The organism is Pseudomonas sp. 22515 (genome assembly GCF_052044625.1).
Taxonomy (GTDB): Bacteria; Pseudomonadota; Gammaproteobacteria; order Pseudomonadales; family Pseudomonadaceae; genus Aquipseudomonas; species Aquipseudomonas alloputida.
The window spans coordinates 85,924-141,917 of sequence record NZ_JBQENN010000003.1 but is presented as its reverse complement, the minus strand read 5'-3'; the positions used below and the strand labels follow the sequence as shown (position 1 = coordinate 141,917).

At 62.5% G+C, this 55,994-nt stretch carries 53 protein-coding genes and 1 pseudogene (2 of these 54 only partly in view); 29 read left to right on the top strand and 25 right to left on the bottom strand.

What is annotated here, in order from left to right:
• A protein-coding gene (locus tag ACTJJN_RS05075; RefSeq protein ID WP_003255248.1) for an SIMPL domain-containing protein crosses the window boundary here: on the bottom strand, positions 1-113 show its beginning. Its footprint begins 604 nt before the window's first position; only the first 113 of its 717 coding nucleotides appear in the window; it begins with the start codon at positions 111-113; its stop codon lies off the left edge, out of view.
• A 202-nt stretch (positions 114-315) separates the two neighbouring features.
• Between ACTJJN_RS05075 and ACTJJN_RS05070 the strand changes: the two genes are divergently transcribed.
• The 7 genes and pseudogenes from ACTJJN_RS05070 to ACTJJN_RS05040 all read left to right on the top strand — a co-directional run bounded on the left by ACTJJN_RS05070 (position 316) and on the right by ACTJJN_RS05040 (position 6,020).
• The gene (locus tag ACTJJN_RS05070; protein WP_012051278.1) at positions 316-1,572 is read left to right on the top strand and encodes an ATP-binding protein; all 1,257 of its coding nucleotides are present in this window, start codon (positions 316-318) and stop codon (positions 1,570-1,572) included.
• Complete coding sequence (locus tag ACTJJN_RS05065; RefSeq protein ID WP_003255244.1) at positions 1,572-2,132, top strand: response regulator transcription factor; 561 nt, start codon at positions 1,572-1,574, stop codon at positions 2,130-2,132. Before ACTJJN_RS05070 ends, ACTJJN_RS05065 begins: the two co-directional genes overlap by 1 nt.
• Positions 2,133-2,240: 108 nt before the next feature.
• Positions 2,241-3,312: pseudogene (locus tag ACTJJN_RS05060) on the top strand (serine hydrolase domain-containing protein).
• A complete protein-coding gene (locus tag ACTJJN_RS05055) occupies positions 3,309-3,605 on the top strand; it encodes a hypothetical protein (protein ID WP_012051281.1) in 297 nt (98 codons plus the stop codon). Before ACTJJN_RS05060 ends, ACTJJN_RS05055 begins: the two are co-directional and overlap by 4 nt.
• Positions 3,606-3,649: 44 nt before the next feature.
• Positions 3,650-4,231 carry a YceI family protein gene (locus ACTJJN_RS05050; protein ID WP_012051282.1) on the top strand — a complete coding sequence of 194 codons (582 nt, stop codon included), beginning with the start codon at positions 3,650-3,652 and terminating at the stop codon, positions 4,229-4,231.
• 1 nt (position 4,232) lies between these two features.
• A complete protein-coding gene (locus ACTJJN_RS05045; protein ID WP_003255240.1) occupies positions 4,233-5,390 on the top strand; it encodes a phospholipase D-like domain-containing protein in 1,158 nt (385 codons plus the stop codon).
• A gap of 51 nt (positions 5,391-5,441) precedes the next feature.
• Positions 5,442-6,020, top strand: a complete 579-nt coding sequence (locus tag ACTJJN_RS05040) for a DJ-1/PfpI family protein (RefSeq protein ID WP_003255238.1) — start codon at positions 5,442-5,444, stop codon at positions 6,018-6,020.
• A 30-nt stretch (positions 6,021-6,050) separates the two neighbouring features.
• Here the strand turns inward: ACTJJN_RS05040 and ACTJJN_RS05035 are convergent, their stop codons facing one another.
• Positions 6,051-6,449 (bottom strand): nuclear transport factor 2 family protein, encoded by a 399-nt coding sequence (locus ACTJJN_RS05035; protein WP_003255237.1) that lies wholly within the window; start codon positions 6,447-6,449, stop codon positions 6,051-6,053.
• Between the two features lie 115 nt (positions 6,450-6,564).
• Here ACTJJN_RS05035 and ACTJJN_RS05030 point away from each other — a divergent pair, with 115 nt between their 5' ends.
• Together ACTJJN_RS05030 and ACTJJN_RS05025 are read left to right on the top strand one after the other, a co-directional pair.
• Complete coding sequence (locus ACTJJN_RS05030; protein ID WP_003255235.1) at positions 6,565-7,155, top strand: GNAT family N-acetyltransferase; 591 nt, start codon at positions 6,565-6,567, stop codon at positions 7,153-7,155.
• Positions 7,152-8,024, top strand: a complete 873-nt coding sequence (locus ACTJJN_RS05025) for a carbon-nitrogen hydrolase family protein (protein WP_440781031.1) — start codon at positions 7,152-7,154, stop codon at positions 8,022-8,024. The genes ACTJJN_RS05030 and ACTJJN_RS05025 overlap by 4 nt, the downstream gene beginning before the upstream one ends.
• Positions 8,025-8,143: 119 nt before the next feature.
• On the opposite strand, the gene ACTJJN_RS05020 is transcribed toward ACTJJN_RS05025, so the two are convergent.
• Positions 8,144-9,667 (bottom strand): fumarate hydratase, encoded by a 1,524-nt coding sequence (locus ACTJJN_RS05020; protein ID WP_012051284.1) that lies wholly within the window; start codon positions 9,665-9,667, stop codon positions 8,144-8,146.
• 348 nt (positions 9,668-10,015) lie between these two features.
• Positions 10,016-11,263, bottom strand: a complete 1,248-nt coding sequence (locus ACTJJN_RS05015) for a hypothetical protein (protein WP_088512977.1) — start codon at positions 11,261-11,263, stop codon at positions 10,016-10,018.
• A gap of 179 nt (positions 11,264-11,442) precedes the next feature.
• Between ACTJJN_RS05015 and ACTJJN_RS05010 the strand changes: the two genes are divergently transcribed.
• Entirely contained in the window at positions 11,443-12,363 is a 921-nt protein-coding gene (locus ACTJJN_RS05010; RefSeq protein ID WP_047603316.1) for an iron-sulfur-binding ferredoxin reductase, read from the top strand.
• A gap of 42 nt (positions 12,364-12,405) precedes the next feature.
• Here ACTJJN_RS05010 and ACTJJN_RS05005 read toward each other — a convergent pair whose 3' ends face one another.
• Positions 12,406-13,134: a phosphatase PAP2 family protein gene (locus ACTJJN_RS05005; RefSeq protein WP_047603318.1), complete on the bottom strand. Its 729-nt coding sequence runs from the start codon at positions 13,132-13,134 to the stop codon at positions 12,406-12,408.
• Positions 13,135-13,317: 183 nt separating this feature from the next.
• Here ACTJJN_RS05005 and colR point away from each other — a divergent pair, with 183 nt between their 5' ends.
• The 5 genes from colR (at position 13,318) to ACTJJN_RS04980 (ending at position 17,027) form a co-directional block, all read left to right on the top strand.
• Positions 13,318-14,001, top strand: coding sequence for a two-component system response regulator ColR (colR, locus tag ACTJJN_RS05000; protein WP_003255215.1), 684 nt, complete (start codon positions 13,318-13,320; stop codon positions 13,999-14,001).
• Positions 13,991-15,301 carry a sensor histidine kinase gene (locus ACTJJN_RS04995; RefSeq protein ID WP_014589790.1) on the top strand — a complete coding sequence of 437 codons (1,311 nt, stop codon included), beginning with the start codon at positions 13,991-13,993 and terminating at the stop codon, positions 15,299-15,301. The genes colR and ACTJJN_RS04995 overlap by 11 nt, the downstream gene beginning before the upstream one ends.
• A 107-nt stretch (positions 15,302-15,408) precedes the next feature.
• Entirely contained in the window at positions 15,409-16,089 is a 681-nt protein-coding gene (locus ACTJJN_RS04990; RefSeq protein ID WP_010952107.1) for a class I SAM-dependent methyltransferase, read from the top strand.
• Between the two features lie 6 nt (positions 16,090-16,095).
• A complete protein-coding gene (locus ACTJJN_RS04985; RefSeq protein WP_004574440.1) occupies positions 16,096-16,794 on the top strand; it encodes a lipopolysaccharide kinase InaA family protein in 699 nt (232 codons plus the stop codon).
• Positions 16,794-17,027: a hypothetical protein gene (locus ACTJJN_RS04980; protein WP_003255207.1), complete on the top strand. Its 234-nt coding sequence runs from the start codon at positions 16,794-16,796 to the stop codon at positions 17,025-17,027. Before ACTJJN_RS04985 ends, ACTJJN_RS04980 begins: the two co-directional genes overlap by 1 nt.
• Positions 17,028-17,135: 108 nt before the next feature.
• On the opposite strand, the gene ACTJJN_RS04975 is transcribed toward ACTJJN_RS04980, so the two are convergent.
• From ACTJJN_RS04975 to ACTJJN_RS04925, 11 genes are all read right to left on the bottom strand, one after another.
• Positions 17,136-20,180, bottom strand: a complete 3,045-nt coding sequence (locus ACTJJN_RS04975; protein WP_440781029.1) for a multidrug efflux RND transporter permease subunit — start codon at positions 20,178-20,180, stop codon at positions 17,136-17,138.
• Between the two features lie 12 nt (positions 20,181-20,192).
• A complete protein-coding gene (locus ACTJJN_RS04970) occupies positions 20,193-21,341 on the bottom strand; it encodes an efflux RND transporter periplasmic adaptor subunit (RefSeq protein ID WP_014755415.1) in 1,149 nt (382 codons plus the stop codon).
• A gap of 219 nt (positions 21,342-21,560) precedes the next feature.
• Positions 21,561-22,658 (bottom strand): DUF1513 domain-containing protein, encoded by a 1,098-nt coding sequence (locus ACTJJN_RS04965; protein ID WP_004574444.1) that lies wholly within the window; start codon positions 22,656-22,658, stop codon positions 21,561-21,563.
• A gap of 2 nt (positions 22,659-22,660) precedes the next feature.
• Positions 22,661-23,725, bottom strand: coding sequence for an imelysin family protein (locus ACTJJN_RS04960; RefSeq protein ID WP_010952113.1), 1,065 nt, complete (start codon positions 23,723-23,725; stop codon positions 22,661-22,663).
• 19 nt (positions 23,726-23,744) lie between these two features.
• On the bottom strand, positions 23,745-25,172 hold the full coding sequence (locus ACTJJN_RS04955) for a di-heme oxidoreductase family protein (RefSeq protein WP_440781027.1): 1,428 nt from the start codon (positions 25,170-25,172) through the stop codon (positions 23,745-23,747).
• 109 nt (positions 25,173-25,281) lie between these two features.
• Complete coding sequence (locus tag ACTJJN_RS04950; protein WP_003255197.1) at positions 25,282-25,668, bottom strand: hypothetical protein; 387 nt, start codon at positions 25,666-25,668, stop codon at positions 25,282-25,284.
• A gap of 14 nt (positions 25,669-25,682) precedes the next feature.
• Positions 25,683-26,165 (bottom strand): hypothetical protein, encoded by a 483-nt coding sequence (locus ACTJJN_RS04945; RefSeq protein WP_012051294.1) that lies wholly within the window; start codon positions 26,163-26,165, stop codon positions 25,683-25,685.
• Positions 26,166-26,306: 141 nt separating this feature from the next.
• Positions 26,307-27,641 (bottom strand): imelysin family protein, encoded by a 1,335-nt coding sequence (locus ACTJJN_RS04940; protein ID WP_012051295.1) that lies wholly within the window; start codon positions 27,639-27,641, stop codon positions 26,307-26,309.
• A gap of 159 nt (positions 27,642-27,800) precedes the next feature.
• Positions 27,801-29,852, bottom strand: coding sequence for a putative bifunctional diguanylate cyclase/phosphodiesterase (locus ACTJJN_RS04935; protein ID WP_003255193.1), 2,052 nt, complete (start codon positions 29,850-29,852; stop codon positions 27,801-27,803).
• Between the two features lie 249 nt (positions 29,853-30,101).
• On the bottom strand, positions 30,102-30,698 hold the full coding sequence (locus tag ACTJJN_RS04930) for a superoxide dismutase (protein ID WP_440781025.1): 597 nt from the start codon (positions 30,696-30,698) through the stop codon (positions 30,102-30,104).
• 271 nt (positions 30,699-30,969) lie between these two features.
• A complete protein-coding gene (locus ACTJJN_RS04925; RefSeq protein WP_003255185.1) occupies positions 30,970-31,569 on the bottom strand; it encodes a LysE/ArgO family amino acid transporter in 600 nt (199 codons plus the stop codon).
• Between the two features lie 101 nt (positions 31,570-31,670).
• On the opposite strand from ACTJJN_RS04925, the gene ACTJJN_RS04920 reads away from it, so the two are divergent.
• The 3 genes from ACTJJN_RS04920 (at position 31,671) to ACTJJN_RS04910 (ending at position 34,546) form a co-directional block, all read left to right on the top strand.
• Positions 31,671-32,561, top strand: a complete 891-nt coding sequence (locus ACTJJN_RS04920; protein ID WP_003255184.1) for a LysR family transcriptional regulator ArgP — start codon at positions 31,671-31,673, stop codon at positions 32,559-32,561.
• 49 nt (positions 32,562-32,610) lie between these two features.
• Complete coding sequence (locus ACTJJN_RS04915; protein ID WP_003255182.1) at positions 32,611-33,603, top strand: NAD-dependent epimerase/dehydratase family protein; 993 nt, start codon at positions 32,611-32,613, stop codon at positions 33,601-33,603.
• A 73-nt stretch (positions 33,604-33,676) separates the two neighbouring features.
• Positions 33,677-34,546, top strand: a complete 870-nt coding sequence (locus ACTJJN_RS04910; RefSeq protein WP_440781022.1) for an ATPase — start codon at positions 33,677-33,679, stop codon at positions 34,544-34,546.
• 95 nt (positions 34,547-34,641) lie between these two features.
• On the opposite strand, the gene ACTJJN_RS04905 is transcribed toward ACTJJN_RS04910, so the two are convergent.
• Together ACTJJN_RS04905 and ACTJJN_RS04900 are read right to left on the bottom strand one after the other, a co-directional pair.
• On the bottom strand, positions 34,642-35,691 hold the full coding sequence (locus ACTJJN_RS04905) for an alkene reductase (protein ID WP_003255179.1): 1,050 nt from the start codon (positions 35,689-35,691) through the stop codon (positions 34,642-34,644).
• 17 nt (positions 35,692-35,708) lie between these two features.
• A complete protein-coding gene (locus ACTJJN_RS04900; protein WP_012051298.1) occupies positions 35,709-36,011 on the bottom strand; it encodes an ArsR/SmtB family transcription factor in 303 nt (100 codons plus the stop codon).
• Positions 36,012-36,161: 150 nt separating this feature from the next.
• Here ACTJJN_RS04900 and ACTJJN_RS04895 point away from each other — a divergent pair, with 150 nt between their 5' ends.
• Positions 36,162-36,746, top strand: a complete 585-nt coding sequence (locus tag ACTJJN_RS04895) for an ACP phosphodiesterase (protein ID WP_012051299.1) — start codon at positions 36,162-36,164, stop codon at positions 36,744-36,746.
• Between the two features lie 112 nt (positions 36,747-36,858).
• Here the strand turns inward: ACTJJN_RS04895 and ACTJJN_RS04890 are convergent, their stop codons facing one another.
• Complete coding sequence (locus ACTJJN_RS04890) at positions 36,859-37,647, bottom strand: lysophospholipid acyltransferase family protein (protein ID WP_108078505.1); 789 nt, start codon at positions 37,645-37,647, stop codon at positions 36,859-36,861.
• Entirely contained in the window at positions 37,647-38,402 is a 756-nt protein-coding gene (gene olsB, locus ACTJJN_RS04885; RefSeq protein WP_012051301.1) for an L-ornithine N(alpha)-acyltransferase, read from the bottom strand. The genes ACTJJN_RS04890 and olsB overlap by 1 nt, the downstream gene beginning before the upstream one ends.
• Positions 38,403-38,562: 160 nt before the next feature.
• Here olsB and ACTJJN_RS04880 point away from each other — a divergent pair, with 160 nt between their 5' ends.
• The 3 genes from ACTJJN_RS04880 (at position 38,563) to ACTJJN_RS04870 (ending at position 42,003) form a co-directional block, all read left to right on the top strand.
• Complete coding sequence (locus ACTJJN_RS04880; RefSeq protein WP_012051302.1) at positions 38,563-39,450, top strand: hypothetical protein; 888 nt, start codon at positions 38,563-38,565, stop codon at positions 39,448-39,450.
• A gap of 193 nt (positions 39,451-39,643) precedes the next feature.
• Positions 39,644-40,585 carry an AEC family transporter gene (locus ACTJJN_RS04875; RefSeq protein WP_012051304.1) on the top strand — a complete coding sequence of 314 codons (942 nt, stop codon included), beginning with the start codon at positions 39,644-39,646 and terminating at the stop codon, positions 40,583-40,585.
• Positions 40,586-40,641: 56 nt separating this feature from the next.
• On the top strand, positions 40,642-42,003 hold the full coding sequence (locus tag ACTJJN_RS04870; RefSeq protein ID WP_003255172.1) for an amino acid permease: 1,362 nt from the start codon (positions 40,642-40,644) through the stop codon (positions 42,001-42,003).
• 143 nt (positions 42,004-42,146) lie between these two features.
• Here the strand turns inward: ACTJJN_RS04870 and ACTJJN_RS04865 are convergent, their stop codons facing one another.
• The 5 genes from ACTJJN_RS04865 to gatC form a co-directional block, all read right to left on the bottom strand.
• Positions 42,147-43,190 carry a calcium/sodium antiporter gene (locus ACTJJN_RS04865; RefSeq protein WP_440781020.1) on the bottom strand — a complete coding sequence of 348 codons (1,044 nt, stop codon included), beginning with the start codon at positions 43,188-43,190 and terminating at the stop codon, positions 42,147-42,149.
• A 60-nt stretch (positions 43,191-43,250) separates the two neighbouring features.
• A complete protein-coding gene (locus ACTJJN_RS04860; protein WP_003255170.1) occupies positions 43,251-43,625 on the bottom strand; it encodes a septal ring lytic transglycosylase RlpA family protein in 375 nt (124 codons plus the stop codon).
• Positions 43,626-43,753: 128 nt separating this feature from the next.
• A complete protein-coding gene (gene gatB / locus ACTJJN_RS04855; protein ID WP_003255169.1) occupies positions 43,754-45,199 on the bottom strand; it encodes an Asp-tRNA(Asn)/Glu-tRNA(Gln) amidotransferase subunit GatB in 1,446 nt (481 codons plus the stop codon).
• An 11-nt stretch (positions 45,200-45,210) separates the two neighbouring features.
• Entirely contained in the window at positions 45,211-46,662 is a 1,452-nt protein-coding gene (gene gatA, locus ACTJJN_RS04850; protein ID WP_003255167.1) for an Asp-tRNA(Asn)/Glu-tRNA(Gln) amidotransferase subunit GatA, read from the bottom strand.
• Between the two features lie 15 nt (positions 46,663-46,677).
• Positions 46,678-46,965, bottom strand: a complete 288-nt coding sequence (gene gatC, locus ACTJJN_RS04845) for an Asp-tRNA(Asn)/Glu-tRNA(Gln) amidotransferase subunit GatC (RefSeq protein ID WP_003255165.1) — start codon at positions 46,963-46,965, stop codon at positions 46,678-46,680.
• Positions 46,966-47,170: 205 nt separating this feature from the next.
• Here gatC and mreB point away from each other — a divergent pair, with 205 nt between their 5' ends.
• From mreB to ACTJJN_RS04810, 7 genes are all read left to right on the top strand, one after another.
• A complete protein-coding gene (gene mreB, locus ACTJJN_RS04840) occupies positions 47,171-48,208 on the top strand; it encodes a rod shape-determining protein MreB (protein WP_003255163.1) in 1,038 nt (345 codons plus the stop codon).
• Positions 48,209-48,373: 165 nt separating this feature from the next.
• A complete protein-coding gene (gene mreC / locus ACTJJN_RS04835; protein WP_079732573.1) occupies positions 48,374-49,426 on the top strand; it encodes a rod shape-determining protein MreC in 1,053 nt (350 codons plus the stop codon).
• Entirely contained in the window at positions 49,426-49,914 is a 489-nt protein-coding gene (mreD, locus tag ACTJJN_RS04830) for a rod shape-determining protein MreD (protein ID WP_003255161.1), read from the top strand. Before mreC ends, mreD begins: the two co-directional genes overlap by 1 nt.
• Before the next feature lie 32 nt (positions 49,915-49,946).
• A complete protein-coding gene (locus ACTJJN_RS04825; RefSeq protein WP_054889114.1) occupies positions 49,947-50,558 on the top strand; it encodes a Maf family protein in 612 nt (203 codons plus the stop codon).
• Positions 50,559-50,612: 54 nt separating this feature from the next.
• On the top strand, positions 50,613-52,070 hold the full coding sequence (gene rng, locus ACTJJN_RS04820; RefSeq protein WP_003255158.1) for a ribonuclease G: 1,458 nt from the start codon (positions 50,613-50,615) through the stop codon (positions 52,068-52,070).
• An 82-nt stretch (positions 52,071-52,152) separates the two neighbouring features.
• A complete protein-coding gene (locus tag ACTJJN_RS04815) occupies positions 52,153-55,974 on the top strand; it encodes a YhdP family protein (protein WP_440781019.1) in 3,822 nt (1,273 codons plus the stop codon).
• Between the two features lie 8 nt (positions 55,975-55,982).
• On the top strand, positions 55,983-55,994 hold the beginning of the coding sequence (locus ACTJJN_RS04810; RefSeq protein WP_012051308.1) for a carbon-nitrogen hydrolase family protein. 840 nt of this gene lie beyond the right edge of the window; only the first 12 of its 852 coding nucleotides appear in the window; its start codon is at positions 55,983-55,985; the stop codon falls past the right edge of the window.

Genomic DNA, 55,994 nt, shown 5'->3' with positions numbered 1-55,994 from the left:
TCGGCACGCAGCGATACCTGGTTGAAACGCGGTTCATCGGCGGCCAGTGCCGGCAGGCTGGCGAGCAGGCCGCAAGACATGATCAGAGCAGCGCCGCGACGTGGGATTTGCATGTGGTACTCCTTGGCATTTGAAGGCGTGGGGGCTGGTCATCCATTCCACGCATGGCCCATAAGACCGGCAACAGTGTAGTGGGTTCAAAAGTGCCATCATGAACCTGTGACAAAGTGTGGCGCTTTGCCGCATCGCTGCAGCGAGGCGCCCGGCTTCGGTATACTCCAGCCGATTTTTCTGGAGCACTCATCAGGAGAGCTCATGCTCGCCGCCGTACAACCGTTGTCCGCTACCCGCCAGAACCTCTGGCGCCTGACCGTCATTCGGGTCCTGGTCCTGGCTGCCCAGGCCGGCTCGGTGGGCGTTGCCTACTGGACCGAACTGCTGCCATTGCCCTGGCTGTCGCTGGCCGGCACCTTGGCCTTGTCTTCGTTGCTGTGTGCCTTCACGGCCCTGCGCCTGCGGCTGTCGCTGCCCGTCACCGAAATGGAGTACGCCCTGCAGCTGGCCTGTGACCTGCTGATCCACAGTGCCTTGCTGTATTACTCCGGCGGCTCGACCAACCCGTTCGTGTCGTATTACCTGGTGCCGCTGGCGATTGCCGCGGTGACCTTGCCGTGGCTGTATTCGCTGATCCTGTCGGGCATTGCGCTGACGGCCTACAGCTTGCTGCTGGTGCAGTTCTACCCGCTCGAAGGGCTGCCGATGGCGCGGGACAAGATGCAGGTCTACGGCATGTGGCTGAGCATTGCCCTGGCGGCGGCTGTGATCACCTTCTTTGCCGCGCGCATGGCCGAAGAGCTGCGCCGGCAGGAGCAGCTGCGTTCAGAGCGGCGTGAAGAAAGCCTGCGCGACGAGCAACTGCTGGCTGTGGCTACCCAGGCCGCCGGTGCCGCCCATGAACTGGGTACGCCGCTGGCGACCATGAGCGTGCTGATCAACGAAATGCGCCAGGACCATACCGACCCGATGTTGCAGGAGGACCTGCAGATCCTCCAGGACCAGGTAAAGCTGTGCAAAGAGACTTTGCAACAGCTGGTGCGCGCAGCCGAAGCCAACCGGCGCCTGGCCATCGTGGAGCAGGATGTGACCGCCTGGCTGGACGAGGCGCTCAACCGCTGGCACCTGATGCGCCCGGAAGCCAGCTACCGCTTCCAGCGCCTGCGCGACGGCAAGGTGCCGCGTCTGGCGCCGCCGCCAGACCTGACCCAGGCGTTACTGAATCTGTTGAACAATGCCGCCGATGCCTGCCCTGATGATCTGGAGGTCCGCCTGGACTGGGACGCCCAGGACATCGTCATCAGTATCCACGACCATGGTCCTGGTGTACCGCCAGCCATTGCCGAAGCCATTGGCAAACCTTTTATTACCACCAAGGGCAAAGGCTTCGGCCTGGGCCTGTTCTTGAGCAAGGCCAGCGTGACCCGTGCGGGCGGCTCGGTGAAACTCTATAGTCATGAACAGGGTGGCACCCTGACCGAACTGCGCCTGCCCTATGGCAAGCGAGGAGATGAATGATGAGCGAAGAAAACCAGGTCGAAAGCGAAGAGCTGCCGCACCTGCTGCTGGTGGATGACGATGCCACCTTCACCCGGGTCATGGCCCGGGCCATGAGCCGTCGCGGTTTCCGTGTGAGCACTGCCAGTTCTGCCGAAGAAGGCTTGATTCTGGCCCAGCAGGACCTGCCGGACTACGCCACGCTGGACCTGAAGATGGATGGCGACTCCGGCCTGGTGCTGCTGCCCAAGCTGCTGGAACTGGACCCGGAAATGCGCGTGGTGATCCTGACCGGGTACTCGAGCATTGCCACCGCAGTGGAGGCGGTCAAGCGCGGTGCCTGCAACTACCTGTGCAAGCCGGCTGACGCTGATGATGTGTTGGCAGCACTGCTGTCGGAGCACACCGACCTGGATACCCTGGTGCCGGAAAACCCGATGTCGGTCGATCGCCTGCAGTGGGAACACATCCAGCGCGTGCTGAACGAGCATGAAGGTAATATCTCGGCCACCGCGCGGGCGTTGGGCATGCACCGACGGACGTTGCAGCGCAAGTTGCAGAAGCGGCCGGTTCGGCGCTGATTCTGTATTGATGATGTTGGCCTGTTCGCGGGGGAATCCGCTCCTGCGACTGTGAGCGCGGGCTTGCCCGCGAAGGGCTGCAAAGCAGCCCCCATCAAGGCGAGCACGATGAAGGTACTGTTGGTCATCCTTGCGCTGGTTGCAGGTAGCGCCAAGGCGGAGGACTGGCCTGACCCGCAGTGGCAGACCGACCCTGCCACCCTCGACTGGCAGGCCGTCGACGCTTACGCCTTTCCTGCACGCTCCCCCTCGGAGCGCAGCGGCATCCGCACGGACGCTCTGCTGATCATCCGCGACGGGCGCATCCTCCACGAGCGCTACACCGCGCCCACCCGTGCCGCCACCGCGCACCTGACCTGGTCGGTAAGCAAGAGCGTACTGGCCACGATAATGGGCGTGGCCCAGGGCGAAGGCCGCTTCCAGCTGCAAGACCCGGTCAGCCGCTTCTATCCACCCATGCGCGCCCACCCAGGCGTGCGCGTGGCCGACCTGCTGCACTGGGCCAGTGGCCTCGAGTGGCAGGAAGACTACGAATACGCGCCGCTGAAGTCCTCGGTGGTGGCCATGCTGTATACCCGTGGCCGCGCAGACATGGCTGCCTACGCGGCGGCGCAGGGTGTTGCCGCCAGCCCCGGTCAGCGATTCCTCTACTCCAGCGGCGACAGCAACCTGCTGGCCGCCGCGCTGNCTCGATGCCGCGCAGTACCCCGACTACCCCTGGCACGCACTGTTCACCCCGTTGGGTATCGGCAGTGCGGTGTGGGAGCGTGACCGGGCAGGCACCTACGTAGGCTCTTCCTATCTCTACCTCAGTGCCCGCGATTTGGCCCGTATTGGCCTGCTGATGCAGCGCGACGGGCGCTGGCAGGGCCGACAATTGCTGCCCAAAGCCTGGGTCGCCTTCAACCGCACCCCGTTTGTCCAGGCCCAGGCGCTGCCTGGCGAGGCCATCCCGGGTGGCCATTGGTGGCTCAACCAGTCGATGGCTGGCGCCGAACGGCCTTGGCCCAGTGCACCGGCAGACACCTTCGCCGCCCTTGGCCACTGGGGGCAGGCGTTATATGTGCTGCCTGAGCAAAAGCTGGTGATCGTGCGCTACGCCGATGACCGCGACGGCAGCTATCGACACGACGAACTGCTCAAGCGGGTGCTGGCGGTACTGGCCGGGGAGGGGGCATGAAGCGGCTATTGCTGCTGGCGCTGGCAGGGCTCCTGTTCTGGGCATGGCAGGAACGCCAGGCACTGGCGGACTTCCCCGGCATACTCTCGGCCTACTCGGCCAAGGAATACTGTTCCTGCCGCTTTGTCATGGGCTTCGACAAGGTGTACTGCCAAGGGTACGTGAAGCAGTGGCTGCCACTGAGCCTGCTGGAGGAAAACAGCCAGCAGCGGCGAGTCACCGCTGAAGGCCTGGGGCGACGCAGCCAGGCGGCCTGGCAAGGCGCGCGTGAGGGCTGCCGCTTGCTGCCATGAATGCAGGCGGGTAAGGTTGGCGGCCTGGTTTCACGAGATCTGTCATGTTCAAGTTGCCCCGTCTGCTGCCTGCCTTATTGCTGGCTTTGTGCCTGCCCGCTCATGCCAATTGGCACTTGGATGGCGAATCTTCACGGCTGTCATTCATCACCGGCAAGAACGGCGACACCGCCGAAGTGCATCGCTTTCTGGTGTTGCATGGCACGGTCGATCGCAAGGGTATGGCCGGGTTGAGGATCGAGATGGACTCGGTGAGCAGTGGTATTCCGCTGCGTGACGAGCAAATGCGCGACAACCTGTTCGAGGTCGAGCGCTTCGCCGAGGCCACCGTGAAGGCGAAGATTGACCTGCAGCCGATCAATGACCTGGCCGACGGTGCACAGATCGAGTTGCGCCTGCCGCTGACGGTCACCCTGCATGGCCAGTCGCACAGCTACAATGTCCTGTTGCTGGCCACCCGCCTGGATGCGCGGCGCTTCCAGGTGGTGACCCTTGAGCCTCTGGTGCTGCGCGCCGAAGATTTTGGCTTGCTGCCGGGGCTGGAAAGCCTGCGCAAGTTCGCCAGGTTGAAGTCCATCAACCCGTCGGTACCGGTTAGCGCGGTGCTGATCTTCACTGCGCGCTGACATGGCGGGGCCGGTCTTCCCCTGGCGTGATGGCAATCAGTTCGAACTGCTTATCGACGGCCCTGTGTTTTTTCCGCGCATGCTCCAGGCGATCATGCGTGCCGAGTTCCAGGTTGACCTGGAGCTGTACCTGGTCGAGGCCGGGGCCTGTGCCGATGCAGTGGTCGACGCGCTGGAGCAGGCTGCCCGGCGTGGCGTACGGGTGCGGTGCCTGTTTGATGACTACGGTTCATTGGCCTTCAACAGCGCGTTGCGTCAGCGCCTGCTGGACGCTGGCGTGTACTTGCGCTGGTATAACCGCCTGCGCTGGAAGCGTGGCCTGCGTAACCTTTACCGTGATCATCGCAAATTGCTGCTGGTTGACGAACGTTGGGCCGTGGTGGGGGGGACGGGCGTTACCGACGAGTTCTGGACGCCCGGTGAGGCGACCAGCGAATGGCACGAAGTGATGGTGCAGATGCAGGGGCCGGTGGTGAGCGACTGGCAGTTGCTGTTTGACCGTCAGTGGCAAGCCAACAACCGCCGCACCGCCTGGCGCCCTGCTGAAGGCTTTGGCCTGCCGCGTCTGCCCAAGGTGCCTGCGCAGGGGCAGGGCATGGGCCGGGTCGCTTATGCCGACGCCCGCCAGCACCAGGACATCCTGCACGCGCTGGTACGGGCGCTGAACAGCGGCAAGAAACGGGTGTGGCTGGCCACGCCGTACTTCCTGCCGACCTGGAGTGTGCGCCGTTCATTGCGTCGGGCCGCCAGCAAGGGCCTGGACGTGCGTCTGTTGTTGACCGGTCCGCGCACCGATCACCCCTCGGTACGCTACGCCGGGCATCGGTACTACCCGCGTCTGTTGCGTGCGGGTGTGCGGATTTTCGAGTACCAGCCGTGCTTCCTGCACCTGAAGATGGCGGTGGTAGACGACTGGGTCAGCGTCGGTTCATGCAACTTCGACCACTGGAACTTGCGCTTCAACCTTGAAGCCAACATCGAAGCGCTGGACCCGCCGTTGACTGCGGCGGTGGTGGCCAGCTTCGAGCGCGACTTCGCCCAGAGCGAGGAAGTCGACCTCGCCCACTGGCATGCGCGCCCTTTGTGGCGCAGGGTGAAGCAACGGATCTGGGGCTGGCTTGATCGGTTGGTGGTCAACTTCCTCGACCGCCGTGACTGACAGCGGCTATCGTGCAGTGACTATTCACAGTTAACCGAAGGAGTGGGCGAGATGACGGCGAAGAAAATTCTCATGCTGGTGGGCGACTACGTCGAAGATTACGAAGCGATGGTGCCGTTCCAGGCCTTGAGCATGGTGGGCCACACGGTGCATGCGGTGTGCCCGGAAAAGCTGGCGGGGCAGACCGTGCGTACCGCGATTCATGACTTTGAGGGTGAACAGACCTACAGCGAAAAGCCAGGGCACAATTTTGCCCTGAATTATGATTTCGTGCGGGTGCGGCCCGAGAGTTATGACGCGCTGCTGATCCCAGGTGGCCGCGCGCCGGAGTACCTGCGCCTGAATGAAAAGGTGTTGGACCTGGTGCGGGCGTTCGACCAGGCCGGCAAGCCGATTGCGGCGGTGTGCCATGGGGCCCAGCTGCTGGCAGCGGCAGGGGTGCTGGAGGGGCGTGAGTGCAGCGCGTACCCGGCATGTGCGCCAGAAGTGCGCCTGGCGGGTGGCACGTTCATCGACATCGCGGTGGACCAGGCGCATGTGGATGGCAACCTGGTGACCGCACCGGCATGGCCCGCGCACCCGGCCTGGCTGGCGGCGTTCCTTCAAGTGCTGGGCACGCGCATTGTCTGACAGGCTTGATTGAATTGGCAGCGGGTTGCTTCAGGCAACCTGCTCAACCCAGTCATTGAGGTTGTAGTAGTTGGTCACCCGGGCAATCTTGCCACAGTGAATATAGAAGAACGCCCCCGCCGGTAGCACATAGGTTTGGCCGTTTGCCGTCGGCAGCCCTTCGTCATCGGCCAGGTATTGGCCATGCACGGTGAACTCCGCTGCCGCGCGGCTGCCATCGGCGTTCTGCATCACCACGATGTCGGCCAGGCGCTCGCGGTAGCAGCGGTTCATCTTGTCCATGAACGCGGCGAACCTGGCCTTGCCCATCTGACGCTCGCCCTGGTTGATGTCGTGGATCACGTCTTCGCTGAGCAGCGCCAGAAAGCCCGGCATGTCACCCGCGTTGAAGGCGGCGTAGTAAGCATTTACCAGTTCGGTTGCGGTCATGGAACATTTCCTGTCGTGTAGGGAAAAGGCGGGTCGTTACCTCGGATGATAGGGTTTCCCCTCAAGCCCGGCTTAGCCGAGCGCGTCATCCACATCGACAAAACGACCGCCAAACATGGAAATACGCCTGTTGCACGGTGCCGCTATCGCGCCTTACATCGATGACCTCGCTCGCCTGCGCCTTACTGTGTTCCGCGAGTTCCCCTACCTTTACGACGGCACCCCGGAGTACGAGGCCGACTACCTGGCCAACTATGCCCGCTCCGGGCGCAGCTTGGTTGTGCTGGCGCTGGACGACGGCAAGGTGGTCGGCGCCTCTACCGGCCTGCCGTTGGTGGATGTGGCGCCCGAATTCCAGCAGCCATTCCTGGCCCAGGGGCGAGACCCGGCCAGTGTGTACTACTTTGGTGAGTCGCTGGTGTTGCCGGCATACCGCGGTCAGGGCCTGGGGGTTCGCTTCTTCATCGAGCGCGAGTCCTACGCACACAAACTGGCCGAGTTCGATTACTGCGCGTTCTGCGCGGTCGAGCGACCTGGTGCGCACCCGCGACGGCCAGCCGAGTACAAACCCCTGCATGGCTTCTGGCGCAACCGCGGCTTCCTGCACGACCCATCGCTGCGTACCACCTACGCCTGGCGCGACCTGGACGAGCAGGAAAGCTCCGACAAGCTGATGTCGTTCTGGCTCAAGGCACTGCCGATATGATCCGCCTGGCCGCCTGCCAGTACGCTATCGAGCTGCACGAAACCTGGGACGCCTACGCCGACCACCTGCAAGGCCTGTGCGCCGAAGCGGTGGAGGCGGGGGCACGCTTGCTGCTAATGCCGGAGTACGCCGGGCTGGTGCTGAGCGGCCAGCTGAATGCCGGGCAGCGGGAAGACCTGAAGGCTTCGATTGCCGGCATCCAGCCGCTGATCGAACCTTGGAAAGCGTTGTGCGAGCGTCTTGCCCGACGCTGGGGGATCTACCTGCAACCGGGCAGTGTGCCGGTGCTGGACGAAGATGGGCGCTACCGCAACCGTGCCTGGCTGTTCGGCCCCCAAGGTGTGCTGGGTTATCAGGACAAACTGATGATGACCCGCTTCGAGCGCGAGCAGTGGGACATCGCTGCGGGCCAGGGGCTGCAGGTGTTCGAAACCGAACTGGGGCGCTTGGGCATCCTGATCTGCTACGACAACGAGTTCCCGATGCTGGCCCGCCGCCTGGCCGAGTGTGGTGCCGATCTGATCCTGGCGCCAAGTTGTACCGATACCGAAGCCGGTTACCACCGGGTGCGTATCGGCGCCCAGGCGCGTGCCCTGGAGAACCAGATTGCCGTGTTGCAGAGCCCTACGGTGGGGGTGGCGCCCTGGTCGCCGGCATTGGACGAGAATATCGGCCGGGCAGGCTTGTTCGTGCCGCCGGATCACGGGATGCCGGGGGATGGGGTGGTGGCGTTGAGCGAGCAGTTGAACCCGGACTGCAGCCAGTGGCTGGTGTGTGAGGTAGATCTGCAGGAAGTGCGTCGGGTGAGGCGGGAAGGGCAGGTGTTTACCTGGCGGGACTGGCCGGAGCAGTTCGAGAGAGTCCTGTGATGACAGTGCGGCCTCTTCGCGGCCAAGGCCGCCCCCACAGGTAACGCGTAGCCTTCTGGCTTGCGCTGTACGTGTGGGAGCGGGCTTGCCCGCGAAGCCGCCGCCGCAGTTACATCAGGTTACTTCACTTCGACGGCCAGGCTTTCGGCAATCTTGCTCTGCCACAGGGCAGGGCCAGTGATGTGTACCGACTCGCCGTTGCTGTCCACAGCGACGGTCACCGGCATGTCCTTGACCTCGAACTCGTAGATCGCTTCCATGCCCAGCTCGGCGAAGGCCAATACCTTCGACTTGCGGATGGCCTGGGCGACCAGGTAGGCAGCGCCGCCAACAGCCATCAGGTACACGGCCTTGTTGTCCTTGATCGCCTCGATGGCGGTCGGGCCACGCTCGGACTTGCCGATCATGCCCAGCAGGCCAGTCTGCTCAAGGATCTGGCGGGTGAACTTGTCCATACGGGTAGCAGTGGTCGGGCCGGCTGGGCCTACCACTTCGTCACCCACCGGGTCGACCGGGCCGACGTAGTAGATGAAGCGGCCTTTCAGGTCTACCGGCAACGCTTCGCCACGGTTGAGCATTTCAACCATGCGCTTGTGCGCGGCATCGCGGCCGGTCAGCATCTTGCCGTTGAGCAGGATGGTTTCGCCCGGCTTCCAGCTGGCCACTTCTTCCGGAGTAATGTCGTCGAGGTTGACGCGACGGGCGCTTGGGCCGGCTTCCCAGACGATTTCCGGGTAGGCGTCCAGCGACGGCGCTTCCAGCTCTGCCGGGCCGGTGCCATCAAGCACGAAGTGGGCGTGGCGGGTAGCGGCGCAGTTGGGGATCATGCACACCGGCAAGGACGCCGCGTGGGTCGGGTAATCCATGATCTTGACGTCGAGCACGGTGGTCAGGCCACCCAGGCCCTGGGCGCCGATGCCCAGCTGGTTGACTTTGTCGAACAGCTCCAGGCGGATTTCTTCCAGGCGGTTCTGTGGGCCACGGGCTTTCAGTTCGTGAATGTCGATGGACTCCATCAACACTTCCTTGGCCATGACCGCGGCCTTCTCGGCGGTACCGCCGATGCCGATGCCGAGCATGCCAGGCGGGCACCAGCCAGCACCCATGGTCGGCACGGTCTTCAGTACCCAGTCGACGATCGAGTCGGACGGGTTGAGCATGGCCATCTTCGACTTGTTTTCCGAGCCGCCGCCCTTGGCTGCGACATCGACTTCCACCTTGTCGCCGGGGACGATGGAGTAGTGGATCACTGCCGGGGTGTTGTCCTTGGTGTTCTTGCGGGCACCGGCCGGGTCGGCCAGGATCGAAGCGCGCAGGACGTTTTCAGGCAGGTTGTAGGCGCGACGCACACCTTCGTTGATCATGTCGTCGACGCTCATGGTGGCGCCATCCCAGCGCACGTCCATGCCCACGCGGATGAACACGGTGACGATACCGGTGTCCTGGCAGATTGGACGATGGCCGGTGGCGCACATGCGCGAGTTGATCAGGATCTGGGCGATGGAATCGCGTGCAGCAGGCGACTCCTCACGCAGATAGGCCTCGTGCATGGCCTGGATGAAATCGACGGGGTGGTAGTACGAGATGAATTGCAGGGCGTCGGCGACGCTCTGAATCAGGTCGTCTTGCTTGATCACGGTCATGCAGCGCGCTCCTCTTAAAGACGGGAACATTCAAAAAGACGCTCGACATAGCCGACCAGCACGTCGAAGCGCCTTGCAAGGCGCCGGCAGGTCAGGCCGACGGAAAAAGGCGCGGCAGTATAGCGCGCATCCGTGCCCGGCACACCTGCGGCCGGTCTGGACCATGGTCGGTAACGGGCAGGCATGGTTTTTCTGCCAAGCGTGACGTCGCAGGCGACAGGTATCCAAGAGGCTGAGTGGTGATAGGGGGTGAGCCGACTGAAGAATATGGAGGGTACAGGCCGAGCTCGTGCACGGGTTAAGGTGAACTCGGCCTTTGATCACTACAACGTAGCAGAGGTGATGGGGTCAACTGTCCGTGTTGCAACGGAGTAAAAAGCCCACGCGGGCACGACCGGACTCGAAATCGGTTCCGCAGATGATGGTTTTGCCAGTCACCTCGGCGCTGGATCTCACGGCAATATCCATGCTGTCACCCAATGCAATGCGTCCCCAGCCGCGGTTTTCACCAAATGCTGTGTCAGGAGTTCCGTCAAGGTTGAAGCGCCCGACGACGACATCAGCTTCTTCACCGCCTAACGTGGAACCGGAGGTGATAATTTTCTCCAGGGAACGGTTGACGTATCCGCTTGTCCACTGCCCGCCCTCGCCACCAAATTCGGTGGTGCCGCCGAAGCCGGGGATTTTCGAGCCGCTGCGCGTAAAGGCCGTCAGGTAGCCTTTTTGCAGGCCCACGGAGGCGATGCAAACGATGCTGCCTTCATCATTCAGCGTATCCAGATCATGGAAATACAACCCGCTCGCGAGCTCCGATAGTAAATATCCATTCGCACCAAACTCTCCATCTTCCAAACCGGTGTCTTTCAAGCAGACTATGTAGGGGCCACTGTCGTCCTTGATTGTAGTGATGCCGCAGACATAGATTTTTCTGCCTGTGATCAAGCAGACTCTTCCGGAGCTTTCGGAAGATTGAGGAGGGGTCAGGAATTTATATCCAACCTTATTGAAGCTGGTGTCGTAATCTCCGTCGAAGTTAAACTTCATCAGCACGCTGTGTGACCAGGGGTACTGGTAGGTAACAAAAACTCCGTCTGTGCTGGATATGCTGGTGAGGGGCGGTGCCGCTGCCGGATTCGTTGTCGGATTTGTTGAGGACTTCGGAGGTGCCGGGGGCAGTTCGATGACCTTGTGTCCATGGCTGCCGAATCGGGTGTCCAACTGCCCGTTCGCAGTGAAACGAGCCAGCGCCGGCAACTCCAAGTTGGTCGATGGGTCGCGGCAGGTGCCCGTGATGATGATGTGCTCGCCGTGCAGATGAATGCCTGCGGATGAAGAGTTGTAGCCCTCTTTGAAGGTTCCGGTAGCCAAGCCGCCTTTGCCAAACGTAGTATCCAATTTCCCGTTGTGGTCTATGCGCATGAGCGCATAACCCAACGCATCGCCAATACGGGTCTGACCTACGCACAGGCGCCATTTATCATCTTTGGCTGAGACTGTTGAGGCGTTTATTGACACCAAGTTCAGGTCTGGATAAGCAATGCCTTGTTCGCCATAGTCAGGGTCTAATAGTTCTGATTTTATAGGTGTGAATTTCATGATGGGTACCTCCACGCTTGAGGAGATCCCAGCGTGATGTGTTAGCCATCAAGGTTAAACTGTCAAATTTGTCAGTTGACACTCAATTCGTTGATTGTAAAAAAATAATTCTGCCGTCGCTGTGGTACATTCGCCATGAAACCCGCCGTCAGGTTCCTGGTTTTGGAGAAACTGTAATCATGCCCATAATCTGTGTGGGCTTGCGCCGTTGGACTGTGCCCATTGGCAGCAACCTGCTCGATGCCCTCAACGAGGCGGGGCTTAATGTGCCTTACAGTTGCCGCGCCGGCAGTTGCCACGCCTGCCTGGTGCACTGCCTGGACGGGCAACCGGCAGACGCTTTGCCCGAGGCATTGGCGTTGGAGAAGCACGCCCAGGGCTGGCGCCTGGCTTGCCAGTGCCGGGTGGTCGAGGACCTGCGTGTGGCGCTATACGACCCCTTGCTGGGTGGTGTACCGGCACAGGTCTGTGCGTTGGACTGGTTTGGCGATGTATTGCGCCTGCGGTTGCGCCCCGATCGGGTGGTGCGTTACCAGGCGGGGCAGCACGTGGTGCTGTGGCTAGGCGCGGTTGCTCGGCCTTATTCCTTGGCCAGCCTGCCGGGTGAGGATGATTTTCTCGAGTTTCATATCGATTGCCAGCGGCCTGGTGCCTTTTGCGACAAGGCGCGTGGTCTGCAGGTCGGCGATCAGATGCGTTTGGGGGAGTTCAGAGGCGGAGCCCTTCATTACGACCCTGATTGGCAGGAGCGGCCGCTGTGGTTGCTGGCTGCGGGAACCGGGCTGGCGCCGCTCTGGGGTATCTTGCGCGAAGCGTTGCGCCGGGGGCATCGGGGCGAAATCCGGGTGGTGCATGTGGCGCGGGATCCGGCTGGGCACTATCTGGCGGAGAAGCTGCTGGAGCTGCCCGGGGTGAGTGTCGAGCTGGTGCTGGTGGAGCATGTGGATGAAGCGTTGGCCGGGATGCGCCTGTTGTCGCGCCAGACGGTGGCGCTGCTGTGTGGGGCACCGGCGAGTGTCGAGCGGTTTGCCCGGCGGATGTTCATGGCAGGGGTACCGCGGGGGCAGGTGTTTGCTGATGTGTTCGTCGAGCATGCCTGAGGGTCGCCTTGACGTGCGAAGGGCCGCAAAGCGGCCCCTCTTTCATGCGGCGCTGCGCTCGGCGACGGGCACCTCGGCCTGCCCCCGCCGATAGAGAACCAGGTAATACGACCCCAATCCGATCAACCAGCAGAACACTGCCGTCCACACATTGTGCGACAGGAAGTGCGCCCCCTGCATCATCCTGCCCACCGACAGTACCGACCCTGCTATCAAGGCCACTGCAAATGCCACCCGCGCCAGGCGCGGCTTGCGATCACGCAGCATGAAAAACAAGGCGAACAGGCAGAAACCGGTCGCTGCATGCCCGCCCGGCCAGCACAGCCCAGGCTTGTCGGTAGGCGGCCGTGGTTCCAGCAGCTTGCTGTAGGTTTCGGTGCCGCCAAACTGGGTCAGGCTCCAAGGGCACTGCACCTGGGTGACTTTTTTCAGCGGCGTGACAAACGCCGTGGACAAGCCCAGTGCCAGCGCCAGGCAGCCCAGTTCACGGCGCCAGCCAAACAGGCGCTTCCAGAAAAAGCTCGCGGCAAAGGTCAGCAGCGATATCACCCCCAACAGGATCACCACTTGCTTGACCCGGTCATGCAGGATGTTTTCCAGCAGGTAACTGTGGCGGCCAATGAACTGCCCGGCAGCGGGGTCGAAGAACAGGTTGGCGACATCCATGTCGACTGAAGTCAGCTCCAGCAGGATCAAGGCCAGCGCAGTCGCCAGGGGAATCCCCAGGTACAGCCAATAGTTGATCGGGCGAGGGGAGGTGCGTTGCTGCATGACGGCTCCAGGGCGCGAAAAAGATCGGGTATTGTCGGGCGCCCGCTATCCTGTGTCCGTGAAGGATCAGTGAAAAAACCGTCAAGTGCGGTGAATTTTCCCCAGGGCTGGCACCGTGCAGGCATAGGCCTTAAGCTGCGCCTGCCGCGCACCACAGCGAAGAGCGCCGCACAGGAGAAACCGATGCGCATTCTTTTGGTTGAAGACAACCGCGATATCCTGGCCAACCTGGCCGATTACCTGGGCATGAAAGGCTACACCGTCGACTGTGCCCAGGATGGCCTGTCCGGGCTGCATTTGGCCGCCACCGAACACTACGACCTGATCGTACTCGACATCATGCTGCCAGGCATCGATGGCTACACCCTGTGCAAGCGCTTGCGCGAAGATGCCCGCCGTGACACGCCGGTGATCATGCTCACTGCCCGTGACCAGCTGGACGACCGCCTGCAGGGCTTCCGCTCTGGGGCTGACGACTACCTGCTCAAGCCATTTGCCCTGTCGGAGCTGGCGGCGCGCATCGAAGCGGTGCTGCGCCGTGCCCAGGGCGGTGGGCGCCGCACCCTGCAGGTGGCTGACCTGAGCTACGACCTCGATACCCTTGAGGTAACCCGCCAGGGGCGCCTGCTGAAGCTTAACCCGGTCGGCCTCAAGCTGCTGGCGGTACTGATGCAGAAAAGCCCGCACGTACTGCGCCGCGAGGTGCTGGAAGAAGCCTTGTGGGGCGATGACTGCCCCGATAGCGACAGCCTGCGCAGCCATGTGCATCAGTTGCGCCAGGTGATCGACAAACCGTTTGAAAAACCGTTGCTGCATACCGTCCATGGCGTCGGCTATCGCCTCGCCGAGGGCCGCGATGGAGTTTAAGCAAAGCCTTGCCCAGCGCATCATCATCGCCTTTGCCCTGATGAGTGCGCTGGTGGCCGGGGCCTTCGCATTCGGTATCGTCGGCACGGTGCACCTGGTCGAAGAGCGACTGATTTCCTCGGTACTGGGCGGTGACCTGCAGCGCCTGTTGCGTATGGACAGCGTCAGTGACTGGAGTCATCGGCCTCGCCCAGACCAGCTGTTCTATTTCAGTGGCGGGCGTGACGACTTCGAGCTGCCCAAGGACCTGCGGCACCTCGACCGCGGTTTCCACGAAGTGTTCCGAGACCAGCTGTCCTACCACGCCATGGTCGAGATTGTTGATGGTCGCCGCTATGTACTGCTGCAGGACCAGAGCGACTTCGAGGAGCGCGAGCGCGTACTGTTTGCCGTGGTTGTGGTGGGCTTCGTGCTCAGCCTGGTGTTGGCGGTCATCCTTGGCTGGCTGGTTGCACGTCGGGTAATGGCACCGGTCATCCGCCTGGCGCGTCAGGTGCGACACCGCGATCAACTACTGGGCCTGGCCCCGCCGCTGGCTCCGGATTATGCGGCAGACGAAGTCGGCCAGCTTGCAGTGGCTTTCGACGACACCCTGGGCCGCCTGCGTGATGCGCTGACCCGCGAGCGGCTGTTCACCAGCGACGTCAGCCACGAGCTGCGCACGCCGTTGATGGTGTTGGCGACCTCGTGTGAGCTTCTGATGGAAAACCCCGGCCTCGATGCCCGTGCGCGTAGCCAGGTGGAGCGCGTGGCGCGGGCCACCGAAGAAATGCGCGAGCTGGTCAAGACCTTCCTCATGTTGGCCCGCGCGCAGCGTGATGAGGGGGCAGTGGCGTCACGGGCGACCCTGCGCGAAGTGGCCGACGAGCTCATCGGGGTGTGGCGCGACACCATCGAACAGAAAGGCCTCACCCTGTATTTCGATGGTCGCGTGAGCGCTAGCCCTGTGCTGTACAACGCCACCTTCCTGCAGTCGGTGATGGGCAACCTGCTGCGCAATGCGGCGCACTACACCGACAGTGGGTATATCCGCCTGAGCCTGGAAGCCAACGGTTTCAGCGTAGAGGACAGCGGCGTGGGTATCCCCGAAGAGCAGCGCGAGGCCATGTTCAGGCCGTTCGTGCGCGGCGATGAACGGCGTGGCGAGGGGCTTGGGCTGGGGCTTTCGCTGGTGCAGCGGATCTGCGACGACCAAGGTTGGCGTGTCACCCTGACATCCACCTTGCCGCATGGCTGCCGCTTCCAGGTGGACCTGAGCAACACCGTGGCCAAAGGCGACCCGGACACCTTGGTCGAGTAATGTTTTGTATCAGGTCAAATAGTGCTCAACGTTTTTTTCACATTGGCATGACCTGATTCCAACGCTTGCATGACTAGTGTGGGCGCAATGGAGTCAGGAGATGCCCAATGCGTAGCCCCATCAAGCTTGAATTTTCCGAGAAGTACGACAAAGACCATGCACGCGAGTACTTTCTCAAGCACCAGGACGGCCTGGCGCGACGCCTTTCCCACAAGCGAGATGAGCAGTTGGCGCGCCGCGCCTTGGCATTGGCGGGCGAGCCTGGCCTGGTACTCGACCTGCCATGCGGAGCGGGCCGTTTCTGGCCGCTGTTGGCGGAAAAGCCCAATCGGGTAATCATCGGTGCCGACAACTCCGAGGCCATGATCGAGACAGCCTGTGCGGCGCAGCCGCCAGAAGTGGTGGCACGGGTACGGCCTTTGCAGACTTCGGCATTTGCCATCGACCTGCCAGACAACGCCGTGGACAGCATTTTCTGCATGCGCCTGTTCCATCACATTGGCGAGTCGGCGCACAGAAAGACCATTCTTTCGGAATTTCAACGAGTTAGCCGTGATAGCGTGATCCTGTCACTGTGGGTGGATGGCAACTTCAAGGCCTGGCGCCGGAAAAAGCTGGAGCAGCGCCGTAGCGCCAAGGCCGAGCAGGATAATTACCAGAACCGTTTCGTGTTACCTGCCGAAACGGTCGAAGAAGAATTCAGGGCCGCCGGCTTCAGAATCCAGGAGCGCCTGGACTTCCTGCCGTTCTATGCCATGTGGCGGGTCTATGTATTGCGTAAGGGGTAGTGTTTGATGGCTGTAGCCCATAAAGGGGAAGCGCAGTTCGATTTTTACTGGCGCCAGCAAGGCGAGTGGGTCGAGGAGCCTAACCAGCGCCGCGGCGGCGAGAGTGGCGTGCAACGCCTTAACGATGCCGATGGCAAGCTGTTGTATGCCAAACGCCAGGTTGGGCATATCTACCGCAGCCTGTTGCACCCTTTTGGTCGGCCGACTGTGTTGCGTGAACTCGATGCGCTGAACAGTTTCGAGCAGTTGGGCGTGCGTGTACCGCGCATCGTCTTCTGTGGCGCACAGCGTGATGCCGAGCACCAGTGGCGCGCGCTGCTGGTCAGCGAAGCGCTGGACGGTTTTGTCGAACTCGACACCTGGCATGCCGAAGGTGCCCGCGAGCGTTACCCGCAGGTGGTGCATGAGCGCATGCTCAAGGACCTGGCGGACAACCTGGCGCGGATGCACCTGGGGCACTGGCAGCACGGCTGCCTGTATGGCAAGCACGTATTCATCAAGGTAATCGGCGAGGGCGAGCAGGCCCGCGTCGAAGTGGCGCTGCTGGACCTGGAAAAGTGCAGGCGGCGTATCAGCTGCCAGCGGGCGGCCGGCAATGACTTGCGTCAGCTACGCCGCCATTCGTCGCTCAATGACGCGGAATGGCAGACACTGCTCTACTTTTACAAGATGGCGTTTGGCAGCGCTGTCAAAGGGTTAGAGTAATGAAACTAGAAATTGCTCGAGCTTTGTTCCTGGTAGCGGGCCTGGCGGTGACCACCGTGGCGGTGGCTGCCTGGGAAGAGCCGAGGCCAACGGTGTTCAGCAAGGCTGAGATGGCAGACCAGTGCGCGTTGCCGCGGGATGCAAAACCGCAGCAGCAGGCCCAGAGCGAGCCGGACCAGGACCTTTTGCTGTTCCTGTTTGGCCTGCGTCAAGGGTTGCGGCCATTTGGATGAACCCTGCGTTAGCTGAAAAAGCCAGAGGCCTCGCGATTGCGGGGCCTTTGGCTTTTTGCATCTGCGTTGCCGGCCTCTTCGCGGGCAAGCCCGCCCCCACAGGTCGGTTCAAGCGATTGCAGGTGCCTTGGCGCTCGCCTTGTGCGCCAGCAGGGTGTAGACGCACGGCAACACAAACAAGGTAAACAGCGTGCCAATCGACATCCCGGTGGCAATCACCATACCGATGTCAAATCGGCTGACCGCTCCCGCCCCGGTTGCCAGAATCAGCGGCACCATGCCGAACACCATCGCCGCGGTGGTCATCAGCACCGGCCGCAGGCGAATGGCCGCTGCTTCCTCGATCGCTTCGCGCACACTTAGGCCACGCTCATCGCGTAGCTGATTGGCGAACTCGACGATCAGGATTCCGTGCTTGCTGATAAGCCCGATCAATGTCACCAGCCCGACCTGGGTGTAGATGTTCATGCTCGACACACCCAGGAACAGCGGCAAAAGCGCGCCACAGATGGACAACGGCACGGTCACCAGAATCACCAACGGGTCGCGGAAGCTTTCGAACTGTGCAGCCAGCACGAGGAAAATGATCGCCAGCGCCAGGCCGAAGGTGACCCACAATGCGCTGCCTTCCTGCACATACTGGCGGGCCACGCCGGCGTAGTCGAAGGCAAAGCCCTCCGGGGCCTCTTCGCGAGCGATGTCCTGCACGGTCTTCAGTGCCTCGCCCAGGCTGACCATGGGGACGCCCTGGATGATCGCAGCGTTCAGTTGCTGGAACTGGTTGAGCTGGCGTGGGCGAGCGCGGTCGGTGAGGGTGATCAGGGTCGACAACGGCAACAACTGGCCCTGCTCGTTCTTCACGTAGTAGTTGTTCAGCCAGCCGGGGTTGTCGCGGTAAGGCCGTTCAACCTGGGCGATCACCTTGTAACTGCGGCCTTCAAGGGTGAAGCGGTTGATTTCCGCCTCGCCCAGCAGGGTCGCCAGGGTGCCGCCGAGGGTGTCCATCGACACCCCCATCTGCGCCGCCTTTGCCCGGTCGATGTCCACCACCACTTCGGGCTTGTCGAAGGCAAGATCGATATCGAGGAAGGCGAACTTGCCCGATGCCTGAGCGCGCGTCTTGATGCGCTGGGCCACGTCCAGCAGTGCCGGGTAGTCGCCAGCGGTATTGATCACAAACTGGAATGGCAAGCCCTCGCCAGTGCCGGGCAACGACGGCAGGTTGAAGCCGAAGATCTGCAGCCCGCTGATTTCCTCGAGTTTGGCCTGCACCAGCGGCAGTAGCTCCATCTGTGTGCGTTCGCGCTCGTTCCAGGGCTTGAGCAAAAAACCACCGATACCAGTCTGCACGCCGTTGAAGCCGTTGATCTGAAACGACGAGTAATACTCGGGGAAGGCCTTGAACAGCGGTGTGAACTGGTCGGTGTAGGCGTTGAGGTAGTCGAGGTTGGCCGGTTGAGGCGAGCTGCTCATCATGAAAATCACCCCCTGGTCCTCGTTCGGCGCCAGTTCGTTCTGGGTGAATTTGAGCAGCACCGGGATCAGGCACAGGATGATCACGGCCAACACCAGCACCACCGGCCGGCTGTCGAGGGTGGCGTGCAGCACACGCTGGTAGCGCCCTTTCAGGCGTTCGAACAGCTGGTCGAGGCGGTGGGCCAGGCCGCTCGGGTTCTGCTCCCGGCGCAGCAGCAGGGCGCACATCATCGGTGACAGGGTCAGGGCAACGATACCGGAAATGACCACCGCCCCGGCCAGCGTCAGGGCAAACTCCTTGAACAGCGCGCCGGTGAGCCCGGTGAGGAAGCCGATCGGTGCATACACGGCGGCAAGGGTGATGGTCATGGACACCACTGGCATGGCAATTTCGCGCGCGCCTTCCAGGGCTGCGTCGAACGGCGACTTGCCTTCTTCCATGTGCCGGTGAATGTTTTCCACCACCACAATGGCATCGTCCACCACCAGGCCGATGGCCAGCACCATGGCGAGCAGGGTCAGCAGGTTGAGCGAGTAGCCCATCATCTGCATGAAGAACAGTACACCGATCATCGACAGCGGTATGGTCACCACCGGAATCAGTACCGAGCGCAGGGCACCGAGGAACAGGAACACCACCACGATGACGATCAGCACCGCTTCGCCCAGGGTCTTGATCACTTCGTCGATCGAGGCCTGGATGAACCGCGTGGCGTCGTAGGCAATCGACACTTTCAATGCCGAGGGCAGCTGGCTTTCCAGCTCAGGCATGATGCGCCGCACTTCCTTGATGACATCCAGTGGGTTGGCGGCCGGGGTGGCCTTGATGCCGATATAGACCGACGGGGTGCCGTCGAACGAGCTGACCGTGTCGTAGTTTTCTGCGCCCATCTCGACCCGCGCCACATCGCCCAGCAGCACGCGGCTGTCACCGCTGGTCTTGAGCGGCAGGGCGGCGAACGCCTCGGCCGACTTCAGTTCGGTGCTGGCGTTGACGCTGGTGACCACGTATTCGCCTTTCACCTCGCCAGCGGCGGAAAGGAAGTTGTAGCGGCGTACGGCATTGGTCACGTCGGTAGCCGAAAGGCCGAAACCGGCCAGCTTCACCGGGTCCAGCCAAAGGCGCATGGCGAACACCTGGTTGCCGAGGATCTCCGCCTCGGCCATGCCCGGCAAAGTGGCCAGCTTGGGCTGGATAACACGTGACAGGTAGTCGGTGATCTGCGGGTTGCTCATTTCCTTGCTGTAGAAGCTGACGTACATCAGCGCCGAGGCGTCGGCAGCTTCCTTGCTCAGTACCGGGTCTTCTGAGTCCTGGGGAAGCTTGTTACGCACCTCATTGGCCTTGGCCAGCAGTTCGGTGAACAGCCGGTCGCTGTCGGCGCCAACGCGCGCGTAAATGGAAATGATCGAGAAGTTCTGCCGGCTCACCGAGGTCATGTAGTCAATGCCTTCGGCGCTGGCCAGGCTTTGCTGCAATGGCTGGGTGATATAGCCCTGAATGGTTTCGGCGTTGGCCCCGGGGTAGGCGGTAGTGACCGTGATCAGGGCGTTTTCCATTTGCGGGTACTGGCGGATCTGCAGCTTGTTCCAGGCTTGGAAGCCGAGCAGCAGAATCAGCAGGCTGACCACGCTGGCCAGCACCGGGCGGCGGATGAACGGGTCGGTGAACGCCATGCCAGCCTCCTGTCAGTCCTTGGCCGCCGCGCCCGGTTCGGGCTTGAGGGCGTTGTCCTGGCCAATGCGTATCGCGGCACCGGGTGTGAGTTTCAGCTGCCCGGCGGTGACCACCTGTTCCCCGGCCTGCAGGCCTTCGCTGACTACAACCACGCCGTCTCGGCGCTCGCCAGTCTTTACCGTGCGCTGTTCGGCGACCAGCTGGGGTTGGCCCTTGTCGTCGTACTCCGGCTTGCCGTCCTTGTCCTTTTTCGGTGAGGCGACATACACCGAGTTGCCATACAGGGTGTAGGTAATGGCGCTTTCCGGCACCACCACTTGTGGCTGCGGGTTGGGCAGCAGGATCAACAGGCTGGCGAACATGCCTGGCAGCAGTTTGCCGTCGGGGTTGGCCAGGGTGGCACGTACCAGCAGGTTGCGCGTGGTTTCCTCGACCTTGGGGTTGATGGCGCTGAGGCTGGCGGGGAAGCGCTGGCCGGGGTAGGCGGCCACTTGCACCAGCACCTGCTGGCCCAGGCTCAGGCGTGGCAGGGCCTGTTCCGGCACGTTGAAGTCTACGTACAGGCTGGACGTGTCTTGCAGGGTGGCGATCACAGCCCCGGCGGCCAGGTACTGGCCGATGTCCACCTGGCGGATGCCGATGGTGCCGCTGAAAGGCGCATTGATGCGTTTCTTGATCTTCTGCGCCTTAAGCTGCTCGACCACTGCCTGGTTGCGCCGGTACTGGGAGGAAAGGCGGTCGAACTCGCCGCGGGAGATGGCCGAATCGCCCACCAGCTGGCTGCCACGGCCGAAGTCGACCTTGGCCAGGCCCAGGTCGGCCAGGGCGGTACCGAGCAGGGCTGTTTCCTGATCGTCATTGAGCTGCAAGAGCAGTTGCCCGGCCTTGACCTGCTGGCCTGAGTCGAAGTGCAGGGATTTGACGATGCCTTCCACCTCCAGGCTCAGATCCACACCCTGCAGCGCCTTGAGGCTGCCGACAGCGGGCAGGCGCTCTTGCCACGGGCGCTGTTCAGCCATGGCAGCCGCCACGGTGATAGGGGGCTTGGGGGCAGTGAACATCTGGATCTGCTGGTAGATCGAGAAGGCTTTGTAACCCCCCAGGGCCAGCACGATCAGCAGAACCACGGCCAACATGATGAGCATGCGGCGGCGCAGCATAGGTCCGGTTCCTTGGATGCAGTTGTTATTCGCTTCTACACGACAACGGGCGATCCTGCCCACGTGTGGATGGGGGAAGTATTGACTGTTTTTCCGGAGATGGGGGGGGTAAATGCCTGTGCCGGCCTTTTCGCGGCTAAAGCCGCTCCTACAGGGACTGTGTAGAACCCTGTGGGATCGGCTTTAGCTGCGAGAAGGCCAGTGAGTGCAACAGAACAATCAGACGAGATGCAGGTGGTTGTCCCAGAAGCCGGACGGCAGGTTCATCGGTTGCCCGACCAGTTCGGCCTTGCGGCAATCGTAGAACCGGCAGCGGCCCTGCCCGGAGGTGACGACAAAGCCGTCCTTCACCGCGCCAACGCCTGCGCAGTCGGGCATCGGGGCATCCAGCCGCACCGCGCCGCTGTCCAGGTCCCAGACGAACAGGCGGTTGGCCCGCGGTGCCGTCAGCGCCACCAGCCGCAGCTCGCTGTGGATGGCAACGCTTGCGGTGTATTGGGCCATGGCTTGCAGTTGCCGCTCTGGCACCGGGAAGGCCTTGAATGGCTCGCCCGGGCGCTTGATCGCCAGCAGCTCGGCAGTTTCATCGGCATCGCCCATGAACTGCTGGCAGGCGGCGATGGTGCCATCGCTGGCCACTGCCAGGTGTCGCACGCTGTTCATCTGCTGGGTCAGGGTTTCCTTGCTCAGCAGGGTGCCGTCGCGCTGCATCAGCACCAGGCTCGGTTGCATGGCGTCGAGGTTCATCTCGACACGGCTTTCGGCTTCGGTACGGATACCGCCGTTGGCCACGACCAGCGTTTCACCGTCAGGCAGCCAGGCAACCTCGTGCGGGCCGATACCGTGGGTCGGGATCTCACCGGTGTGCACCAGGCGTTCGCCTTCGAAACGGTACACGCCAAGCACACCGCGCCCGGGGTCGGTGGTGTCGTTCTCGGTGGCATACAGCCATTCGCCACCTTTGTGCACGACGGCGTGGCCATAGAAGTGCCGGTTCGGCTGCGAGGTTACTGTTTGCAGCAGGCGCCCGTCACGCAGGTCGATCAGGTAGCTTTCGGTGCCTGGGCGGCGGGCGACGAACAGGGCGATGGGCAGCTCGGGGTGGTGGATGATGGCATGGCAACGCTGAGCGACCTGGGTGCTGAACACCTGTGTGCCGTCCAGGCGAAAACCTACGGCAAAGTGCTGGCCGTTGCCGTTGTCACGCGCCGAGAGCAGCAAGGGTTCGCTGCCTTTGTTGCGGAACAGGCTCCAGCCGCCCAAGGTGAGGGCACTGAGCAATACGCTACCGAGTTTGAGTGCCTGGCGTCGCAGCATGATCAGTCACCGTCGTTGGCATTGAAGCCCAGCTGGATGTTCAGCGCCTTGGCAAGATCGCCTTCGTGCAGGCGGTGGACGACGTTCAAGCTGTCGTAGATCTGGTTGAGGGTTTGCTGACCGGCGTCGTCGGCCAGCAGCTCACCCAGCGTTTTCTGGTTATCGGCCAGCAACTTGAGCGAGGTTGCGTAGGCAGCGTCGATCTTGTCCGCCAGCGCTTTCTGATCGCTGGGCAGCAGGCCGCGCAGGCCCTGGTTGTCTACCCCGACCCAGACAGCTTCGGCGGCCTTGAGGCTGGCCTGCAGGCTATTCATCGAGTTGTGGCTGCGCCAGGCCTCGGCCTGCAGCGGCTGCGGGATGCCCTTGCTCTGACGGCCCATCGGTGCGCCGAGCTTCTTCTTCAGGGTATCCAGGGCGGTCACCTGGGCGCGCAGCAGATCGGCGATAGCCTCGTGGGAATCGGCGTAGCGCTGGTTGGGGAACTTGGTCATCTGCGAAAGCATGCCATCGGTGCTGTTCCAGCCTTTGAGAATCTCCTCTGCCAAGGCCTTCTGGTGCGCGCCGATGGCCACCAGCAGCGGGCAGTAGCGGGCTTTCTGTTCGGCAGTGGCGATGTCCGGCTTGCTGTCGAACAGGATGTACTCATAGGCCGACAAGCCACGTACCACTACGCTGGACTTGCCCAAAGCCTCAGCATCAACCGGCTTGTCGCCGTTGACCAGTTGCTCGACCTGACGGCCGACCAGGTTTTTCTTGTCAGGCCAGAATTGGACCTGCCAGGCGCGGTTGCCTTCAGCCAACGGGCCGACCAGTAGCGGTTGCAGCTCGGCCCAGGCTTTTTGTGCGTTGAGGAAGTCGGCGCGGGCTTTGTCCAGGCTTTCCTTGCCTTCGCAATAGGCCAGGGCACTGGCAGCCAGCGTACGGTCGGCTTCGACCCAGCGGCTGTAGGTAGGCAGGATCACCTGGTTGGCGATGGCGGCGGAGGTCACTGCTTGCGGGTCTTGTGGCGAGCAGGCACCGAGGGCGAGTGCGGCGAGGCTGGTGAACAACAGTTTGGGTCGGAACATGCCCGGCTCCTTTGCGCGTTTAAAGTGAGTTCAGGAACGCCAGCAACGCGGCGCGCTGCTCGGCATTGAAAGTGAGTACGAAATTGCGTGCCGCCTCGGCTTCGCCACCGTGCCACAGCACGGCCTCAAGCAGGTTGCGGGCGCGGCCGTCATGCAGGAACTGGCTATGGCCGCTGACCGTTTCGCTCAGGCCGATGCCCCACAGTGGCGGCGTACGCCAGTCCTGGCCGTTGGCGGCGAATTCGGTGCGCTCGTCGGCCAGCCCCGGGCCCATGTCATGCAGCAGCAGGTCGCTGTAGGGGCGGATGACCTGGTTGGCCAATGCGGGTTCGGTGGCGTCGGCGGCTGTGGTGAACTGCGGTGTGTGGCAACCTTGGCAACCCGCCTGGTAGAACAGGTTCTTGCCCGCCAGCACCTGTGGCGAGCCGACGTCGCGGCGGGCCGGCACAGCCAGGTTGCGGGTGTAGAACGTGACCAGGCGCAGGATGTTGTCGCTGACTTCTTTCTCGCCATCGGCACCGTCGCCGTTGGGCGCAGCCAGGCAGCCGGTTTGTGCCGGAGTGCAATCGTCGTTGGGCAGCAGGGTGCTGGTCAGGCCCATGTCGCCGGCAAAGGCGTGCACGTTTTGCTGGTTGACGTTGGGCTGCCCGGCTTTCCAGCCGAAGCGGCCGATCACTGTTTTGCCCTGGGCGTCGTCCCATACACGGTTGGCCCGCCCGCGGATGCCATCGCGGTTACGGTCGTCCGGGTCTTCGTTGGCCAGCAGGTCGGCTTCGGGGATCGCTTCAAGCAGGCCCAGGCCGATCATCGGTGGTGCCACCCGCGCAGAAAAACGCGTGTCGGGGTGCATCACTCCATAGCCGAGCTGGGTGATCTGCAGGGCTGGCTTGCGCAGCTCGACCTGGTGGCCGTCCTTGAATGACACGGTTTCGTGGGTGTAGCTCACCCGCACCTTGCCTTCGGGCGCCACGCCGGGGATGGCCATGTCCTGCAACTGGGTACCGTAGACGGGCTCTGGCACCACGCCGAGGCGCTCGATCACTTTGGCCAGGTAGGGTTGGTCGGGGATCGACAGGCGCACCAGCATACCCACCGCGTTGCTGTCGCCCTGCTCTGGTGGGTGGCCACGGCCATCGCGCACGTGGCAGTTCTGACAGGCGTTGGTATTGAACAGCGGGCCCAGACCATCACGCGCGGTGGTGGTTGACGGCGCGATCACCCAAGGGTTGCGAAAGAAACTGTTGCCAACGGCGAAGTCCAGGCGCAGCGCTGGCGAGAGGTTGGCCGAGGGCAGGGAATAGGCATTGCGGTCGCTGCGCTGCACGGTCGCCTGGCCACCCGACAACGCTTCGCCGGGCTCGGCGTGGGTGAAGCGCGGGGCGTCGTCACAGGCGGCCAAGGCCAAGGCCAGCAGCAGAGGGGGGAGTCGGGACAGCGACAAGGACATCGAGAATCCTGGGCGTGAGCGAAAAACCGGCGTGCAGCTTAGCAGGCCCAGGATCATTGAATAAGAGCAATTTGCGTTTGCTTGATGAAATCGCTGCCAGCGCGGTTGCTCAGGCCATATAGAGCATGAAGTGTCGGTTGACCAGGTTGACGATCAGGTTCTTGTTGCCGCCACCGCGATTATCGCCGATGACTTCGATGACGTCTTCGCTGGTGTATTCCATGGAGGAGGCGGTAATGCACTTGACCGCGTCCATGTGCGCAGGTTGCCAGTAATCCTGGAATAACCAGATGCTGGTGTCGGCAGACGGGCCGAGGATCAGGCGCAAGGCCTTGTGGTTCTCAGTCGATCTGCCGATCCACGGGATGGCCAGCGAGCCATTCCAGACGTGCTGGGCGCCGACTGCCAGGCTGTTGCTGCGGTTTTCACCGTCGATCAGGGTCAGGGTATAAGGCGTGTTATTGGCGATGGAGCGCAAGTAGGTGACGTTGGCCATGTAGTGTTTTCCTTTCAATGTTCAGTTTTCGGGCGTGGCAACGGGCTGGTCGGGGTGCGATAGACATAGGCCGCGAGCAAGGTGATTTCGTTGAACGGTGGGTCGAGCTCGGCGGGATGAAAGCGACCAAGCAGCTGCATCCCTTGGTCAATGGCGACTGCCTCGAACATACGGCGGTCAGTTTCGTTGGGGTCGTACAGGTAGATCTTGCCGGGGCGGGCAACTACCCGGCACATTTCCTCGGCCACATGCCGGGTGATCGGAGCGCCCATCAGCGTCACGTGAGGGACTGCATGGTCGTCGAGGGGAAAGTCCGGAGCATCGTATTCGTATACGACAATGAGGTTGGGAATGTGCCCGCCAGCGAACGGCCCGTTGGAGATTAGCTGGCCAGCCTTGTTCAGGTTGTACGCATCGTTGAATCCGGTGATGAGGTCTTCCCCATTCATGCGCTGGACGATTCGGCCTTCGCCCCAGACATCAAGAATCTGCAGCACTGTGCCTCCTGTTAGGATTGATCGAAGGCCTACAGGATGAGCATCTGCATGCACGCCAGGCAGCGGGAAGCGTTTTACCCGGCAGCAAACGAAAACGCCCGGCACAAGGCCGGGCGTTTTCGATGAAGCGCTACAGCATGATCAGAACTCGTGATCCGCAGTGTCCGGGTTCAGGTTGGCAATGCCCAGCTTGCCCGCGGCCTGCTCGATCGAGCCGGTCTGCTTGACCAGGGCGGCGATGGCGTCACGCACGATCTGGTTGCCGGCAGCATTGTCGGCGGCGATCAGCTGGTCGTAGTGCTCACCTTTGAGGGCGTGGTCGACGATCACCTGAAGCTTGGCCTCGGTGGCTTCCAGATCGGCCTTGAGGGCTGCATCGGCGGCCGGGTCAACCTTGGCGACCAGCGACGACAGGCTAGGGCCGGTCAGCTTGGTGCCGTCCGGGCGGGTGTACTCGCCCAGGTAGACGTTGCGGATGCCCTTGGCGTCGTAGAAGTGCGAATAGTGAGTGTTGTCGCTGAAGCAGTCTTGCTCGTCTTCTGGCGAGTTGGCTTCCAGCGAAACTTTCATGCGCTCGCCAGCCAGTTCGCCCAGCGACAGGCTGCCCATGCCGAACAGCATCTTGCGCAGGCCGTCGTTGACAGGCTCGGCTTCCAGCTTGGCGCGGTAGTTGTCGGCGACGTTCGGTGCCCAGTTGCCGACCATCTCTTCGAGGTCGGTGACCAGCAGGTCGGTAACCGCTTTGAGGTAGGCGCGGCGGCGGTCGTTGTGGCCGCCGGTGGCGCCCTGGCCTTCCAGGTAGTCGGATGCCGGGCGGTTGCCAGCGCCAGGGCCGGTGCCGTTCAGGTCCTGGCCCCAGAGCAGGAATTCGATGGCGTGATAGCCCGTGGCAACGTTGGCCTCGGAGCCAGCCAGCTCGTTCAGGCTAGCCAGTTTTTCGGGGGTAATGTCCTTGACGTCGACCTTCTCTTCGCCCACCTGGATCTCGGTGTTGGCGATGATGTTGGCGCTGGCCCCCGGGTTGCCCAAGGCGTGCTCGTAGCTCTTGTCGACGTAGTCGATCAGGCCTTCGTCCAGGGGCCAGGCGTTCACCTGACCTTCCCAGTCGTCGATGATGGTGTTGCCAAAGCGGAAGGTTTCGCTCTGCAGGTACGGTACGCGCGCGGCGAACCAGGCTTCCTTGGCGGCTTTCAGGGTTTCGTCGTTGGGCTTGGCCAGGAACGCGTCGACTGCGGTCTGCAGCGTCTTGGCAGTGCTCAGCGAGTCGCTGTACACGGCGTAGACCATGTCGGTGTAATGCTTGACCACGGCTTTGCCGGCGGCTTCGTCGACAGCCCCTGGCGCAACAGCGGTGGTGGCGGCAGCAGGTGCCTGGGCTTGCGGCGCGGCGGCTTTTTCGTCCTTGCCTTCACCGCAACCGGCGAGGGCGATGGCAATGGCCAGCAGACTGGCGGAGGCCAGAGGCATTCGAATCATTATTGGTTTTCCTGCATCGTGTGGTTGGACCAAAGGGGTGGACCGTGCGCCGTGGCACGCAAAACTACAACATCATGCGAAAGATTTGCATTTGCTGTAAAGAGGCGGGCGCGCAATTCATGTAAATCAGGGGCACGGCCTGTAACCGGGCAGGTGGCCTCAGGACACCGAAACCCGGTTGCGTTGCGCTTGTTTGAGGAAGTGGGTCAGTTCACGGGCCGAAAGAGGCTTGCTGTAGTGGTAGCCCTGGCCCTCGTGGCAACCCTGGGCAACGATGTAGGTTTCCTGCTCGGCCGTTTCCACGCCCTCGGCGATCACCTGCATCCCCAGGCTCTTGCCCAGCTGGATGATGGCGCGAACGATGGTGGCGTCGTCATCATCGTCGAGCAGGTCCTGAACGAAACTCTTGTCGATCTTGATCTTGTCCAGGGGCAGCGACTTCAGGTAGCTGAGGGACGAGTAGCCGGTGCCGAAGTCGTCGATGGCAATCAGCGCCCCGGAGCGGCGCAGGCTCAACAGGTGCTGGGCGGCGGTGCTGATGTCTTCCATCAGGCCGGTTTCGGTGACTTCCAGTTCCAGGCTGCGCGGTGGTAGGCGATAGGCTTGCAGCAGGTTGTTGACCACCCGTGGCAGCTCGCTGTGGTGCAGTTGCACGGTAGACAGGTTGACCGCCATGCGCAGGTCGCTGAAGCCTTGGTCGTGCCATTCGCGCAGTTGCCGGCAGGCCTGGTCAAGCACCCATTCGCCGATGCTGATGATGCTGCCGTTCTGCTCGGCCAGGGGGATGAACTGGTCGGGTGGCACCATGCCCAGTTCCGGGTGCTGCCAGCGCAGCAGGGCCTCTACGCCAACCACCCGGTGGTCGCGGTAGCTGATCTGTGGCTGATACACCAGGTAAAGCTGGTTGCGGGGCAGGGCTTCACGCAGGTCCTTTTCCAGTTCGCGACGGCGACGCATCTCGCTGTCGACGCTGGCGATATAGAACTGGTAGCGGTTGCGCGAGCGGGCCTTGGCCAGGGTCATGGTCTGTTCGGCTTTCTGCAGCAGTTTTTCGGTGCTATCACCGTCTTCGGGGAACAGGGTGATGCCGATGGTCGCACGCAGGCGGATTTGCTCGTGGTCGAGGTCGAACGGTACTTCCAGGTCATCAAGGATGCTTTGCGCCAGTTCGGCAGCCTCGTAGGGCTGCTCGATATTGGCCTGTACCAGGGCGAACTGGTCGCCGCCCAGCCGCGCCAGAGCGCCCAGGCGGCCGCTGTGGGCGCGTAGTCGATCGGCCAGGGCCAGCAGCAACTGGTCACCGACCTGGTAGCTGAACTGTTCGTTGATACCCTTGAAGTCGTCCAGGCCAACGCACAGCACTGCCACACGGTGCTGCAGACGGCCGCCGTCGACGAGGATCTTGTCCAGTTGCTGCTGCAGTTGCTGGCGGTTGGGCAGGCCGGTGAGGAAGTCGTACTGGGCCATGCGCTGCAGGCTGTTCTCCGCCTCGTGGCGCAGATGGGTGTTGCGCTCGATCGAGGCCAGCAACTGGTTGGCGGTGTTCACCCACAGGCCCAGTTCGTTTTTCTCGTGGCCCTTGAGCAGCGGTATCTGGTGCTGGCTGGGGCGGTCAGGGTTGATCTGGGTGAGGTGCTCGATGATCTTCGACAGCGGTTTGGTCAGCAGCCAGTGGTAGACCAGGTAAAGCACCAGGCCCATGGCCATGGCCCGCAGCACGCCGGATATGAAGATGATCACCGCGTTGATCAGGAAATCTTTGCCGTAGGAGGAGGTATCGAGGGTAATGCTGAGATCGCCGTAGTATTCGCTGTAAGGGCCACGGCCGACCAGTTGCGTGGTGTAGGTGCGCTCCTGGCCGAGGATGAGGTCGGTGAGCCAGCGCATGGACATGTCCTGCAGCGGGCGGGACTTTTCTGCCAGCATGGTTTCGTTGGGGTGGCCAATGGAGGCCATGCGCACTGATTCGTCCTGGAACAGGCCTTCCATGACCTGCATGCCCATTTCACGGTCGAGGCTGTAAACCGCCTGGGTCGAGGGATCGCGGAACATGTCGAGGATGCGCTGGGCATCGTTGTCCACGGCCTGGCGGGTCTTGTAGGTGTCATAGACGATTTGCGCACAGCTGAGCACGACGCCAACCGCCAACGCCGACAGCAGCACGACCCTGAGCAACTTGACCGACAAGCTGTTCCGCAATTCCAGCTTCAATGGGGTTTCCTTAATCCATGCGCATGGCATCATTTTGCCATCAACGATGACGATACACTACCGGCCGATCATGAGCAGTGTATCGGTTGCCTGACCCCGCAACTTGAATGCGCTGTATCAATCTTCCAGAGGTTTGATGTTAGCGTGGTATGCGGCCTGAGCAAGCAAAACCGTGCCAGCCTGTTTGCGGCAACACAGGCACAAAAAAACCCGGCACATGGCCGGGTTTCTCGTTCAAGGCCGAATGACTCAGGCCTTGAAGGTCTTGCCTTCGAACTGCTCGGCAACGAAGGCCCAGTTGACCAGGTTCCAGAACGCCTCGACGTACTTCGGACGCAGGTTGCGGTAGTCGATGTAGTAGGCGTGTTCCCAGACGTCGCAGGTCAGCAGCGGGGTGTCGCCGCTGGTCAGTGGGCAGCCGGCGCCGATGGTGCTGGCCAGGGCCAGGGAACCGTCAGCTTTCTTCACCAGCCAGCCCCAGCCGGAACCGAAGGTGCCAACCGAAGTCTTGGTGAACTCTTCCTTGAACTTGTCGAAGGAACCGAAAGCGGCGTTGATGGCGTCAGCCAGTGCACCGGTAGGCTGGCCGCCGCCGTTTGGCGACAGGCAGTTCCAGTAGAAGGTGTGGTTCCAGACTTGAGCGGCGTTGTTGAAGATGCCGCCCGAAGAGCTCTTGACGATCTCTTCCAGGGCCTTGCCTTCGAATTCGGTGCCTGGGACCAGGTTGTTCAGGTTCACGACATAGGTGTTGTGGTGCTTGTCGTGGTGATACTCCAGGGTTTCCTTGGAGATGTGCGGCTGCAGGGCATCATGGGCGTACGGCAGCGGCGGCAATTCAAAAGCCATGGTGGATCTCCTGATTCAGGTCTGTTTGCGGTTTGCGCAAGGCCGATCACGGGCGGCCCGATAAGCGTCGGCGAGTCTGTACTCTTTGCGACGCAAGGGCTGGATCATAGCACCGGGCCCGGCGCATAACCACGCAACAAACATAGGGAATAGAGGTTCCGGAGGGGTTGGGCTGTACCGACCAGTGGCTCGCCGTTGCGTTGGTGTTGCCAGTGAAGGCGAGCGTCGCTCGATCTGGCAGGCGATGAATATGCCGCACCAAGCCCCGAGGTCAGTTGAAGATCAATTGTGCCGCCACCGCGAACATCATCACCGCCACCATCAGGTCGAGCATGCGCCAGGTCGCAGGCCGCGCCAGCCACGGTGCCAGCCACGCCGCGCCAATGGCCAGGGTCGAGAACCACAGCAGCGAAGCGCTGGCCGCACCGGCCACGTAGGCGCCAGGGGCGGACTGTTGGGCGCCCAGCGAGCCGATCAGCAACACCGTATCGAGGTACACGTGCGGGTTCAGCAGGGTCACCGCCAGGGCGCTGAGCAGTACGGCGCGACGTGAGCGAACGCCCTGGCCTTGCTGGTGCTGCAGGCTCTGCTTGGAGCAGGCACTGCGCAGCGCCTTGGCGCCGTACCAGATCAGGAACACTGCGCCGCCCCAGCGGGCGATTGCCAGCAAGGTCGGGTTGTGTGCCAGCACGGTGGCCAGTCCGAATACCCCGGCGGCCACGAGGATGGCGTCACAGACGATGCACAGCGCTGCCACCGGCAGGTGATGCTCACGGCGCAGGCTCTGGGCGAGGACGAAGGCGTTCTGGGCGCCGATGGCCATGATCAGGCCGAAGGCCACCAGCATGCCATTGAGATAGCTTTGCCACATGGCAGGGCTCTCCAAAAAGGGTCACGGAAGATGCTGGCCATTGTGATGTTCGGCGCTGTATAAGAAAAACAAATAAAGCTGATCACCCATTAGGAAAATCGATGTTCGACTACAAGCTGCTGGCTGCCCTCGCGGCAGTGATCGAACAAGGCGGTTTCGAGCGTGCGGCGCAGGTGCTGGGCTTGTCGCAATCGGCCATTTCCCAGCGCATCAAGTTGCTTGAGGCGCGGGTCGGCCAGCCGGTGCTGGTACGTGCCTCGCCGCCCGGCACGACCGAAGTCGGTCGGCAGCTACTCAACCATGTGCAGCAGGTGCGCCTGCTTGAACGCGACCTGCAGCGCCAGGTACCGGCGCTGGATGAAGAGGGCATGCCGGAGCGCCTGCGTATCGCCCTCAACGCCGATAGCCTGGCCACCTGGTGGGCCGGCGCGGTGGGCAACTTCTGCGCACAACAGAACGTGCTGACCGACCTGGTGGTTGAGGACCAGGAAGTGGGCCTGAAGCGCATGCGTGCCGGCGAAGTGGCGGCCTGCCTGTGTGGGAGCGAGCGGCCGGTAGCCGGCGCACGCAGTTTGCCACTGGGGGCCATGCGCTACCGGGCATTGGCCAGTCCCGTGTTCATGGCGCGGCACTTCCCCCAAGGTTTTGTCGCCAGCCGCCTGGCCCGTACGCCAGCGATCGTGTACGGCCCGGACGATTTCCTGCAGCATCGCTACCTGGCATCGCTGGGCATAGAGGGTGGTTTCCTGCACCACCTGTGCCCTTCATCCGAAGGCTTCCTGCGCATGACCGAGGCCGGGTTGGGATGGGGCCTGGTGCCCGAACTGCAGGCCCGGGAGCAACTGGCCAGTGGGCAATTGGTGGAAATCTGCCGCGATACCCCTATCGATGTGCCGCTGTACTGGCATCATTGGCGCAATGGCGGGCAATTGCTCGCGCAACTGACCGACCACCTGCGGCACACCGCACAGCATTGGCTGGTGCCCTTGTAGCCGTGGCTGGCGTCAGTTGCATCTGAAATCTGGCAAGACGGAGTGTTACATGCGAATTCTGGTCACCGGCGCGAGTGGCTTCATTGGCGGGCGTTTTGCGCGTTTCGCCCTGGAGCAAGGCCTGGACGTGCGCGTCAGCGGCCGCCGTGCCGAAGGGGTCGAGCATCTGGTCAAGCGTGGCGCACAGTTCATCCCGGGTGATCTGGGTGACGCCGAGCTGGCCCGGCGTTTGTGCCAGGGTGTCGAAGCCGTGGTGCATTGCGCTGGCGCGGTGGGTAACTGGGGGCGCTATCAGGATTTCTACCAAGGCAACGTGGTGGTGACCGAGAACGTGGTCGAGGGCTGCCTGAAAGAGCACGTACGGCGCCTGGTGCATCTGTCTTCGCCGTCGATCTACTTCAATGGCCGTTCGCGTCTGGACGTCCGTGAAGACCAGGTACCGCGTCGCTTCCACGATCACTATGGGCAAACCAAGTACCTGGCCGAGCAGAAAGTGTTCGGTGCCCAGGAGTTCGGCCTGGAAGTGCTGGCGCTGCGTCCGCGCTTCGTTACCGGCGCGGGCGATGCCAGTATCTTCCCGCGGCTGATGCAGATGCAGCGCAAAGGGCGTGTGGCGATCATCGGCAACGGCCTGAACAAGGTCGATTTCACCAGTGTGCACAACCTCAACGAGGCGCTGCTAAGTGCATTGTTCGCTGATGACCGGGCGCTGGGCCAGGCTTACAACATAAGCAACGGCCAGCCACTGCCGCTGTGGGACGTGGTCAACTACGTGATGCGCCAGATGCAGCTTCCCCAGGTGACCCGCTACCGTTCCTATGGCCTTGCCTATAGCCTGGCCGCGCTGAACGAGGCGGCCTGCATGTTATGGCCAGGGCGCCCGCAACCGACTTTGTCGCGCCTGGGGATGCAGGTGATGAGCCGTGATTTCACCCTGGATATCAGCCGTGCCCGGCAGTACCTGGACTACCAGCCCAAGGTCAGCCTGTGGACGGCGCTGGATGAATTCTGCGGCTGGTGGAAGCATTTGCCGCCCGGCTGACAATGGTCATCAATGCGCCGCGCTGGCGGTTTATACTCGTGCCTCTTTGTGACTACCGCGGTTGAATGTATCCATGCGTAACCATGCTCACGATGACTTTGATGACGTGCCTGCCTTGCGGGCGGGCACCGTTGATGATGACGAACTGATGCCGGCGCATGTGATGCGCAGCCGCCAGAAAGCCGCCCGCGGGGCCAGCACGGCGCCGTTGTGGGCGTTGATCGGTGCCGCGTTCATCGCGTTGGCGGGCCTGGGTTGGTGGAGCTTTCAGCAGATCTCGCTGATGGAGCAGCAACTGGTGGCGACCCAGGAAAGCTTTGCCCGCATCAGTGAAGAGGCGGCTGGCCGCCTTCAGGCGATCAGTGGCAAGGTGGCGGCCAGTGAGTCGGGCGCCACTACCAGCAGTGAGGCATTGAAGCTACAGCTTCGCCAGTTGCAGCAGGGTGTTGCCGGGCAGACCGGCGACCTGGGCAAGCGTCTGGAGCAGGTGCTGGCCGATACCCGAGAACAGCAGAAGGCTGTGACCGACCTGCAAAGCCAGTTGCAGGCGCAACTGAAGCTGGTGAATGGCGAGTTGGCGGCGCTGCGTTCGGGCCAGGTCGATGGTGGCAAGCTGGATGCCCAGTTGAAGAGCCTGAGCGAGCAGGTTGCCGCGTTGAAAGCCTCACAGGTGGATGGCGGCCAGCTGGACGGCCAGCTCAAGCGTTTGGGTAGCGAGGTGGCGGCCTTGAAGAAACAGGGCAACCCGAGCGCTGAGATTCAGAGCCTGCAGCAGGACATGCTGGTGTTGAAGAGCCAGGTCGACAACCGCCCGGCCGCCGCGTCATCCAGTGGTGCTTCGGTGCAGGAGTTCGATGCCTTCCGTGCGCAGATGACGCGTAACCTGAATACGCTGCAGAGCCAGATTCAGAACCTGCAGCAACAGATCAACGCTCGGCCGTGACGCCGCAGGGGAGGGCGTTGCCCTCCTATCGCGACACAACGCCGCTCCCACTATGTACGGTGTACGCCGATTGAGCTGCGCCCCGGCAATCTTGATTACAACCGCGGGTAATCGATGTACCCCACCGGCCCCTTGCCATAGAAAGTCTCAGGCCGCGCCTCATTCAACGGCGCATCCGCTGCCAGCCGTGCCGGCAGGTCAGGGTTGGCGATGAACGGCACACCAAACGCCACGGCATCCGCTTTGCCACTGGCCAGGGCCGCATTGGCACTGGCCTTGTCGAACCGCTCGTTGACGATGTACGGGCCACCGAATGCCTCTTTGATCAGCGGCCCGATGCTGTCGTCGGCTTCCCGCTCCCGCGAGCAGATGAAGGCGATGCCGCGCTTGCCCAGCGCTCGGGCCACATAGGTGAAGGTCTCGGCGCGGTCGGCGTCGCCCATGTCATGGGCGTCGGCTCGCGGTGCCAGGTGCACACCTACACGCTGCGCGCCCCACACTTCAATGGCCGCATCGGTCACCTCCAGCAGCAGGCGCGCGCGGTTTTCCAGCGAGCCACCGTAACGGTCGGTGCGCTGGTTGGTGCTGCTTTGCAGGAATTGGTCGAGCAGGTAACCGTTGGCGCCATGGATCTCCACACCATCGAAACCGGCAGCCTTGGCATTTTCGGCACCACTGCGGTAGGCCTCGACGATGTCGTTGATTTCTTCGGTTTCCAGCGCCCGCGGGGTAGGGTAGTCACTCAGCGGGCGCACCAGGCTCACATGGCCCTTGGGCTGGATCGCGCTGGGGGCCACAGGCAGTTCGCCATTCAGATAGCTGGGGTGGGAGATACGACCCACGTGCCACAGCTGCAGGAAGATGCGACCGCCCGCGGCATGTACGGCCTTTGTCACATTGTTCCAGCCACGTACCTGTTCATCGTTCCAGATGCCGGGGGTATCTGGGTAGCCGACGCCCATTGGGCTGACCGAAGTGGCCTCGCTGAGGATCAGCCCGGCGCTGGCACGTTGTACGTAGTATTCGGCCATCAGCGCATTGGGCACACGGCCTTCATCGGCACGGCAGCGGGTGAGCGGGGCCATGATGATACGGTTGGGCAGTTGCAGGTCGCCCAGTTTGATCGGATCGAAAAGCGTGGTCATTGTGGTTACCTGCCTTGTCAAAGTGCTTGGCGCAGTTGTTCGAGGAACGCCTGGATGTTGGCTTCGTCGCGTTTGAAGAAGTGCCATTGGCCAATCTTCTGGCTGCTGATCAGCCCGGCGCGCTGCAAAGTGGCCAGGTGGGCAGAGACGGTCGACTGCGACAGGCCGCAGCGTTGGTCGATTTGCCCCGCACACACACCGTTTTCGGTGCTGTGGTACTGGTCCGGAAACTGGGTTGCCGGGTCTTTCAGCCAGCTGAGAATTTCTCGCCTGACCGGGTGGGCCAGTGCTTTTATGATTTCGTCGAGATCGAGTGGCATGGTTTGAGGCTCGTTGTAGCGGTATATCGCGATAGGCCGAAATATAATTCGCTGAATTCCGATATACAAATACGAAGGCGTTCTGAGCTGAGCACGAATCGATATATCGCGTTATAACGATATGCTGGGTGGCGATGCTAGACTGCGCTCATGAACTACCTCGCACACTTGCACCTGGGCGGCCCGGCGCCGCAACAACTGCTTGGCAGCCTGTATGGCGACTTTGTCAAAGGCTCCTTGGAAGGGCGCTTTCCGCCTGCGCTGGAGGCGGCCATCCGACTGCACCGGCATATCGACAGTTACACTGACCAGCATCCGGTGGTGCTGGCGGCTCTGGCACGTTTTCCGCGCGAGCGGCGGCGCTTTGCCGGCATCGTCCTGGATGTGTTTTTCGACCATTGCCTGGCACGGCACTGGGGCAACTACGCCGATCAGCCGCTGGAGCAGTTCACTGGTGCGTTTTATCGGGTATTGCTGGCAGAGCCCGAGCTGCCTGGGCGGCTGGCGCGGATTGCGCCGTTCATGGCAGCGGATGACTGGCTAGGGGCGTATGGCGATTTCGACACGCTGGAGCAGGTGTTCAACGGCATTGCCCGGCGCTTGTCGCGGCCTGAGGGGATGGCTGGGGTGATGGTGGAACTGGAGCGGCTGTATGAGCCGCTGCTGGCGGATTTTCGCGAGTTCTACCCGCAACTGCAGGCGTTTGCGGCGGTAGGGCGGATGTCTGACAGTTAGAGGTGTGTGGGTGATTCTGGCCCCTTTGCGGGTAAACCCGCTCCTACGGGCAATGCGCTCGGTGTAGGAGCGGGTTCACCCGCGAAAGGGCCAGAACAGGCAGTACACGCATTCAGGCAGCCCGCGCCTGTCGACGTGGCGCCATCTCCATGTCTTCAACCCCGAACAGCGCCAGGTGAATCGCCTGCTGTGCCTGCAATGCCAGCACCGCACGTTCCTTGCCCACGCTACCTATTGGCTGCAGGAGGTGGATGCACACCTCGCCCCGCGGCAGGGCGAACAGGCGCATCAGGTGCGACACCAGGTCGTCCTCACCAATGAACGGCGCTACCGGGTCGATCTGGCCATCACGCAGGTACTGGATAGCGACTGGCTGCACTGCCACGCCACGGTCGATGGCACCTGCCAGCAGGCGGCCATGAAAGGTGCGCAACGTGCGGCCGCTGGTAGTGGTGCCTTCGGGGAATATCAGCAGCGGGCGGGCCAGCCCCAGTTGCCCGGCGATCTGTTCGCGCAGGCGCTGACTGTCGCCACCACCACGGCGAATGAACAGCGTGCCGGCCTTTTCCGCCAGCCAGCCGGCCACCGGCCAGTGGCGCACTTCGGCCTTGGACAGGAAAGACAGCGGCGTGAGCATGCCAAGCAGGGGGATGTCGGTCCAGGAAACATGGTTGCTGACCCATAGCATCGGTCGCTGTGGAAGTTCGCCAACTACCTTCACGTCGAAGGGCAGGGCGGCGACCAGGCGCTTCATGAACAGGCAGGTCCAGCGCTGGCGCCGTTCGATCGGCGCCTTGAAGCCCAAGCGTTCGCCCAAGGCGATAATGCTGGCCATCAGCATGCCTTGCGCCAGCACCAGCAGCAGTCGGATGAGGCGGGCCAGTACCCGCAACTTCGGCATCAGACCGCCGCCTTGAAGTGGCGGGCGTAGCGTGGGCACAGCTCGTCGCGTTTGAGCAGGATGAACACGTCTGCCACCTGGAAATCCTCGTCCCAGCATGGCTCGCCGCAAATCTTTGCGCCCAGGCGCATATAGGCCTTGAGCAGCGGGGGCATTTCGGCAATGACGTTATTGGGCAGGGCCAGTTTCGGCAGTGGGTTCTTCGGCTCGGCACGCAGGTGTTCGGTGCACAGGTAACGTTCACGCAGGCGCTGCATCACTGCATGGGCCTGCACGCCGCCGTCCTGCATGGGGATACTGGCGCAGCCCATCAGATAGCTGTAGCGGCCCTCGTTGAGCACCTCGGCCAGTTCGCCCCAAAGCACGGCGATGGTACCGCCGTTGCGGTAGTCGGGGGCGACGCAGGTACGGCCCAGTTCGAGGATCGGGCCTTGCAGCTGCAGCAGGCCGTGCAGGCTGAATTCTTCTTCGCTGTAGAAACGGCCCAGGCTGCTGGCGGCCTGGTGATCGAGCAGGCGGGTGGTGGCAACCAGTTCGCCGGTGCTCATATCGCGTACACCAATGTGGCGGCAGTGCACGTCGTAGTCGTCCATGTCCAGGCCCTGCTCGGCACCTTTGAGCTTGGCCTTGAATTCTGCGCTGAATACGGTGTAGCGCAGAGCCTGGGCTTCTTGCAGCGCCGCGGCGCCAACCAGGCGTTCGGCTTGCAGACGGCGTTCGGTGCTGTAGTCGCCAGCGGTAGCGATCCGAGTCATTACGAGTCTCCATAAGCCAGCCAAGAAAGGTTGCGGCCGGTCGGCTTTGTTGTGCAAAGTCAGCCTAGGTAGACCCAGTGTCACCCCTGTGAATGTTTGGTGATGCTTGCGTGACACACCCTGAGCCTTAACTGAAAGCCCTCCAGCAAGGAGCTGTTCCATGGCCTGGTTGCAACGACTCAACGATCCGCTTCGCCTCGCGCCGACAGGCACCCTGGGCGAAACCTACGCCGCGCTGCTTGAGCGCCTCGGCTCGGTTGCCCCGTTCGAATTGGCGGTACTGGGTGGACGTGCAATGGCCACCCCGGGCCTGGCCTTCCTGGTGGGTTACCAGGCTGCCCTTCGCGTGCTGTGGCCCAGTGCGCCGCACAGCCTTGGCGCCTTGTGTGCTACCGAGCGGCGCAGCGTGCGGCCGGCAGACATGCACACACGGCTGGACGCTCTGCGGCTGTCGGGCTGCAAAGACTTCGTTACCGCAGGCCTGGAGGCGGAGTGGTTGCTGGTGGCGGCGCGTAGCGAAGCGGCTGGCGCGGCGCCGCAACTGAGCCTGGCGGTGGTTTACCCCGGGGAGCCTGGCGTGACACTGGAGCCATTGCCGACCCTGCCGCTGATGCCGGAAGTCGGGCACGGCCGACTGCTGCTGGAGCAGGCATCGTGCGAGTTGCTGGCCGGTGACGGCTGGGATGCCTACGTGAAGCCGTTCCGTTCGCTGGAGGATTTGTATGTGCTCACGGCGCTGACCGCCTGGTTGTATGGCGTTGGGCAGGAGTGCGCCTGGCCGCAGGGGCTTCGCCTGCAGTTGCTTGGGCTGTTGGCCGGCTGCGCCGAGGGTAGCCGGCAGTGTGCCGATAGCATGGGTTGTCACTTGTTGCTGGGCGGGTTGTTTGCACAGTTCCAGGCATTGCGGGGGGAGATCGATGCGGCGTTGGCGACAGGGCCGGGGCATTGGGCGCACATCTGGCAGCGTGACCAAGGGGTGATGGCGCTGGCGGCGTCGGCACGGGAGAAGCGGCTGAACAAGGCGTGGGTTGCTGCGGGTTTGTCATGAATGGCTGACAGGTTTGTGTGAACCGATGAGCCGCGGCGTGGTACCTGTGGTGGCGGGGTTAGGTGCAAAGCGGCCGGTACTGGCAGCAGAAAACCTGAAAGACATGTCCTTTTATCGCGCTTGATCCCCGCAAATCCCAGCCGTTGACGTATCATTGGTCGCCTGACGGCAACCCCTCCAGGATCGCTTGCGCATGCTCGCCCTTCTTATCCAGACCCTGAACATCACGGCACCGGTTTTCGCCATGCTGTTCATGGGCGTCCTGCTCAAACGCATTCACTTGATCGACGACAACTTCAACCGCGTCGCCTCGCAGCTGGTATTCAACGTCTGCATGCCGGCGCTGCTCTTCCTCGGCATCTACCACGCCGACCTGGCCGCAGCGGTCAAGCCCGGTGTCATCCTGTATTTCATCGTCGCCACCTTGGTCGGTTTCGCCATTGCCTGGGGCATGGCCATCTGGCGCAGCCCGATGGCCGACCGAGGCATCTATACCCAGGGCGCCTTCCGCGGCAACAACGGTGTGATCGGCCTGGCCCTGGCCGCCAGCCTGTACGGTGACTATGGCATATCCCTGGGGGCGGTGCTCGCAGGCCTGGTCATCCTCATGTACAACTCGCTGTCAGCGGTGGTACTGGCGGTGTACAGCCCGGACCTCAAGTCCGACCCGTGGAGCATCTGCAAGAGCATTTTCAGCAACCCGCTGATCATCAGCGTGCTGGTGGCCGCGCCGATGGCTTACGGCCAGGTGCCGCTGCCCAACTGGCTACTGACCTCGGGCGACTACCTGGCACAGATGACCCTGCCGCTGGCGCTGATCTGTATCGGTGGCACGCTGTCGCTGGCAGCGCTGCGTAACTGTGGCCGGCTGGCCATCGATGCCAGCCTCGTGAAAATGCTCTGGCTGCCGCTGCTCGGCACCCTTGGGGCCTGGTTGTGCGGGTTTCGCGGGGCGGAGCTGGGCATCCTGTTCCTGTACATAGGCAGCCCGACCGCTGCGGCCAGCTACGTGATGGCGCGGGCGGCCAACGGCAATCATGAACTGGCCGCGTCGATCATCGTGATTACCACGCTAATGGCGGCGATCACCACCAACATTGGTATTTTCATCTTGCAGTGGGGCGGATGGATCTAGATCCTTGACTGCAAATAACAGCAACAACACTGCCTCACTGAGCTAAAGGACACTTCATGCAAGACCAGAGCACGCCCGAGCGGTTACAGCGCGGGCTGAAGAATCGCCATATCCAGCTGATCGCGCTGGGCGGGGCCATCGGTACCGGGTTGTTCCTGGGCATTGCCCAGACCATCCAGTTGGCCGGCCCCTCCGTGTTGCTGGGCTACGCCATCGCCGGCCTGATGGCCTTCCTGATCATGCGCCAGCTGGGCGAAATGGTGGTGGAAGAGCCGGTTGCCGGCAGCTTCAGCCACTTCGCCCACCAATACTGGAGCGAGTTCGCCGGCTTTGTCTCAGGCTGGAATTACTGGGTGGTGTACGTGCTGGTCGGCATGGCCGAGCTGACGGCGGTCGGTATCTACGTGCAGTACTGGTGGCCGGACTTCCCCACCTGGGCCACGGCGGCGATTTTCTTCGTGGTGATCAACCTGATCAACCTGACCCAGGTAAAGGTCTATGGCGAGATGGAGTTCTGGTTCGCCCTGGTCAAGGTGGTAGCCATCGTCAGCATGATCGGCTTTGGTGCCTGGTTGCTGGGCAGCGGTCATGGTGGCCCGGATGCCAGCGTTGCCAACCTGTGGCAGTACGGTGGCTTCTTCCCTAACGGCGTCACGGGTCTGGTAATGGCCCTGGCGGTGATCATGTTCTCGTTTGGTGGCCTGGAGTTGGTCGGCATCACGGCTGCCGAGGCTGACAACCCGCGCGAGAGCATCCCCAAGGCCACCAACCAGGTGGTGTACCGCATCCTGATTTTCTACATCGGTGCCTTGGCAGTGCTGTTGTCGCTGTACCCTTGGCAGAAGGTGGTGCAGGGCGGCAGCCCGTTCGTGATGATCTTCCACGAACTGGACAGCGACCTGGTGGCGACCATCCTCAATATCGTGGTGCTGACGGCTGCGCTCTCGGTGTACAACAGCTGTGTGTACGCCAATAGCCGTATGCTGTTCGGCCTGGCCAGCCAGGGCGATGCGCCGCGTCAGTTGCTGAAGGTGAGCCGTAGCGGCGTACCGCTGACTGCGCTGGCCGTGTCGGCCTTTGCGACCGGCCTGTGCGTGCTGATCAATTACCTGATGCCGGGCGGGGCCTTTGGCTTGCTGATGGCGTTGGCAGTGTCCGCGTTGGTGATCAACTGGGCGAGCATCAGCATTACCCACCTCAAATTCCGCAAGGCCAAGCTGGCCGCCGGGATCACCCCCTTCTACAAAAGCCTGGGGCACCCACTGACCAACTACCTGTGCCTGGCGTTCATCGTGCTGATCCTGGTGGTGATGTACCTGACGCCGCCGATTCGCATCTCGGTAATGCTGATCCCTGCATGGATCGCTGTGCTGTGGGTGGCCTTCAAGCTGAAGAAGGCTCGCCAGGCCAAGGGCTGATCGGGTTTGTTCGTAAGGGGTATGCCGTTAGATTTTCGGCGCCTGTGAGATCGAGCGCCGCGCGGGCGGCGCTCGATCTCACAGGCGATGAAAGCCTAAAGGCATGCGTCTGGCGGCCCTGACGCGTTCCCCTTCCATGCCCCTCAATGCTGCCTCCGCCAGGCACGCACAGTGGTGTACAGCAACACCGTAGCGAGCACCGGCAGTACATAGAACAGCATCAATCGCTCCAGGCGGCCAGCCAGCGGCATACCCATGGTAAAAGCCGCCACATGAAGGCCGTAGGCCAGGTACAGGCAAAGAAACACCAGGCCTTCTGCGCGAGTAATGCGGTAACCGGAATAGAACACTGGCAGGCTCAGGACAGCAACGCCGAGCATTACAGGCAGATCGAAAGACAGCGCGTTAGGCGAGATCGACAGGGGTTCCGGGGTGATCAGTGCGGTCAGGCCCAGTACGGCCAGCAGGTTGAACAGGTTACTGCCGATCACCGTGCCCACGGCGATCTCCCGTTCGCCACGCAAGGCGGCGATCAGCGCAGCGGCCAGTTCCGGCATGGAGGTGCAGATGGCGACGACCGTCAGGCCGATAATACGCTCGGACAGGCCCAGGTCGGTGGCCACCTCGATGGCAGCTTCCAGTAGCAAGTGGCCCGCCAGGCTCAGCAGGCCAAGGCCGACCAGTATCTGCAGCAGCGTGCCTGACCAGAAGCGCCCGGCCCCGGACCTGGCGGCGTCCAGGGCCGGGTAGGTGCGTGCGTAATGGCGCGACTGATGCCAGAGCATTGCCAGGTAACCGGCCAGCCCCAGCAATAGCAGTGCCCCTTCAACCCTGCCCAGGTGGGCATTGGCGGACAGTGCATACACCAGCCCGCTGGCAAGGATCATCAAGGGAAGATCCAGGCGCACCAGCTGACGAGACACCCGTAGCGGGATGATCAGCGCGGCCAGGCCGAGAATGACCAGTACGTTGAAGATGTTGCTGCCGATCACGCTGCCTACTGCCACATCCGGCGCACCCTGGTAGGCGGCCTGCAGGCTTACGGTCAATTGTGGCGCGGTACTGCCGAAGGCCACCAGGCTCAGGCCTATGATCAGCGGGCGAACGTGCAGGCGCTGCGCCAGGCGCAAGGCGGAGCGCACCAATAGCTCGGCGCCACCGATCAGCAACAACAGGGCAACGCCCATTTGCAGCAGGCTAAAAGTGGGAAGGGTGGCCAGGTCGAAAATGGTCGGACTCCTGTCGCGTCAGTCGCTAAGCCCTTGTACGCGCACGCGCGCTGTTCCGCTACGGAGCATACCGATTTTTTCTGCTGCTGCGCGAGACAGGTCGATCAGGCGGCCGCGGGTGTGCGGGCCACGGTCGTTGATGCGTACCACCACACTGCGCTGGTTGGCCATGTTGGTCACCCGTACACGTGTGCCGAAGGGCAGGCTGCGGTGCGCGGCGGTAAGGCCGTGCTGGTTGAACGGTTCGCCACTGGCGGTGCGTTTGCCATGGTGGCGCGAGCCGTAGTAGGAAGCGGTGCCCGTCTGGTCGTAGCCGCGCGGGTCGATGTCATGGCTGGCGCAGCCGGCCAGGAAAGAAAACAGGGCGAGGGTGCCGAGGGAACGTTTTAGCAAGTCAGGTGCTCTCCGGTGCGACCATTCGCGGGTAAACCCGCTCCTACAGGGAAAACGCTGGTTTGTGTAGGAGCGGCTTCAGCCGCGAACGAGGGCGAAGCCCTCGCAGCATTACAGGGGTAAAACCATCACCCTTCGAGCTTGGCCTTGAGCAATTGGTTCACCTGCCCCGGGTTGGCCTTGCCTTTGGAAGCTTTCATGGCCTGACCGACGAAGAAGCCGAACATCTTGCCGCGCTTGGCCTCATCGGCTGCGCGATATTGTTCGACCTGCTCGGCATTGGCTGCCAGCATTTCGTCGAGCATCTTGTCGATCGCACCCGTGTCGGTAACCTGTTTCAGGCCTTTGCTCTCGATGATGCTGTCGGCATCGCCTTCACCGGCGGCCATGGCCTCGAACACGGTCTTGGCAATCTTGCCGCTGATGGTGTTGTCACGAATGCGCAGCAGCATGCCGCCCAGTTGCGCAGCGCTGACCGGCGCCTGATCGATTTCGACACCCAGCTTGTTCAGCAGGCTACCCAGTTCGACCATGACCCAGTTGGCCGCCAGCTTGGCATCACCACCGATCTTTACCACTTCTTCGAAGTAGTCAGCCTGTTCGCGGCTGGAAGCCAACACGTTGGCGTCGTAGGCCGACAGACCGTACTGAGTCTGGAAGCGCTCGACCTTCTGTGGCGGCAGCTCCGGCAGGCCGGCGCGAATGGTTTCGAGGAAGCTGTCCTCGATGACCACCGGCAGCAGGTCGGGGTCGGGGAAGTAACGGTAGTCGTTAGCTTCCTCTTTGCTGCGCATGGAGCGGGTTTCGTCCTTGTTCGGGTCGTACAGGCGTGTTTCCTGCACGACTTTGCCACCGTCTTCGATCAGGTCGATCTGGCGCTGGATTTCGCTGTTGATCGCGCGCTCGATGAAACGGAACGAGTTGACGTTCTTGATTTCGCAGCGAGTGCCGAACTCGGTCTGGCCTTTCGGTCGGATCGATACGTTGCAGTCGCAGCGCAGCGAACCTTCGGCCATGTTGCCGTCGCAGATGCCCAGGTAGCGCACCAGCGCGTGGATTGCCTTGACGTAAGCCACGGCTTCCTTGGCGCTGCGCATGTCAGGCTCGGAAACGATTTCCAGCAGCGGGGTGCCGGCACGGTTCAGGTCGATGCCGGTGGAGCCGCTGAAGTCTTCGTGCAGGCTCTTGCCGGCGTCTTCTTCCAGGTGCGCGCGGGTTACGCCGATGCGCTTGATGGTGCCGTCTTCCAGCGCGATGTCCAGGTGGCCCTTGCCGACGATCGGCAGGTCCATCTGGCTGATCTGGTAGCCCTTGGGCAGGTCGGGGTAGAAGTAGTTCTTGCGTGCGAACACGTTGCGCTTGCCGATTTCGGCATCGATGGCCAGGCCGAACATGCACGCCATGCGCACGGCCTCCTCGTTCAGCACCGGCAGTACGCCGGGCATGCCCAGGTCAACCAGGCTGGCCTGAGTATTCGGCTCGGAGCCAAAGGTGGTAGCGCTGCCGGAGAAGATCTTCGACTGGGTGGCGAGCTGAGTGTGGATTTCCAGCCCGATCACAACTTCCCATTGCATGTGTGAATTCCTCAGAAGCCGTTGGGGGCGCGGGTATGCCAGTCGGTCACCTGTTGGTAGCGGTGCGCGACGTTGAGCAGGCGGCCTTCCTGGAAGTACGGCGCCAGCAGTTGCACGCCGACCGGCAGGCCGTCGACGAAGCCTGCTGGCATCGACAGGCCAGGCAGGCCCGCCAGGTTGGCGGTGATGGTGTAGACGTCTTCGAGATAGGCGGCAACCGGGTCGCTGCTCTTGGCGCCAAGCTTCCAGGCCGGGTTTGGCGTGGTCGGGCCGAGAATCAGGTCGACATCGTTGAAGGCGGCCATGAAGTCGTTCTTGATCAGGCGGCGGATTTGCTGCGCCTTCACGTAATAGGCGTCGTAGTAGCCGGCCGACAGGGCGTAGGTACCGACCATGATGCGGCGCTGTACTTCAACGCCGAACCCTTCGCCGCGTGAGCGCTTGTACAGGTCGGTGAGGTCTTTGGGCTCTTCACAGCGGTAGCCGAAGCGTACGCCGTCGAAACGCGACAGGTTGGAAGAGGCTTCAGCCGGGGCGATCACGTAGTAGGCCGGAATGGCATGCTGCATGTTCGGCAGGCTGATTTCCTTGACCACTGCGCCGAGCTTTTCCAGCTCTTTGACGCTGGCCTGGACCAGGTCGGCGATGCGTGGGTCTAGACCGGCACCGAAGTACTCTTTCGGCAGGCCGATGCGCAGGCCCTGCAGCGAAGCGTTCAGGCTGGCGCTGTAGTCCGGCACCGGTTCTTCGATGCTGGTGGAGTCCTTGGCGTCGAAACCGGCCATACCTTGCAGCAGCAGCGCGCAGTCCTCGGCGGTGCGGGCCAGTGGGCCGCCCTGGTCGAGGCTGGAGGCGTAGGCGATCATGCCCCAGCGCGACACACGACCGTACGTCGGCTTGAGGCCGGTGAGGTTGGTCAGTGCCGCTGGCTGGCGGATCGAGCCGCCGGTGTCGGTGCCCGTGGTGGCGGGCAGCAGGCGCGCGGCCACAGCAGCGGCCGAACCACCGGACGACCCGCCCGGAACGTGCTCGAGGTTCCACGGGTTCTTCACCGCGCCGTAATGGCTGGATTCGTTGGCCGAACCCATGGCGAACTCGTCCATGTTGGTCTTGCCCAGGGTGACCATGCCGGCTTCGGCCAGCTTGGCGACCACGGTGGCGTCATAGGGCGCCTTGAAGTTGTCGAGCATCTTCGAGCCGCAGCTGGTGCGTACGCCGTTGGTGCAGAACAGGTCTTTGTGGGCGATCGGTGCACCCAGCAGCACGCCGGTTTCGCCAGCGGCGCGACGGGCATCGGCGGCACGCGCCTGAGCCAGGGCCAGGTCGTCGGTGATGCTGATGAAGCTGTTGATCTGCGGGTCGAGCTGTTTGATGCGCGCCAGCAGGGCGCCGGTCAGCTCTTCGGAAGAAAACGATTTGTCGGCGAGTCCGCGGGCGATCTCGGCCAGGGTCAATTGATGCATGGCAGGCTCTATCCCTTACTCGATGACTTTGGGAACCAGGTACAGACCGCTTTCGGTCGACGGCGCGATGGCCTGGTAGGCATCGCGCTGGTTGCTTTCGGTGACTTGGTCAGGACGCAGGCGCTGGCTGGCCTCCAGCGGGTGGGCCAGGGGCTCGATGCCAGTGGTATCGACCGCTTGCATCTGGTCGACCAGGCCGAGAATGCTGTTCAGGGCGTCGGTAATGCGTGGCAGTTCGCCATCATTCAGGCCCAGGCGGGCCAGATGGGCGATCTTTTCCACGTCGCAGCGTTCAAGCGCCATGAGGATCTCCAAGGGAAACAAAGAACGGAATTTGGGTCCGCGGTGAGGAACATGTCAGCTTTCTGGCGGTCTAACGGCCGCGAAATTCTGCTGGCGTGCTCGGAAAAACAGCCAATTTAACATATTGGCTCCTTGCCCAAAATCCCTGCCATTGTTAGAGTTTGCCGCACTTTTTTACCCACGCTTTCCCCAGGGTCACTTTCCCATGTTCAAGAAACTGCGTGGCATGTTTTCCAGCGATCTTTCTATCGACCTGGGTACTGCCAACACCCTTATTTACGTGCGTGAGCGCGGTATCGTCCTGAATGAGCCCTCGGTTGTTGCCATCCGTACCCATGGCAACCAGAAAAGCGTTGTCGCCGTCGGTACCGAAGCCAAACGCATGCTGGGCCGTACGCCTGGCAACATTGCAGCCATTCGTCCGATGAAGGACGGCGTCATCGCCGACTTCAGCGTCTGCGAAAAAATGTTGCAATATTTTATCAACAAGGTTCACGAGAACAGCTTCCTGCAGCCGAGCCCGCGCGTGCTGATCTGCGTGCCGTGCAAGTCGACCCAGGTCGAGCGCCGCGCCATCCGCGAGTCGGCCCTCGGTGCGGGTGCCCGTGAAGTGTTCCTGATCGAAGAGCCAATGGCCGCTGCCATCGGTGCCGGCCTGCCGGTTGAAGAGGCCCGCGGTTCGATGGTCGTCGATATCGGTGGCGGTACCACTGAAATCGCCCTGATCTCGCTGAACGGCGTGGTCTATGCCGAGTCCGTCCGCGTTGGCGGTGACCGCTTCGACGAAGCCATCGTGACCTACGTGCGCCGCAACTACGGCAGCTTGATCGGCGAATCCACCGCCGAACGTATCAAGCAGGAAATCGGTACTGCCTACCCAGGTGGCGAAGTACGTGAAGTCGACGTGCGTGGTCGTAACCTGGCCGAAGGTGTACCGCGTGCCTTCACCCTGAACTCCAACGAAGTGCTCGAAGCGCTGCAGGAATCGCTGGCGACCATCGTCCAGGCGGTCAAGAGCGCCCTCGAGCAATCGCCGCCGGAGCTTGCCTCGGACATCGCCGAGCGCGGCCTGGTACTGACCGGTGGTGGTGCGCTGCTGCGTGACCTCGACAAACTGCTGGCCCAGGAAACCGGCCTGCCGGTGATCGTCGCCGAGGACCCGCTGACCTGCGTCGCCCGTGGCGGCGGTCGCGCCCTGGAGATGATGGACAAGCACGCGATGGACCTGCTCTCCAGCGAGTGATCCCGCTCGCTGTTCACGAGCGCCCGGTTTACAGGTAGTACGTACAGTGCTACCTGTATGCGCTGGGCTGGCGCCCGTTTGGGCGTCGTATCCGTCAACCCGCAACCAGGCTGGTGCGTTGTTCCATGTCCAATGACCTCCTGAGTCGTCCACGAGGAACGGCCCATTAAACCGCTTTTCTCCAAGGGCCCTTCGCTGGGCGTTCGCCTGCTCGTTCTGGTGGTGATGTCGGTCGCGTTGATGGTTGTCGACGCGCGCTTCGACGTGCTCAAACCCGTGCGCAGCCAGATGGGCCTGGTGCTGATGGAGTCGTACTGGATCACCGATTTGCCACAGCGTGCCTGGCAAGGTGTGGCCGGCCAGTTCGGTAGCCGCACCGAGCTGATTGCCGAAAACGAGAAGCTCAAGACCGAAGCCCTGCTGCTGCAGGGGCGCCTGCAGAAGCTGGCGGCCCTGACCGAGCAGAACGTGCGGCTGCGCGAGCTGCTCAATTCTTCGGCGCTGGTCAACGAAAAGGTTGAAGTGGCCGAGCTGATCGGTGTCGACCCCAACCCGTTTACCCACCGCATTCTGATCAACAAGGGTGAGCGTGATGGTGTGTTCCTGGGCCAACCGGTGCTCGATGCCCGCGGCCTGATGGGCCAGGTCGTAGAGTTGATGCCCTATACCGCGCGGGTGCTGTTGCTGACCGATACCACCCACAGCATTCCGGTGCAGGTCAACCGCAACGGTCTGCGAGCCATCGCCAGCGGCACTGGCAACCCGGAGCGCCTGGAGTTGCGGCATGTGGCCGACACTGCCGACATCAAGGAAGGCGACCTGCTGGTCAGTTCCGGCATGGGGCAGCGCTTTCCTGCCGGCTACCCGGTGGCCACGGTCAACGAAGTGATCCACGATTCCGGCCAGCCCTTTGCCATCGTCCGTGCCATCCCCACCGCCGCGCTCAACCGCAGCCGCTATATGTTGCTGGTGTTCAGTGACCGGCGTAGCCCGGAGCAGCGTGCCACCGATGCCGCCATTGCCCAGGAAGAGGCTGACCGAAAGGGGGCTGCACCTGCTGGCCAACCGGCCGCTACCCGTGATCAGGTCGCACCCGCCGCTGGCACGCCTGCCGCGTCGGTCACACCGGCAGCACCGGCCACTCCGGTCGCGCAGCCAGCAGCCCCGTCTGCTGCACCTGCCACGCCGGCCGCACCCGCTCAACCCCGGAGGCAATGATGGCTGCATCACGCCGCAATAACGGCTGGGTCATCTGGCTTACGTTCGCCATCGGCCTGCTGCTCAGCGTTTCCCCCATGCCGCAGTTCATGGAAGTGTTCCGGCCCATGTGGCTGGCCTTGCTGGTGTCGTTCTGGACCCTTGCCGTGCCGAACAAGGTCGGCATGACCACGGCATTCGTGCTGGGCCTTGCCGAGGACGTGCTGTATGGCACGCTGCTGGGGCAGAATGCGCTGGTCCTTACCCTCATCACCTTCTTGGTGCTGTCCCTGCAGCAGCGTCTGCGCATGTTCCCCATGTGGCAGCAAAGCCTGGTCATTTTGGTGATCTTTGGTATCGCCCAGTTGATCCAGCTGTGGCTCAGTGCACTGACCGGCAACCGCCTGCCCACCCTGGCGCTGGTCTGGTCGGCGGTGATCAGCGCCTTGCTCTGGCCGTGGATCAGCTTTGCCTTGCGCGACCTGCGTCGACGCTTGCACATCAACTGACGGCAACGCGCCACTGACAGGGAGATGTCTGCATGACCCCGCTATACCTGGCTTCAGGCTCGCCCCGGCGTCGTGAACTGCTGACGCAGATCGGCGTGCCGTTCATTGTCATCAGTGCCCCCATCGATGAATCTCCGCTACCCAGCGAAAGCGCCCCTGCCTACGTCGAACGCCTGGCCCGGGCAAAGGCCGCCGCCGGCCTGGCCCGTATCGACGGCCCGGCGGTAGTGCTCGGCGCAGACACTGCCGTGGTGCTCGATGGTCGTATTCTCGGCAAACCGGAAAACCGTGAAGATGCCTTGGCCATGCTGGCTGACCTGTCAGGCCGCGAGCATCAGGTGCTGACCGCTGTCGCCCTGGACGATGGTCAGCGTGTGCACAGTTTTTGCGTGACCAGCACAGTGCGCTTTCGCGCCATCAGCACCGATGAAGCGCAACGCTATTGGGCCAGCGGTGAGCCAGCTGACAAGGCTGGCGGCTATGCCGTCCAGGGGCTGGGTGCGGTCTTCGTCACCGGTCTTTCCGGCAGCTATTCGGCGGTGGTCGGCTTGCCGCTCTGTGAAACGGCCGATTTGCTTGGCCAGTTCGGCATCGCCTGCTGGCAATCGCTCGCGCATACGCCAGAGGTAACAAACCCGCAGTAGCCAGCAGTGCATACGCCATCCATCATTAGAAAGAACCTTTGACGAGAGCCTGCCATGAGTGAAGAGATCCTGATCAACATCACCCCGATGGAGTCACGTGTGGCGGTGGTTGAAAACGGGGTGCTGCAGGAAGTGCATGTCGAGCGCACCCAGCGCCGTGGCATCGTCGGCAATATCTACAAGGGCAAGGTGGTGCGTGTGCTGCCAGGCATGCAGGCGGCCTTCGTCGACATCGGCCTCGAGCGCGCAGCGTTTATCCATGCCTCGGAAATCTCCCAGCGCGAAGGCTCGGCGGTAGAGAACATCACCGCACTGGTACATGAAGGCCAGGCCCTGGTGGTGCAGGTGACCAAGGACCCGATCGGCACCAAGGGGGCGCGCCTGACCACCCAGCTATCGATCCCGTCGCGCTACCTGGTGTACATGCCACGCAGCAGTCATGTTGGTATTTCGCTGAAAATCGAGGACGAAGCCGAGCGTGAGCGCCTCAAGCAAGTGGTCAGCGACTGCATGGACAGCGAGAACATCAAGGATGCCGGCGGCTTCATCTTGCGCACCGCCGCCGAAGGCGCGCGTGCCGAGGAGATCTTGCAGGACATCCGTTACCTGCGCCGCCTGTGGGAGCAGATCGGCACCCAGATCAAGACCTGCGGCGCGCCCACGGTCATTTACGAAGACCTTGGTCTGGCCCTGCGTACCCTGCGCGACCTGGTCAATCCGAAGATCGAGAAGATCCGCATCGACTCGCGGGAAACCTTCCAGAAGACCACGCAGTTCGTTGGCGAGTTGATGCCGGAAATTGCCGACCGCCTCGAACATTACCCCGGCGAGCGCCCCATCTTTGACCTGTACGGTGTCGAAGACGAGATTCAGCGGGCTCTGGAGCGCAAGGTGCCGTTGAAGTCCGGCGGTTACCTGGTGGTCGACCCGGCCGAAGCGATGACCACCATCGACGTCAACACCGGGGCTTTCGTCGGTCATCGCAACCTCGAAGAAACCATCTTCAAGACCAACCTCGAGGCCGCTACCGCCATCGCCCGGCAACTGCGCCTGCGTAACATTGGCGGCATCATCATCATCGACTTCATCGACATGGAAGACGAAGATCACCAGCGTCAGGTACTGCGTACCCTGGAAAAACAGTTGGAGCGCGATCACGCCAAGACCAACATCATCGGCATCACCGAGTTGGGCCTGGTGCAGATGACCCGCAAGCGTACGCGGGAAAGCCTGGAACAGGTGCTTTGCGAGCCGTGTCTGGCCTGTCAGGGCCGCGGCAAGCTGAAAACACCCGAGACCATCTGTTACGAAATATTCCGCGAGATCCTGCGTGAGGCCCGTGCCTATCAGGCTGAAGGCTACCGTGTGCTGGCCAACCAGAAGGTGGTCGACCGCCTGCTGGATGAAGAGTCAGGCAACGTGGCGGAACTGGAAGCCTTCATCGGTCGAACCATTCGCTTCCAGGTCGAGTCGATGTATTCGCAGGAACAATACGACGTGGTGCTGCTCTGAGGTCTTCTGAAACACGCCACTGCATTGTCGTGCTGGCAAAACCGGCACGACGGGCCATCATGGATAAACGACTTGGAGGGCCATGGCCATGGGACGTCTGAACCGCGTTCTTGTTGCTCTGACCCGCTGGGGGTTGGGCATATGTGCCCTGCTGGCCGTATTGGTGGCGCTGTATGTCAGCCTTGGTCGTGAACTGGTGCCGCTGGTAGCCGAGTACCGTGCCGACGTAGAAAGCAAGGCCGAGCAGGCGCTGGGCCTGCCCGTGCATGTCGGTGCCCTGGAAGGGCACTGGAGCGGACTGGCCCCTGTGCTGCGGGTGCGCGACCTGCAATTGGGCGAAGGCACCAAGGCGCTCCGGCTGGACGACGTCATGGTGGTGCCCGACATCTGGGCCAGCCTCACCGCCCGCGAAGTGCGCCTGGCACGCATCCAGCTGGGCGGGCTGCAACTGATCCTTCGCGAGAACGAGCAGGGCGCCTGGAGCCTGGAAGGCCTGCCGAAGAAGGACGACGCGCCGCTGGACCCTGCCGACTTGCTGCAGCGCCTGCGCCAGCTGGGGCGCATCGACGTGTTCGACAGTCTGGTCACTCTGCACCCCTGGCAGCGCGACCCGCTGACCCTGACTTATGTGAGTGCCGGCCTGCAGGCCGGTGCCACCCGTCAGGCCTTGGATTTGCGTGCGACCCTGCCTGACGGCCAACCCCTGGCGTTGAGCCTGAACAGTCGTATGTCGGCCGACGCTTGGCGTGATGGCGAGGTAGACGCCTATGTCAGCCTGCCGCAAAGTGACTGGGCACATTGGTTGCCGCCCAAGGTGTTGGGGCAGTGGCATGCTGACACCCTGCGGGCGGGCGGTGAGTTCTGGATCGGCTGGGGCAAGGGGCAGTTGCAACGGGCCGTCGTAAGGCTCAATGCACCCAGGCTGGAGGGGGCCTATGCCGGGCGCAAGGCTGCCAACCTGAATAATCTGGCTTTGGGTGCCTGGTTCCAGCGCCGGGAGCAAGGCTTCGATGTGGTCGTCGACTCGTTGGCCATGGACCTCGGCAAGGCCCGCTGGGAGTCTCACCTGCAGTTGCAGCAGCGCCCTGGCCAGAACGCAGCCGATGAAAGCTGGCAGTTACAGGCCGACCGCCTCGACCTCACCCCGCTGACTCCGCTGATCGATGCCCTGGCCCCCCTGCCGGACAAGGTCAAGGATGTGGTCGATGGCTTGAAGGTGACCGGTGCGTTGCGCAATGTGCGCCTTGAGGCCAGGCCCAAGGCCGAAGGTGACCAGCGCCTGCAGTTCGCAGCCAACCTGGAGAAGGTAGGCTTCGATGCTTATCACAACGCCCCGGCGGCCGGTAACGTCAGTGGCAGCATCAGTGGTGACCTGGGCCACGGCGAGCTGCGCCTGGATACCGATGCGTTCATGCTGCATCTGTACCCGATCTTCGCCAAGCCCTGGCATTACCAGAAGGCGAATGCGCGCTTGACCTGGACCTTGGACAAAGACGGTTTCACCCTGATTGCGCCCTACCTCAAGGTGCTGGGCGAGGAGGGCAAGATCGCCGGTGACTTCCTGATTCGCCTGTTGTTCGAGGAAGGTCGCGAGGACTACATGGACCTGCGCGTCGGCCTGACCGAAGGCGATGGCCGCTATACTGCCAAGTATCTGCCCGAGGTGCTCAGCCCGGCCCTCGACGAGTGGCTGCGCAGCGCTATCGTCAAAGGCGCCGTGGATGAAGGCTACTTCCAGTATCAGGGCTCGCTGAACCATGGTGCAGCGCCGCAAGCGCGCAGCATCAGCCTGTTCTTCAAGGTGCATGACGCCGCGCTGGACTTCCAGCCCGGTTGGCCACAGGTGCAGCACGTCGATGGTGATGTGTTCATCGAGGACAGTGGCGTGCGCATCAAGGCCCAGCGAGGCGTGCTGCTCGACACCAAGGTCAGCGATGTGAATGTCGATATCCCGCATGTCGAGGGTGACCAGCACAGCCACCTCTACCTGGATGGCGATTTCGACGGTAGCTTGGGTGATGGCCTGAAGATTCTCAAGGAAGCGCCAATCGGCACCGGGGAGATTTTCGCCGGCTGGGAAGGTGAGGGGCCGCTGAAGGGCAAGGTCAAACTCGATATCCCACTGGCCCATGGGCAGCGCCCAAAGGTGCGGGTGGACTTCGCCACCCACGATGCGCGCCTGAAAGTGGCCCCGCCAAGCCTGGAGTTGAACCGCCTGAAGGGCGACTTCAGCTTCGACTTCGACAAGGGCCTGAGTGGCAAAGGCATCAGCCTGCAGGCCTTCGGCAAGCCGGTAACGGCGCAAATAACCGCTGAAGGTCAGGCTGGGCAGATGCAGACCCGCATCAATGCCAATGGCCAGGTATCGCTCAAGACACTGACTGACTGGCTGCAGTTCAAGCAGGCCTTGCCGGCCTCCGGTGAACTGCCCTATCAGTTGCAGCTCAGTCTGGGGAGCCGGGACAACCGCCTGAATGTCACTTCCAGCCTCAAGGGGCTGGCCATCGACCTGCCGGCTCCGTTCGGCAAAGCGGCAGCAGATACCCGTGACAGCCGTTTCAACATGAGCCTTCAGGGCCCGGAGCGGCAATTCAACGCTGCCTACGCCGACCTTGCCCGCTTTGCCTATGCTGCACCGGCTGAAACGTTGACTCAGGGCCGTGGCGAGCTAGTGCTGGGCACAGGCGACGCCCGGGTACCTGCCAGCCAGGGGCTGAGGGTGCGCGGGCGCCTGGAGACCCTGGACCTGGCCCCTTGGCAAGAGCAGGCGGGCCGGCTGGCTGGGGACGACCCCGGTGGCAGCGCGCGGCAGAACCTGCAAAGCGTCGACCTGAGCATCGGCCAGTTGAAAGCCTTCGGCATGGACCTGAACCAGGCCGTGATACGCCTGGCCCGGGGCGGCCCGGCCTGGGATTTGCGCCTCGACAGCAAGGAAGTCATCGGTAATGCGCGCGTACCGGATGCCAAGGGCGCGCCCATGGTCGTGCGCATGCAGACCTTGCGGCTGCCTGCCGCCAGCGCCGCTGAACAGCAGGCTGAAGACGGCCCCGACCCGCTGGCCTCGTTCGATCCGCGCAAAGTCCCGGCACTGGACCTGAGCATCGACAAGCTCTATCGCGGTGACGATCTCTACGGCAGCGCCGCGATCAAGCTGCGGCCGACCCCACGTGGCGTCACAGCCAGTGATATCGACCTCGACCTCAAGGGGTTACGCATCGATGGCGGTGGTGGTTGGGAGGGTGAAACGGGCAAAACCAGCAGTTGGTACAAAGGGCGCCTTGACGGCAAGAACTTGGCGGATGTGCTCAGCGCCTGGGGCTTTGCCCCGACGGTGACCAGCCGCGACTTCCGCCTGGATGTGGATGGCCGCTGGCCGGGTTCGCCGGCCGCGGTGGGCCTGAAGCGCTTCTCGGGCAGCATGGATGCAGCACTGCGCACCGGCCAGTTCGTCGAGGTCGAAGGCAGCGCACAGGCGCTGCGGGTGTTCGGCCTGCTCAACTTCAACTCGATTGGCCGGCGCCTGCGTCTGGACTTTTCCGACCTGTTTGACAAGGGCCTGGCCTATGACCGGGTCAAGGGCTTGCTGGTGGCCAGCAGTGGCGTGTACGTGACCCGCGAACCGATTACCGTGACCGGCCCGTCGAGCAACTTCGAGCTCGACGGCACGCTGGACATGGTCAGCGACCGGGTCGATGCTGACTTGCAGGTGAGCCTGCCGGTGACCAACAACCTGCCGCTGGCGGCGTTGATCGTCGGCGCGCCGGCGGTGGGCGGTGCGCTGTTCCTGGTCGATCGGCTGATCGGTGACCGCGTGTCACGCTTTGCCAGCGTGCACTACCGTGTCGAAGGGCCGTGGAAAGAGCCTAGAATCACCTTTGTGAAACCTTTCGAGAAATCCCGCTAGGAGTACCCATGAAGGCAGCG

Excerpts from the sequence above, each read along its gene's own strand:
- ACTJJN_RS05070 (WP_012051278.1), top strand. The coding sequence starts at position 316 with ATGCTCGCCGCCGTACAACCGTTGTCCGCTACCCGCCAGAACCTCTGG.
- ACTJJN_RS05065 (WP_003255244.1), top strand. The coding sequence starts at position 1,572 with ATGAGCGAAGAAAACCAGGTCGAAAGCGAAGAGCTGCCGCACCTGCTG.
- ACTJJN_RS05055 (WP_012051281.1), top strand. The coding sequence starts at position 3,309 with ATGAAGCGGCTATTGCTGCTGGCGCTGGCAGGGCTCCTGTTCTGGGCA.
- ACTJJN_RS05050 (WP_012051282.1), top strand. The coding sequence starts at position 3,650 with ATGTTCAAGTTGCCCCGTCTGCTGCCTGCCTTATTGCTGGCTTTGTGC.
- ACTJJN_RS05045 (WP_003255240.1), top strand. The coding sequence starts at position 4,233 with ATGGCGGGGCCGGTCTTCCCCTGGCGTGATGGCAATCAGTTCGAACTG.
- ACTJJN_RS05040 (WP_003255238.1), top strand. The coding sequence starts at position 5,442 with ATGACGGCGAAGAAAATTCTCATGCTGGTGGGCGACTACGTCGAAGAT.
- ACTJJN_RS05035 (WP_003255237.1), bottom strand. The coding sequence starts at position 6,449 with ATGACCGCAACCGAACTGGTAAATGCTTACTACGCCGCCTTCAACGCG.
- ACTJJN_RS05030 (WP_003255235.1), top strand. The coding sequence starts at position 6,565 with ATGGAAATACGCCTGTTGCACGGTGCCGCTATCGCGCCTTACATCGAT.
- ACTJJN_RS05025 (WP_440781031.1), top strand. The coding sequence starts at position 7,152 with ATGATCCGCCTGGCCGCCTGCCAGTACGCTATCGAGCTGCACGAAACC.
- ACTJJN_RS05020 (WP_012051284.1), bottom strand. The coding sequence starts at position 9,667 with ATGACCGTGATCAAGCAAGACGACCTGATTCAGAGCGTCGCCGACGCC.
- ACTJJN_RS05015 (WP_088512977.1), bottom strand. The coding sequence starts at position 11,263 with ATGAAATTCACACCTATAAAATCAGAACTATTAGACCCTGACTATGGC.
- ACTJJN_RS05010 (WP_047603316.1), top strand. The coding sequence starts at position 11,443 with ATGCCCATAATCTGTGTGGGCTTGCGCCGTTGGACTGTGCCCATTGGC.
- ACTJJN_RS05005 (WP_047603318.1), bottom strand. The coding sequence starts at position 13,134 with ATGCAGCAACGCACCTCCCCTCGCCCGATCAACTATTGGCTGTACCTG.
- colR (WP_003255215.1), top strand. The coding sequence starts at position 13,318 with ATGCGCATTCTTTTGGTTGAAGACAACCGCGATATCCTGGCCAACCTG.
- ACTJJN_RS04995 (WP_014589790.1), top strand. The coding sequence starts at position 13,991 with ATGGAGTTTAAGCAAAGCCTTGCCCAGCGCATCATCATCGCCTTTGCC.
- ACTJJN_RS04990 (WP_010952107.1), top strand. The coding sequence starts at position 15,409 with ATGCGTAGCCCCATCAAGCTTGAATTTTCCGAGAAGTACGACAAAGAC.
- ACTJJN_RS04985 (WP_004574440.1), top strand. The coding sequence starts at position 16,096 with ATGGCTGTAGCCCATAAAGGGGAAGCGCAGTTCGATTTTTACTGGCGC.
- ACTJJN_RS04980 (WP_003255207.1), top strand. The coding sequence starts at position 16,794 with ATGAAACTAGAAATTGCTCGAGCTTTGTTCCTGGTAGCGGGCCTGGCG.
- ACTJJN_RS04975 (WP_440781029.1), bottom strand. The coding sequence starts at position 20,180 with ATGGCGTTCACCGACCCGTTCATCCGCCGCCCGGTGCTGGCCAGCGTG.
- ACTJJN_RS04970 (WP_014755415.1), bottom strand. The coding sequence starts at position 21,341 with ATGCTGCGCCGCCGCATGCTCATCATGTTGGCCGTGGTTCTGCTGATC.
- ACTJJN_RS04965 (WP_004574444.1), bottom strand. The coding sequence starts at position 22,658 with ATGCTGCGACGCCAGGCACTCAAACTCGGTAGCGTATTGCTCAGTGCC.
- ACTJJN_RS04960 (WP_010952113.1), bottom strand. The coding sequence starts at position 23,725 with ATGTTCCGACCCAAACTGTTGTTCACCAGCCTCGCCGCACTCGCCCTC.
- ACTJJN_RS04955 (WP_440781027.1), bottom strand. The coding sequence starts at position 25,172 with ATGTCCTTGTCGCTGTCCCGACTCCCCCCTCTGCTGCTGGCCTTGGCC.
- ACTJJN_RS04950 (WP_003255197.1), bottom strand. The coding sequence starts at position 25,668 with ATGGCCAACGTCACCTACTTGCGCTCCATCGCCAATAACACGCCTTAT.
- ACTJJN_RS04940 (WP_012051295.1), bottom strand. The coding sequence starts at position 27,641 with ATGATTCGAATGCCTCTGGCCTCCGCCAGTCTGCTGGCCATTGCCATC.
- ACTJJN_RS04930 (WP_440781025.1), bottom strand. The coding sequence starts at position 30,698 with ATGGCTTTTGAATTGCCGCCGCTGCCGTACGCCCATGATGCCCTGCAG.
- ACTJJN_RS04925 (WP_003255185.1), bottom strand. The coding sequence starts at position 31,569 with ATGTGGCAAAGCTATCTCAATGGCATGCTGGTGGCCTTCGGCCTGATC.
- ACTJJN_RS04920 (WP_003255184.1), top strand. The coding sequence starts at position 31,671 with ATGTTCGACTACAAGCTGCTGGCTGCCCTCGCGGCAGTGATCGAACAA.
- ACTJJN_RS04915 (WP_003255182.1), top strand. The coding sequence starts at position 32,611 with ATGCGAATTCTGGTCACCGGCGCGAGTGGCTTCATTGGCGGGCGTTTT.
- ACTJJN_RS04910 (WP_440781022.1), top strand. The coding sequence starts at position 33,677 with ATGCGTAACCATGCTCACGATGACTTTGATGACGTGCCTGCCTTGCGG.
- ACTJJN_RS04905 (WP_003255179.1), bottom strand. The coding sequence starts at position 35,691 with ATGACCACGCTTTTCGATCCGATCAAACTGGGCGACCTGCAACTGCCC.
- ACTJJN_RS04900 (WP_012051298.1), bottom strand. The coding sequence starts at position 36,011 with ATGCCACTCGATCTCGACGAAATCATAAAAGCACTGGCCCACCCGGTC.
- ACTJJN_RS04895 (WP_012051299.1), top strand. The coding sequence starts at position 36,162 with ATGAACTACCTCGCACACTTGCACCTGGGCGGCCCGGCGCCGCAACAA.
- ACTJJN_RS04890 (WP_108078505.1), bottom strand. The coding sequence starts at position 37,647 with ATGCCGAAGTTGCGGGTACTGGCCCGCCTCATCCGACTGCTGCTGGTG.
- olsB (WP_012051301.1), bottom strand. The coding sequence starts at position 38,402 with ATGACTCGGATCGCTACCGCTGGCGACTACAGCACCGAACGCCGTCTG.
- ACTJJN_RS04880 (WP_012051302.1), top strand. The coding sequence starts at position 38,563 with ATGGCCTGGTTGCAACGACTCAACGATCCGCTTCGCCTCGCGCCGACA.
- ACTJJN_RS04875 (WP_012051304.1), top strand. The coding sequence starts at position 39,644 with ATGCTCGCCCTTCTTATCCAGACCCTGAACATCACGGCACCGGTTTTC.
- ACTJJN_RS04870 (WP_003255172.1), top strand. The coding sequence starts at position 40,642 with ATGCAAGACCAGAGCACGCCCGAGCGGTTACAGCGCGGGCTGAAGAAT.
- ACTJJN_RS04865 (WP_440781020.1), bottom strand. The coding sequence starts at position 43,190 with ATGGGCGTTGCCCTGTTGTTGCTGATCGGTGGCGCCGAGCTATTGGTG.
- gatB (WP_003255169.1), bottom strand. The coding sequence starts at position 45,199 with ATGCAATGGGAAGTTGTGATCGGGCTGGAAATCCACACTCAGCTCGCC.
- gatA (WP_003255167.1), bottom strand. The coding sequence starts at position 46,662 with ATGCATCAATTGACCCTGGCCGAGATCGCCCGCGGACTCGCCGACAAA.
- gatC (WP_003255165.1), bottom strand. The coding sequence starts at position 46,965 with ATGGCGCTTGAACGCTGCGACGTGGAAAAGATCGCCCATCTGGCCCGC.
- mreB (WP_003255163.1), top strand. The coding sequence starts at position 47,171 with ATGTTCAAGAAACTGCGTGGCATGTTTTCCAGCGATCTTTCTATCGAC.
- mreD (WP_003255161.1), top strand. The coding sequence starts at position 49,426 with ATGGCTGCATCACGCCGCAATAACGGCTGGGTCATCTGGCTTACGTTC.
- ACTJJN_RS04825 (WP_054889114.1), top strand. The coding sequence starts at position 49,947 with ATGACCCCGCTATACCTGGCTTCAGGCTCGCCCCGGCGTCGTGAACTG.
- rng (WP_003255158.1), top strand. The coding sequence starts at position 50,613 with ATGAGTGAAGAGATCCTGATCAACATCACCCCGATGGAGTCACGTGTG.
- ACTJJN_RS04815 (WP_440781019.1), top strand. The coding sequence starts at position 52,153 with ATGGCCATGGGACGTCTGAACCGCGTTCTTGTTGCTCTGACCCGCTGG.